We start from the raw sequence: 57,671 nt of genomic DNA on the forward strand, positions 1-57,671 counted from the left end.
GAGGAGATTGTTTTGTCGTCGTTTACTCATTTCAATGAGCAAGGCCGCGCGAAAATGGTCGATATTACGAACAAGGAAGATACGGTGCGGGTCGCAGTGGCAAAAACGAGCGTCACCGTCAGCGAAGAGATTTATGAAAAAATGACAAACAACGCCATCGAGAAAGGTGACGTGTTGGCAGTGGCCCAAGTGGCCGGGGTGATGGCAGCGAAAAAAACAGCCGATCTCATTCCGATGTGCCATCCGCTCATGTTAAAAGGTGTCGATATCGCATTTTCATGGGAAAACGAAGCGGATGCATATAAACTCGTCATCACCGCAACAGTGAAAACGAAAGGGAGCACAGGGGTGGAAATGGAAGCGCTGACGGCCGCCTCGGTATGTGCGTTGACGGTGTATGATATGTGTAAAGCACTTGATAAAGGGATGATCATCGGTCCGACGTATTTGGTCGAGAAAACGGGCGGAAAGTCCGGCCATTATCGACGGAAAACCGATTAGCTGGGGGATGAAATGATGAGTAACGAACAACCGAAAATTCCGCAAGCAACCGCGAAGCGGCTGCCGCTGTACTACCGGTTTTTGAAGAATTTGCATGCGTCAGGAAAACAGCGTGTGTCCTCCGCCGAATTAAGCGAGGCGGTCAAAGTCGATCCGGCGACCATCCGCCGCGATTTCTCGTATTTTGGCGCGCTCGGCAAAAAAGGGTATGGGTATAATGTCAATTATTTGTTGTCATTTTTCCGTCGGACGCTTGAAGAGGATGAAGTGACGGAAGTCGCCTTGTTCGGTGTCGGAAATTTAGGTACGGCCTTTTTAAACTACAATTTTTCCAAAAACAACAATACAAAAATCGTGATGGCGTTTGATGTTGATGAACAGAAAGTGGGGACGACCGTCGGCGGCGTGCCGGTTTACCATCTCGATGAACTTGAGGAGCGGCTTTGCGGAAACATTCCGGTCGCCATTTTAACTGTGCCAGCCGTCGCGGCTCAAGCGCTGACTGACCGCCTTGTCACCCAAGGGATTAAAGGCATTTTAAACTTCACTCCGGCACGGCTGAATGTGCCGAAACATATTCGCGTTCATCATATCGATTTAGCCATTGAATTGCAGTCGCTCGTCTACTTTCTGAGAAACTATCCATTGCCATCATAAAGGAGAGAATAAAGCGTGAAATACATTTTGATTGTCCTTGTGATTTTGTTGCTGTTTGGCACGAAAAAATTGCCGGAGCTAGGACGGTCGGTCGGCCAGTCGTTGCGCGAGTTTAAAGACGCGACGAAAGGGCTGACTGATGACGAGGAAAACAAAACTGACCGATGACAAGGCAGGATGGGGAAACGATGAACAACAAAGAAATGTCGGTGTATGAACATCTTGGTGAACTGCGGAAGCGGCTGATCATTGTACTCCTCTTTTTTGTCACGGCGCTCGTTGCCAGTTTCTTTTTTGCTGATGATGTCATTGTCTATTTGCAGCAAACGGCTGAGGCGAAGCAGTTGACGATGAACGCCTTCCGTCTCACTGATCCGATTAAGGTATATTTTCAGTTTGCCTTCGTGATCGCTGCTGTGCTGTCCGCCCCGGTGTTGCTGTACCAAATTTGGGCGTTTGTCAGCCCAGGATTGTATGAAAAAGAGCGGAAGGTGACACTCAGCTATATTCCGGCATCGATTTTTCTTTTTTTAGTTGGCGTCGGTTTTGCTTATTTTGTCTTGTTTCCGTTTGTCGTCCGGTTTATGAATGAGCTTGCTGATCGACTGGACATCCAACAAATGATTGGCATTAACGAATATTTTCAGTTTTTGCTCCATCTCGTGCTGCCGTTTGGTATCGTGTTTCAGCTGCCGATCGTCGTCCTGTTTTTCACCCGCTTAGGGCTCATTACGCCGCAGTTGCTTGTACGCATCCGCAAATACGCGTATTTGGCGTTGCTGATTTTGGCGGCAGCCATTACACCGCCTGATGTGTTGTCGCAGGTAATCGTCATGATTCCGCTCACGCTTTTATACGAAGGAAGCATCTGGATCGCCAAAATTGGCTACCGAAAGGCGCAGTTGGCGGCGGAACAAGAAAGCAGTGAGTAAGATCGTGCACAGCAAAAAGAGAGTGGTTATACAGAAAAAACCCTCCCCCAATGGGAGGGTTTCAACGTTTTGGGGCGAAAAACAGGCGGAAGGCGGTGCCAAAATCAAAGGCGGCAAACGCCGCCAAGGCGATAGTCGAAACGTTCCAAACCGTTTCATGAGCGCTTTTGATCGCCAAATACGTAAACAATACACCTAGGATGAAATACGGCAGTGAAAACAGCCGCGGCCGGCTCGTCATAGCCACAACCTCCAAAGCGCTAGCGGCAGTCCAGCTTGGCGCATCATTTTTTCTAACTCATCAGCCAACAAGATTTGAACTACGATCACAAACGTATTCATCGTCACATGGGCGAAAATCGGCACTAAAATGCGGCCGGTTTTCGCATATAAAAAGGCGAACGTCAGTCCCATTGCCGTATACAACAGCAAATGTTCCGGTTCCATATGGGCAATGGCAAAAAGAAGCGAGCTCACGAGCGCGGCCGGCCAAAAGTGATATTTTTCATAAAGAGAGCCAAAAATGATTTTGCGAAAAACAATCTCTTCCAAAATCGGGCCGATAATAGAAGCAACGATGACTAATAGCGGCGTCAAGCGGATGATATCAATGATTTGCCTTGTGTTTTCCGAACCCGGTTCAATGCCGAGCAACCGCCATTCAATATTGGCGGCGATGCTTTGGGCGATAAGTGCCAAAAAGACGCCAGAGATTGCCCACATCGATGACGAAGCGAGGGGAAGCTGTCGCATCCCTCGTTCATCGCGGACGCCGCGAAGCAGCCATAAAATGATGATTAAAGCCGCTAGAAAGCTGATGACCGCCCAATACCCGGAAGCAATCTTGGCGGCTTCGATAGGGCTTTTTGCGCTTTGGCCGATGCCGAGAGCATGCAGAAGCGGCACACCGATAAAGGAGGATAGCTGCATGGCGATGTATGTGATGATGACATACCAGTAATGGCGTTTCAAATCCTCTTACCCCTTTATTCAAATATATCCGTATTGTAACACATGTTTGGTGAAATGATAAGAAAAGCGCGTCAATGGAAGTTGATGCAGTCAACATAAAAAATGTCGAGTGCTGTTTATCGGTTTTGGAAATGTGCAATAATGAAAACGGGTTTCATGCCGGCGGATCCTAGGGTTAACAGCTGTTCAACTCATGTATTCTTTTTTCTCGGAAAAACAGTTATTTTTTTGTATTTCCTACTTGCAAAACTGAGAGAAGTTCATTAATATTATAAGTGTGTTAGCACTCGATAGTAACGAGTGCTAATAAGAACGGCGAAAACTATCGTTAAGGAGGTCGTTTCCCGTGTTGAAGCCATTAGGCGATCGCATTGTCATTGAAGTCGTGGAAACAGAAGAAAAAACGGCTAGCGGTATCGTGTTGCCGGATACGGCCAAAGAAAAACCGCAAGAAGGCCGCGTTGTAGCTGTTGGCACAGGCCGTGTGCTTGATAACGGTCAACGCGTTGCGCCGGAAGTTGAAGTCGGCGACCGTATCATTTTCTCGAAATACGCCGGCACGGAAGTTAAATACGACGGCAAAGAATACTTAATTTTGCGTGAAAGCGACATTTTAGCTGTCATCGGCTAATATATGCGTTTATGACATAGATATTCCAAAAACATACTTACTATTTCATACTTAATCTTTCTAGTATGCGGTTTCACTAATTTATAAGGAGGTAACGGGGTAATGGCAAAAGAAATTAAGTTCAGCGAAGAAGCGCGCCGTGCGATGTTGCGCGGGGTGGACAAACTCGCAGACGCAGTAAAAGTCACATTAGGTCCGAAAGGCCGCAACGTCGTATTGGAGAAAAAATTCGGTTCTCCGCTCATCACGAACGACGGGGTAACGATTGCGAAAGAAATCGAGCTTGAAGACCCGTTTGAAAACATGGGTGCGAAATTGGTCGCTGAAGTCGCTAGCAAAACAAACGACATCGCTGGGGACGGAACGACAACGGCTACTGTATTAGCGCAAGCAATGATCCGTGAAGGGTTGAAAAACGTTGCTGCTGGCGCCAATCCGATGGGCATCCGTCGCGGGATTGAAAAAGCAGTGGCTGTTGCTGTAGAAGAATTAAAAGCTATCTCGAAACCGATCAAAGGAAAAGAGTCGATCGCCCAAGTTGCTGCGATCTCGGCTGCTGACGAAGAAGTCGGTCAATTGATCGCTGAAGCGATGGAGCGCGTCGGCAACGACGGCGTCATCACCCTCGAAGAGTCGAAAGGTTTCACGACAGAACTCGACGTTGTCGAAGGAATGCAATTCGACCGCGGTTACGTTTCGCCGTACATGATTACGGATACGGAAAAAATGGAAGCTGTTCTTGAAAATCCGTACATCTTAATTACGGATAAAAAAGTATCGAACATTCAAGAGCTGTTGCCGGTTCTTGAACAAGTCGTTCAACAAGGCCGTCCGCTCTTGATCATTGCTGAGGACGTCGAAGGTGAAGCGCTCGCGACCCTCGTTGTTAACAAACTGCGCGGTACGTTCAACGCTGTTGCTGTAAAAGCACCTGGCTTCGGTGACCGTCGCAAAGCGATGCTCGAAGATATCGCGATTTTAACTGGCGGCGAAGTCATCTCTGAAGAGCTTGGTCGTGAACTGAAATCGACAACGGTTGCATCGCTTGGCCGTGCGTCGAAAGTTGTTGTCACGAAAGAAACGACGACAATCGTCGAAGGTGCTGGCGATTCTGAGCGCATTAAAGCACGCATTAACCAAATTCGTGCGCAACTTGAAGAAACTACTTCGGAATTCGACCGCGAAAAACTGCAAGAACGCTTGGCAAAATTGGCTGGCGGCGTAGCAGTGATCAAAGTTGGTGCGGCGACAGAAACTGAGTTGAAAGAACGCAAACTGCGCATCGAAGACGCGCTTAACTCGACTCGTGCTGCTGTAGAAGAAGGTATCGTTGCTGGTGGCGGTACGGCATTGATGAACGTCTACAGCAAAGTGGCTGCGATTGAAGCTGAAGGCGATGAAGCAACGGGTGTGAAAATCGTTCTGCGCGCCATCGAAGAGCCGGTTCGTCAAATCGCGCAAAATGCTGGTTTGGAAGGCTCGATCATCGTTGAGCGCCTGAAAAACGAAAAAGCAGGCATCGGCTTCAATGCTGCAACAGGTGAATGGGTAGACATGATCGAAGAGGGTATCGTTGACCCAACGAAAGTAACTCGTTCGGCATTGCAAAACGCTGCGTCTGTCGCTGCTATGGTCTTGACGACAGAAGCGGTCGTTGCCGACAAGCCAGAAGAAAACAAAGGTGGCGCCAACCCGGGTATGCCGGACATGGGCGGCATGATGTAATCCACCTAGTCAAAAAAGGAACACTGGGAATATTCCCAGTGTTCCTTTTCTTTTTGGAGAGGGGAAAAGTTATTCTCTCTTTCTATTGAATGGTGATAGGGAACGCGTAAATAGCGTCCCCCTCTTTCCAAGTGGCATGAATGACATAGATGTACGAGCCTTGCTGTTCAGGCAGCTCAATCGTTCCATTGGGAACTAACTGCCAGTCGACATCGTCGCCGTTCCATACGCCAGCTTCGAGTGTTGATGGGCGATAGTCAAATTGAACGCGAAGTTTTGCCCCCGGAGCAGCGGTATAGGGAGAGAGTTCTTTGACGAGCTGCGGTGGGGCGGCGTCAGCAGTAACTGCTCGTCGGCCTGTTGACCACGTATAAGTTCCAAGTCGGTGATCGACCGTTTCGCCGTTGATGGTTAACCTTCATTTTGGTGGTTCGATATTGCCGAACGAACAGCTGGCAGGCCATAGAAGCAAAATCAGACCCGGGGCCCATCGTATTCGCATAGAGAATTCCCCTTTTTAACCGATAGGTTGCATGAATTGAATACGTTCCCGAATGGCCTTTGATCCGGTGACTGAGCGTCCACTCGGAAGAAGGAGATAAGAGATGGATTGGAGTAAACGAGCGATAAAGAAGGATGTTGCAGCCGTTACTTATTTTTCCGCAACTTCGACTCTTTCCTTTTGCTTCTCCTTCTCCTTAGCTAGCTTCTTATCCCATTTAAATACTTTGTTGAGTAGTTTATAGATCGTTTTGCTTTCTTTGGCAAAGAGCGGTCCCAATATCGCGAGCATGAGAACGTAAAGAGCGGTAAAAGGAGTTAAGATAGGGTTTAACCCCGCTGTAATCCCTAGATTCGCAACGACAATAGAAAATTCCCCACGCGCCGTGATCGTTAAACCAATGTTTGTAGAGGCTTTGTAGGACAATCCAGCCTTTCTTCCGGCGATCATTCCCGCCACCATATTGGCTAGTAGAGTGACGATAACGGCTCCTAATGATAACCAAAACGCATGAATTAAGGTGGATGGTTCAATAGTCAAACCGAAACTAAAGAAAAAGATAGCTCCAAAGAAGTCGCGGAATGGAACAACTAAATGTTCGATTCGATCGCGGTGTTCGGTTTCCGAAAAGACAAGCCCCAGTAGTAAGGCCCCGATAGCTTCAGCGACATGAAGCGTTTCGGAAAAGCCGGCAACGAAAAAGAGAATAGCAAAGATAACGATGATGAATATTTCATCGGATTTGATATTTAACCATTTGTTCAGTAGAGGGGCACCTTTACGAGCGATGACAAAAAATAGCAGCATATAAGCAACAGATGTTAAAACCGATAGGCTGATTCCGAAAAAGGAGGTGGATCCAGCTAGCAAAACCCCTGACATCGTCGTCAAAAATAGGGCAAGGAAGATGTCATCAAAAAGGATCATCCCTAAAATGAGCTCTGTTTCAGGATTGGCCGTTCTCCTTAAATCGACGAGAACTTTGGCCACGATGGCACTTGATGATACACTGAGGAGCCCGGCAATCAGAAGGGTTTCCATCCATGGCATTCCTACGGTTTTGCCATAAACCAATCCTAAAACAAAGTTCATTATGACATAGATGCTGCCACCAACCACAATGTTTTTTCCGGACTTAATCAGCTTGCCGACAGAAAATTCAAGACCTAAATAAAACAGCAAAAAAAGTACCCCGATCCTCCCTAGAAACTGGATAATTTCATTACTTTCAATAAAAGTGAGGTCAATAATCCCAATTGTAGGGGCATGGGGCCCAACCAGCATGCCGATGATGATCAAAAACGGGATAATGGAGAAGTTTAATCTATTGGCAATGATGGATCCAATAGCGACTAAAACGAGTGCCGTTCCCACTTCCAGTACTAAGTGGTTCATTTATTCCCATCACTCCTTATTTGATAGTAGATGATTCATGATCTCCTTTATTTGTTGTCTTTCTCCAGACATGATTAATGTATCCCCAGCTTCAATCAACGTATTTGGACCAGGGTTATAAGATTTTTGAGAATGTTTCTTTTTGATAGCAATAACATTGACGCCGAAACGGTTTCTAATATCAAGCTCTCCAATTTTTTTATTTGCAGCAGGGGCGTTCGGCTCCACTTGAAACCACTCGATAATGAGATCGTCAAAGGCAAATTCCACTGTTTCGAGCGCTTTTGGTTTGTATGCCATTCCTCCAATGATCCCGGCAATTTGCCTTGCTTCTTGGTCGCTTAATGTCACACTGCTAACGACTTCATCATAATCATCTGCGTCAAAGTGATAAATTTCTCTTCGTCCATCGTCATGAATCACAATGACAAGTTTATCTTTGTTTCGAGTAATAATTTCAAATTTGTACCCAATTCCTGGAAGTTCACTTTCTCGAATATTCATCGCAAAATGTTCCTCCTTATTGATGGTTTATTTGTTTTTAAAGCGCCGTATGGATTATGGCGTCTAATATTAACAAATGTGCTAAGGATATGTTTTAGATTCAATCGTCAAATGAATATCCGCGTTGACGATGAGTAGTTTACCTATATGGGGTTCTTATTTTTGGGGTTTTGTGTAAATATAAACCATTTTCGGTTTATATTTAATAAAGATAACAAATGAACCCTTTCCTGTTATCTATTTTAGCTATAGTTATTATAACAGTAAAAAAGGTTCTTTTCACTGTTTTTGACTGAATTGTCTGCTTGAAGGGGGGGAGGGGGTAAAATATACTTGTTGGCTGCTCCGTCTGCTCATGTTCTCTTGTCATGTGATATATGAATATGTTTCGTTTTTCAAATTAGCATACATGCCGTTTGGCTTAGGAATTATCGCTGTCTTTTTTTGTCGTCTTTTCAGTGAACCGTCTCATCAACAAAGAAAGCGATGATGGAATGAGGATTTCCGAAAAGGACTTTAGTTGAGAGAATCCTCTCTCTTTCACGCATTCATGAATCCATCATTGTAGAGGCAGGTTTTTTCCGTAATCGTCTAGCGGACTAATGATTCAACCATACATGTGGCGTAAAAAAGCGCTGCTCTTTTTAGAGGTTGTAGAAGAAAATGAAGTTTTTCGCCGGCCTTCTGTGCCAAAATGGGAATACACATGTAATGCAGGAATACCTAAACAAAGGAGGACGACGTGATGAACGAACGAATAGAGCGCGACTCGCTTGGGGAGGTGCGGGTGCCGGCCGATAAATACTGGGGAGCGCAAACGGAGCGAAGCCGGCAAAACTTCCGCATCGGCAAAGAAACGATGCCGCTTGAACTCATTTATGCTTATGCCGAGCTGAAAAAAGCGGCGGCCATCGTCAACGAGCAAGCTGGAAAGTTGAGTGAAGCAAAGAGGCAGGCGATTGTGACGGCTTGCGACGAGATTTTGGCTGGCCAATGGGATGCACATTTCCCTCTTGTTGTTTGGCAGACGGGAAGCGGGACGCAGACGAATATGAACGTCAATGAAGTGGTGGCTAGACGGGCGAACGAGCTACTCCCTGACGGGGAGGAACGCATTCATCCGAACGACGATGTCAATATGTCGCAAAGCTCAAATGACACGTTCCCAACGGTGATGCATATCGCTATTTATACGAAAATTCAAACGCATCTTCTGCCGGCAATTGATCGTTTGATTGGCACGTTTGCGGCCAAAGAACGTCGCTATGAGAAGACGATCAAAGTTGGGCGCACTCACTTGCAAGATGCGACACCGCTCACATTTGGACAAGAGATTTCTGGGTGGCGGACGATGCTTGAGAAAAGCAAAACGATGATCGTGGAAGCGACCGACAAGCTGCTCGATTTGGCGATTGGAGGTACGGCGGTCGGCACAGGGCTTAATGCGCCGCCATCATTTGGCGAACAAGTGGCCAAACAGTTGCACGCCCAAACCGGCTATCCATTCCGCTCAGCAACAAATAAATTTCACGCGTTAACAAGCCATGATGAGATCGTTTACGTTCATGGGGCGTTGAAGGCGCTTGCGGCTGATTTGATGAAAATCGCTAACGATATCCGTTGGCTAGCGAGCGGGCCGCGTTCCGGGTTTGGGGAAATCGTGATTCCGTCGAATGAACCGGGCAGCTCAATCATGCCGGGTAAAGTGAATCCGACGCAAAGCGAGGCGATGACGATGGTTGCCGTGCAAGTGTTCGGCAATGATGCTGCGATCGGTTTTGCGGCAAGTCAAGGTAATTTTCAATTAAACGTGTTCAAACCGGTCATCGCTTATAACGCCATTCAGTCGGTGCAGTTGCTTGGCGATGCCATCCGCTCGTTTGATGAGCGATGTGCTCAAGGGTTAGAGGCAAATGAAACGAAAATGAAAGAGTACGTGGAGCGCTCGCTGATGCTGGTGACGGCATTAAGCCCGCATATCGGCTATGACAAAGCCGCGGAAATCGCTAAGCTTGCGCATCGCGAAGGATTGACGCTGAAAGAAGCGGCGTTGCAGACTGGGTATGTGACGGCCAAACAGTACGAGGAATGGGTAAGACCGGAGAAGATGATTTAACGGAACAAGACGATGAGTAGATAAGACTGGAGAGAATGGGTTAGCCAAAAACGCTCATCCCCTTTAAGCGGGATGAGCGTTTTTTAGTTGGAGCAGCCTTTCACTACTAGTTGGTTGCTTTGCAGCAGGCAAATGTTAAGTAAACAAACCAATGAGTTCATTAATCGACAAGACGGCAAACAGTGCTAAACACAGGGCGAGTAGCGCATTTGACAGCCAATGGTTCCTTCCTTCATCTGGAAGCGCTTTTTTCGAGTTGAGCAAGTAAAGCAGTGTGACGGCCAAAAACGGCATAAACAGCGCTCCAAGCGCCCCGTAGGCGATAATAAGACCGACCGGCTTGCCGATAAAATGTAAGAGCATCGGCGGAAAAGTGAGCCAAAAGACGTAGAAGCGAAACGCTTTCGACTGGTTGAGCGACTCGGTGCCAATCGGCGTTTTTCGCATGTTGCGAACAAAATCGGCGAACAAATAGGAAACGCCGTTCCAAACGCCGATGACGGATGTAAACGATGCCGACCAAAAACCAAGCAAAAAGAGCCACCGGGCGGCTGGATGCAGCTCATTGCCCATGATCGAGGCAAACGAGACAAGCCCTTGTTCGCCGTTGATCGAGGTATTCGTTCCGTAGAGAAGAGCGGCGCCTAAAATCAGGAGCGACAACGTAAAAATTGCTGTCACAATGTAGGCAACAGCGGAATCGTAACGCATTGGCGATACGTAGGACCGGCCTTTCCAGCCATTTTCCTGAAGCCAATATCCGTAAGACGCCATGGTAATCGAGCCGCCGACGCCTCCGATCAGCCCGAGAGCATACAAAAGCGACCCTTTTGGCAAATCAGGAACGGCGGTTTTCCAAAGATCGTTCAGCTGTGGCAACACAAGCAGTGCCGAACCAACAACCGTCACAAACATCAGTCCGACGAGCACGTTCATCACCCGTTCAAACAGTTGGAACCGCCCCGACCAAGTGATGGCAAAACCAGCGAGGCCATGGATGATTGCCCACGCCCAAAGCGGAATCGATGGGATCATCGCCGACATCGCAAGCGCGCACGATGATGTGCCCGCCGCTCCGTAAACAAATCCCCAAATGATCGCATACACCCCAAAGTAGATGGACGCCCATTTCCCCATCGATTGCCAGCCTTCGAAAATCGTTTTTCCGCTTAATAAATGCCAACGTCCAACTCCTTCGTTCAGCACGAATTTGAACACAGCCCCGACGATAATCGCCCACATGAAAACAAGGCCATAGTTCGTTCCTGCGACAAGAGCAGCGACTAAGTCGCCGGCTCCGACTCCGGTGGCGGCGACGATCAACCCAGGGCCGATCATCTTCCACTTCGATTTCCCCATTTTTTCTCCTCCCCTTTGTTGCAAATCGATTCCAAAAGTTGTGTATATTCGATATCATATTAATAGTATAAACTATATATTGTCTACCTCTAAAAGTCCCATGGATCTCCATAAAAGGAGTTTGATGTAATGAACGAACCGTTGCTTTCTTCAATTGAACAAGTCGTTCGCAATGTAGAACGAGTCATTGTCGGGAAACGCCAAGTCATTGTACTCAGCTTAACAGCACTGTTGGCCAAGGGGCACGTATTGCTTGAAGATGTGCCGGGTGTCGGCAAGACGATGCTCGTGCGTGCGTTGGCAAAATCGTTCAGTACCGAGTTGAAAAGAATTCAATTTACGCCGGATTTATTACCGAGCGATGTGATCGGCATTTCTGTTTATAACCCGAAAGAGCAGCAATTTGAGTATAAACCTGGACCGATTGTCGGCCATATTGTGCTTGCTGACGAGATCAACCGGACGTCGCCGAAAACACAGTCGGCGCTTCTTGAAGCGATGGAAGAAGGGAGCGTGACGGTAGATGGGGTTACCCGCCAACTACCGCAACCGTTTTTTGTCATGGCGACGCAAAACCCGATTGAATATGAAGGAACATATCCACTTCCGGAAGCACAGTTGGATCGGTTTTTGCTGAAATTGCAGATGGGCTATCCGTCACATGATGAGGAAATCGAAATGTTAAACCGGCTTGAAAAAACAGCGCCGCTCTCGGAGATCGGTCCAGTCATGTCGCTTGAGGAATTGCTTGCCTTGCAACGGAAGGTGACGGATGTGCATGTGAGTGATACGGTGAAAGGATACATCGTTGAACTTGTCCAACAAAGCCGTACGCATGAAGCGGTCTATTTGGGCGTCAGCCCGCGCGGGTCGGTCGCCTTGATGAAAGCGGCGCAGGCGTATGCACTCATCCACGGCCGTGATTTTGTCATCCCCGATGATGTCCAGCAACTCGCTCCCTATGTGCTCGCCCACCGTCTGCTTGTCCGTCCGGAAGCAAAATGGGACAAGCTTGATGGGGAAACTATCGTTGCGCAACTGATTGCCCGTACACCGGTGCCGGTGCGAGGGCGGCGATAAAGATGAAACGGAATTGGCGCCGTTGGTTTGCTTTCACCGGTTTGTTACTTTTGGCGGCTGTCTTGTTTTCATACGCCATGTTTCAAGGCGGGTTTGTCAGTTGGTTTTTGTTTTACAGTTTTTTGCCGTTCGGTTTATATGCGCTCTTGATCATGATCTACCCGCTTCGGCGCGCCACAGTGAGCCGAACGGTGCCAGTTGGACACTATCATGTGGGCGAATCTATCCCCGTCACCGTTCGAATTGATTTGCCGTGGCCGATTCCGCTAGCAGTACTCTCCGTTGTTGAGGAAGAGCAGAAGTGCGGAAGAGCAATGTTCGCTTTGTCGTTTCGTCGTCGCCTGTCATTTACCTGGTCGTTACGGTTGCCACGTGGCCGTCATCAATTGGAAACCGTCTGTCTTGAGGTGGGCGATCCATTCGGATGGGTAAGCAAAACAGCCTCATTCCACGTCCCGTGCACGGTAATCGTCTATCCGCGCTATATCGAATGGCCGTTTGAATCGATGCGTGAGTGGTTTGCGCACGGAAAAGCAGCGCGCCCGATTCCGCTTCACCGCGACATGGCGGTGGCGGCCGGTGTCCGTGAGTATGTGCCCGGCGATAAAATGTCGTGGGTGCATTGGAAAGCGTCGGCGCGCAGGCAGGAGCTAATGACAAAAGAATTTGATGAACAGCGCAATAACGATTGGATCGTGGTGCTTGACGGCGCCCCGTCCCCAGTGTTTGAGGAACTTGTCACATTGGCCGCTTCTGTATCGAAGGGGTTACTTGATGATGGAGTGCCGGTAGGGCTGCTCTTTGCTGGAAAAAAGCGCTCGTTCTTAGCGCCGCGATCCCATGACAAACAGTGGCCGTCCATTCTTCTCCAGTTGGCGGAAGTGAACGGCGAGGGCAAAGAGCCGCTCTCGCGCACGTTAGCAGAAGAAACGAACTGGCGTGCAGCTGCCGGGTGTATCATTTTAACCTCCGCGTTATCGATTCCACTTTTGCAGCAATTGCGCACAATAGCATCCAAACGACAGGTCGTACTATATGTCGTCAGCCGGGAGTGGAGTCATAAGCAACAGAGCTGGGCGGACGGGCTCCGCCGCAGCGGGGGGGATGTATTGCACATTGACCCGCAGATGTTGCAAACCATCCGGCAAGGAGGGGAAAACGGATGAAACAAAGGGCGGAGACTATGTTATCCGCCGTGTTACCGAATGGGTTGGCTGCTTGGTTGCTCACGGAATGGCTTTGGCCGCTTGACACAGTTGCGGACACAGCGCATATCGGGACATTCGCGATGTTTGTCGTCATTTGTTTTCTATTTTATACGTTGCGTGTTCCCACCTGGCTTTCTGCCCTCGGTAAAATCGGTTATATATGGTGGGCGCTTGATGAATGGTTTTATGATGAGGCGATATGGGATGTCCCACGCGCATTATGGTGGGACGGCGTTGCTTGGCTTGTCGGGGGAGGAGCATCGATGCCGGACGATGCGCTGCGCACCCTTGCCTTTTTTGTGTCTTTATGGGCGGCTTCGTTTGTTTGGCACTGGCTGGTTGTGCGGCGAAACCGGTGGTTTGTCCCTTATGCGCTCACGGTTAGCTATATTGCTGTGTTGGATACGTTTTTCCCTTACAGTGGAAACGGAGCGATTGTTCGCCTTGTGGCGCTCGGTTTTTTCGCATTCGTTTGGCTGCATGGGGAGCGGATGCGGGCAAAAGGAGGGGCTGCTTATATCCGGAAGTGGCGGGCGGCAGCTCTATCTATTCCTGCTATTGCCGTTACGGCCGGATATGTTGGGCCGAAACTGCCGCCGCAATGGCCGGACCCGGTTGCGTTTATTCGTAGCTATGCCGCTGACTCTGGGGAGGAGTTTGACACGACGACAGCAGCTGTTGTCAAGAAAATCGGCTATGGGCAAAATGATTCTCGCCTCGGCGGACCGTTTATCGCTGATGATACGGTTGTGTTCATTGCTAAAGATGAAGGTCGTCATTATTGGCGTGTAGAAACGAAAGATGTTTACACTGGAAAGGGATGGGAATCATTCCAGAGTGAACAAGTGAAATCATTCAGAAACGGAAGACTGATGGAGCATGAATGGTGGAGCGACAAAGTAAAAACGGCGGAACAGACAGCGGAAATCACCCGCCAAGATCAAGCGTTCCATCTCGTTTATCCGATTGGTTTACAACAAGTGCAAACGTCTGACAACATTGTCTACCGCATGCATATGGCGACAGAAAAAATTTATACGACCGATATAAATGCCAATGCACTTCCCATTCAGCGGTATACGATCACGTATATGGAGCCGGATTTCCCCATCGAGGCATTGCGTTCCGCGGCTCCAGTCCAAGACGCCATTTTTCTGAAGCGCTATACGCAACTGCCGGATACGCTTCCGAAGCGGGTGCGTGATTTGGCAAAGCAAATTACCGAAGGAAAAGAGACGGTATACGATAAAGTGAAAGCCATTGAACAATATTTCCATATGAACGGGTATGCGTACGAAACGACGAATGTTGCCGTCCCAAGAGCCAATCAAGATTATGTCGATCAATTTTTGTTTGAAACGAAACAAGGGTATTGTGATAATTTTTCCACCTCAATGGCTGTGCTTGTTCGCAGCCTAGGTATTCCCGCGCGCTGGGTGAAAGGCTATACATCCGGACAGCTTGCCGAGGAGCAAAATGGGGCTGAGTTTTATAAAGTGCGAAACAACGACGCACATTCGTGGGTCGAGGTTTACTTTGAGGGCGTCGGTTGGGTGCCGTTTGAGCCGACACAAGGGTTTGTCAATCCGTATGCCTTTTCGCTTTCCACTTCCAATGAAGAGCAACAAGCGCCGTCATTTCAACCGGAAGAACAAGAGACACCGCTTGTGCCGCTCGAACAATTGATCGAACCATCTTCGCAGAAACAAGATCGTCATTGGTGGGAGCAGTTAGCCAGCGTCTGGTCATGGAAAACGGCGCTGACCGTGTTCGTTGCGTTGGCTGCGTTGGGTGGCACGCTCTACGTGACAAGACGGAAATGGTGGCCGCGCTGGACGCTTTTTTGTTTTCGCTGCCGTCGAGTTGACGGGCCAGAATGGCTTGTTCCTGCTTACTTGGCATTGTTGCGTCAATTACATGACTACGGGTTGAGACGAAAAGAGGATGAAACGCTGCGCCAGTACGCCATTGAAGTGGATCGTTTATTGGAAACCAATGAAATGGCACGGCTGACAAAATGGTATGAGCAAGTGATCTACGGCGCAAATAGCGACCGTATCGACATCCGTGAGGCGCGTCAATTGTGGGAAAATTTAATAAAAAGGACGATCACTTGACCGACTGCTGTCAAGTTGATAGAATGGATTCAAATTTGCATACGAACAGAACGAAAGCCTTTCATATATGCGTGGGAATATGGCTCACGTGTCTCTACCGGGCCGCCGTAAACGGCCTGACTATGAAGGCAGAAGACGCTGCTATTCTGCCTTCATCATGTTATTTGGGCGATGGCAGCGCTTATTTTTTCGACGGGGTGGATAAGATGAACCAAGAAATGATCGTCGTATTGGACTTCGGAAGCCAATATAACCAACTGATTACTCGCCGCATCCGTGAATTTGGCGTCTACAGCGAACTGCATCCGCACACGATCAGTGCGGAAGAAATTCGCGCGTTAAATGCTAAAGGAATCATTTTTTCCGGTGGTCCGAACAGCGTATATGATGAACAAGCGTTTACGTGCGATCCAGCGATTTTTGAACTCGGGCTGCCAATCTTGGGGATTTGTTACGGGATGCAGCTTATGGCGCACCACTTGGGCGGCAAAGTGGAAAAAGCCACACACCGTGAATACGGCAAAGCGCTTATCCAAGTGAAAAATGATTCTTTGCTATTCCGCGGGTTGCCGGATGAACAAGTCGTCTGGATGAGCCACGGCGATTTAGTGACTGCCCCGCCGTCCGGTTTTATCGTCGATGCGACAAGTTCTTCCTGCCCGATCGCCGCGATGAGCGATGAACGTCGGAAATGGTACGGGGTGCAATTCCATCCGGAAGTGCGTCATTCCATTTATGGAAATGATGTACTGAAGCGGTTTGTTTTCGACGTATGCGGCTGTCACGGCGACTGGACGATGGAAAACTTCATCGATGAGCAAGTGCGTCGCATTCGTGAACAAGTTGGCGGGAAAAAAGTGCTTTGTGCATTAAGCGGTGGAGTTGATTCATCGGTTGCCGCTGTATTGGTGCATCGTGCCATCGGTGATCAGCTCACATGCATTTTTGTTGATCACGGCCTTCTTCGCAAAGGCGAAGCGGAAAGCGTCATGAAAACGTTCCGCGAACAGTTCCAGATGAACGTCATTAAAGTGGATGCGAAAGAACGCTTTTTGGCGAAATTAAAAGGGGTCTCCGACCCGGAACAAAAGCGGAAAATCATCGGCAACGAATTTATTTATGTGTTTGACGATGAGGCGGCCAAGCTCGAAGGCATTGAATTTTTAGTGCAAGGCACGCTTTATACTGACATTATTGAAAGTGGCACAGCAACGGCACAAACGATTAAATCGCATCATAACGTCGGCGGCTTGCCGGAAGATATGAAATTTGAATTGATCGAGCCACTCAATACGCTGTTTAAAGATGAGGTACGCGCACTTGGCACACAATTGGGCATTCCGGACGAAATCGTCTGGCGTCAGCCGTTCCCGGGACCTGGTCTTGGGATTCGCGTTCTTGGTGAAGTGACGGAAGAAAAGTTGGAAATCGTCCGTGAATCGGATGCGATTTTGCGGGAAGAAGTGAAAAAAGCTGGACTCGACCGCGAAATTTGGCAATATTTCACCGTTCTCCCTGATATCCGCAGCGTCGGAGTGATGGGGGATGCCCGCACGTACGATTATACGGTCGCCATTCGCGCGGTGACATCGATCGATGGGATGACCGCCGACTGGGCTCGCATTCCTTGGGATGTGCTCGAACGCATTTCAACACGTATCGTGAACGAAGTGCCGCACGTCAATCGCGTCGTCTACGATATTACAAGTAAACCGCCCGCGACGATCGAGTGGGAATAATATAAAATTGATGGTTAAGTCGTCTATTCCATAAATGGAGTAGGCGACTTTTTTGTGTCCAGAAAAATAGTATATGGTAAAGAAACAATAAAATATTTTAAGATCAAGAAAAATATTTCTTGAAGTAAATAGCCAATAAACCGCGATAAATAAGCGTTTTTATCCTTTGTTACGCAAAGTGACAGCGATGTTATAGATAGTGAATGTTCTTTGAAAGGGTTTTGATTTACAATGAGTGCAACAAATTTAAGCAAGGGGGTCATCAAACAAAAATGACACTAGGAGAAAAAATTAAGAAGGCAAGAATAGAGGCAGGACTTTCTCAAGAACAGCTATCTGAAAAATTAGGGGTTTCTCGTTCTGCAGTTGCGAAATGGGAATCGGGCAAAGGTTTACCGGATATAGATAATTTAAAAAATTTATCCAAATTATTGAATGCGAGCATTGATTATCTGCTTGATGATGGAGAGACTTTGGACGAAATGGTTATGCGTGAGCCGTACAACTTATCAGAGTATGGCAAGGGTCTTAAATCTTCAAAGAAAAATCGTGTTATTCGTGATAAATTCCCAAATGCAGAAATCTACTCGCTTCTTGCTTACCAGAAACTCACAAAAGGAGAAAAGATCGTTGACAATGCACTTGGGTTCTTCACAGACGCACCATTTGGAACACCTGAGTTTCTCAATTATTTGAAAAATAATGATAAACGATTCTATTTGGTCGAAAAGGATGGAAAACAGTTTTTTGTGACGGTGACGGACGAATTTATAGAAACTCGTCAGCTTGCGAATCGAATAGACAGCAAAAAATTTGAAATCGGAAATTGGAAATTTAAAAAGACCGGCAAAATTTAAATCGCTACATGACTTCTGACTGTCCGTATCCAATAGGACATGTTAGTAAAAGTATCTGATCATATAGTTAACGAAGTTAAAGGTATTAAGTACGTTCTATACGACATTACATCTAATCCGCCAGCTCCGATTCAGTGGGAGTAATTCTTGGGATAAAAAACGAATGAAAGGTGAACATTTCCTTTGGAATGTTCGCTTGTTTTCTTGACAGCGGTTGTCCATATTGATACAATGGTCATGGATTGTGAATATTGTCGAATTCCGTCGTATAATCTCGGGAATATGGCTCGGGAGTTTCTACCAAGCTACCGTAAATAGCTTGACTACGAGGGATGTGAAGTAGAGGGTCAATGTCCTCTCTATATTCGTCATTCCTCCTTGGTCAACGCTTCTGGTAGCTGCAGAGGCGTTTTTATTTTTTATAGGGGGGACAAACGTGAGAAAATATTTTCAGTTTGATGAGCTCGGTACAAACTATCGGACAGAGATCATTGCCGGGCTGACTACATTTTTGTCGATGGCGTATATTTTGTTCGTCAACCCGTTTACGTTGTCATTAGGGGCAGTGGGAGATTTCCCGGACGAACTGCGCATTGACCAAGGAGCGGTATTTGTCGCCACCGCTTTGGCAGCGGCGTACGGGTCAATTTTGATGGGGGTGCTCGCCCGCTATCCGATCGCCTTGGCACCAGGAATGGGGCTAAACGCCTTTTTCGCTTTCACTGTCGTATTGCATATGGGGGTTCCGTGGCAAACGGCGCTTGCGGGAGTTTTTGTCTCTGGGGTCATTTTTACGATTTTAACGCTGACGGGTATTCGGGAAAAAATTATTGATGCCATTCCTGTTGAGTTGAAATATGCTGTTGGTGCCGGAATCGGTCTGTTTATTACGTTCATCGGCCTGCAAAATGCCGGCATCATTGTGAATAACGATGCGACGCTAGTCGGGTTGAGTAATTTAAGAGATGGTAATACGCTGCTTGCTATTTTCGGGTTGTTTATCACTGTCATTTTGATGGTGAAAAAAGTGAATGGCGGCGTTTTTTACGGCATGGTCATTACGGCTGTCGTCGGCATGATTTTCGGTTTAATTGAAGTGCCAAAGCAAATTGTTGGTGCTATTCCAGACATTTCGCCGACGTTCGGCGTTGCGATTGAACACTTGCCAGACATTTTCTCTCTCAAAATGCTCGGTGTTGTTTTGACGTTCTTTATCGTTGACTTTTTCGATGCGACCGGCACGCTTTTGGCGGTTGCCAACCAAGCGGGATTGTTGAAAAACAATAAACTGCCGCGCGCCGGCAAAGCGTTGCTTGTTGACGCAACGGCAGTAATGGTCGGGGCGGTATTCGGCACATCGACGACGACATCTTACATTGAATCATCCGCCGGTGTCGCTGCTGGGGGACGCTCTGGATTTTCAGCGGTTGTCACAGGAATTTTGTTCTTGCTCGCCTTGTTTTTCTCACCGCTGTTAAGCGTCATTACCGCACCGGTTACCGCGCCTGCTTTGATCATCGTCGGGGTATTGATGGCCTCGTCGATTGGCGAGATTGATTGGAAGAAGTTCGAAATCGCTGTGCCAGCGTTCTTTACACTCATCACAATGCCGCTTTCCTATAGTATTGCGACCGGCATCGCCGTTGGCTTCATCTTTTACCCGATCACAATGATTTTAAGAGGCCGCGGCAAAGAAGTGCATCCATTATTGTATGTGCTGTTTGTTATCTTTATCTGTTATTTCATCTTCTTGCGAGAATAGAAAAAGAGAAAAGGACTGTTCCTAGGATAAGTTTGACCATCTTGGGAACAGTCTTTTTTTGTATCTATGGATAAATTTTTTCGCATGAGGAGTCGGATGATCTGAATATGGTATAATGGTAAAAAGTTGGAGGGGGAGTTATTGGTGTTTATCCGTTACGTGGAGAAAGATGTGTGGTTAAAGTTGCTGACGCAGGAAGATGCGGAGCCGCTTTTTGCGTTGGTTGATTCGTGCCGTGCGCACCTGCGTCAATGGCTTCCATGGGTCGATTCCACAAAGACGGTGGAGGATTCGAAGGCGTTCATTTCTCAAGGACTGCAAAAGTTTGCGACTGGCAATGGATTTGAGGCGGGGATTTTTTATCAAGGACAATTAGCCGGGGTGATTGGCGTCCATTACATCGACTGGGCCAACAGAAAGGCGAGTATCGGCTATTGGCTTGGTGAATCGTTTCAAGGAAAAGGATTGATGACGAAAGCATGCAAAGCTTGCATTGACGATTTGTTCGTTGAGCAGGGAGTGAATCGAGTTGAAATTCGCTGTGCGGTGGGAAACCAGCGGAGCAGGGCAATCCCGGAACGGCTAGGTTTTGTCATGGAAGGAACGATTCGTGATGCGGAGTGGCTTTACGACCACTTTGTTGATCATGTGGTGTACGGAATGTTGGCCAGAGAGTGGAAGAGATAAAAACAAAAAAACTTTGAATGGACAGTTGACACATTAAAATAGAGGTGCTATATTAATAAAGTCGCTTCGATGCGACGAAAAAAAGATAAAAAATGTATTGACAAGAACAAAAAGAAATTATAAAATATAAGAGTCGCTTTTGATGAGAGTGAATTCATCGAGCGAAAGAATAAAATTTGTTCCTTGAAAACTGAACGAAACGAAGCGCAAGCCAATCAACTTTCTTTTGGAGAGTTTGATCCTGGCTCAGGACGAACGCTGGCGGCGTGCCTAATACATGCAAGTCGAGCGGACCGAACGAGAGCTTGCTCTTGTTTGGTCAGCGGCGGACGGGTGAGTAACACGTGGGCAACCTGCCCGCAAGACCGGGATAACTCCGGGAAACCGGAGCTAATACCGGATAACACCAAAGACCGCATGGTCTTTGGTTGAAAGGCGGCTTCGGCTGCCACTTGCGGATGGGCCCGCGGCGCATTAGCTAGTTGGTGAGGTAACGGCTCACCAAGGCGACGATGCGTAGCCGGCCTGAGAGGGTGACCGGCCACACTGGGACTGAGACACGGCCCAGACTCCTACGGGAGGCAGCAGTAGGGAATCTTCCGCAATGGACGAAAGTCTGACGGAGCGACGCCGCGTGAGCGAAGAAGGCCTTCGGGTCGTAAAGCTCTGTTGTGAGGGACGAAGGAGCGCCGTTTGAATAAGGCGGCGCGGTGACGGTACCTCACGAGAAAGCCCCGGCTAACTACGTGCCAGCAGCCGCGGTAATACGTAGGGGGCGAGCGTTGTCCGGAATTATTGGGCGTAAAGCGCGCGCAGGCGGTCCTTTAAGTCTGATGTGAAAGCCCACGGCTCAACCGTGGAGGGTCATTGGAAACTGGGGGACTTGAGTGCAGGAGAGGAGAGCGGAATTCCACGTGTAGCGGTGAAATGCGTAGAGATGTGGAGGAACACCAGTGGCGAAGGCGGCTCTCTGGCCTGTAACTGACGCTGAGGCGCGAAAGCGTGGGGAGCAAACAGGATTAGATACCCTGGTAGTCCACGCCGTAAACGATGAGTGCTAAGTGTTAGAGGGGTCACACCCTTTAGTGCTGTAGCTAACGCGATAAGCACTCCGCCTGGGGAGTACGGCCGCAAGGCTGAAACTCAAAGGAATTGACGGGGGCCCGCACAAGCGGTGGAGCATGTGGTTTAATTCGAAGCAACGCGAAGAACCTTACCAGGTCTTGACATCCCCTGACAACCCAAGAGATTGGGCGTTCCCCCTTCGGGGGGACAGGGTGACAGGTGGTGCATGGTTGTCGTCAGCTCGTGTCGTGAGATGTTGGGTTAAGTCCCGCAACGAGCGCAACCCTTGCCTCTAGTTGCCAGCATTCAGTTGGGCACTCTAGAGGGACTGCCGGCTAAAAGTCGGAGGAAGGTGGGGATGACGTCAAATCATCATGCCCCTTATGACCTGGGCTACACACGTGCTACAATGGGCGGTACAAAGGGCTGCGAACCCGCGAGGGGGAGCGAATCCCAAAAAGCCGCTCTCAGTTCGGATTGCAGGCTGCAACTCGCCTGCATGAAGCCGGAATCGCTAGTAATCGCGGATCAGCATGCCGCGGTGAATACGTTCCCGGGCCTTGTACACACCGCCCGTCACACCACGAGAGCTTGCAACACCCGAAGTCGGTGAGGTAACCCTTACGGGAGCCAGCCGCCGAAGGTGGGGCAAGTGATTGGGGTGAAGTCGTAACAAGGTAGCCGTACCGGAAGGTGCGGCTGGATCACCTCCTTTCTAAGGACGAAAAGCGGAAGCGCCGCGGTCGGCTCTCGAAGCCAAATGTTCTTCACCCGTAGGGGTGCTTGCACCCCGAGGGGGGGAAGGTTATTTGGCAGAAGAGAGCCAGGCGCTGGAGCTAGACATCACGAAAAGCGGAGGCCGTTAATGGCCAATCATTAACAAATCGCGCTTTTGTTTCGTTCAGTTTTGAAGGAATGAGAATTCCTTCAAATCGTTCCTTGAAAACTAGATAACCGGAAAAGCTGAGGTGCCGCGGTCAGTTCTCGAAGCCAAATGTTCTTCACCCGCAGGGGTGCTTGCACCCCAAGGGGGAAGGTTATTTGGCGGAAGAGAGCTAGGCGCCGAAGCTAGACAATAAGGAAGAAGCCGAAACGCGCTGTAGGTTAAGCTAGAAAGGGCGCACGGTGGATGCCTTGGCACTAGGAGCCGATGAAGGACGGGGCAAACGCCGAAACGCTTCGGGGAGCTGTAAGCAAGCGTTGATCCGGAGATGTCCGAATGGGGAAACCCCCTGCCCGTAATGGGGCAGGATCCATGCCTGAATCCATAGGGCATGGAGGGCACACCCGGGGAACTGAAACATCTTAGTACCCGGAGGAGAAGAAAGCAAATGCGATTCCCTGAGTAGCGGCGAGCGAAACGGGAACAGCCCAAACCAAGAGGCGTGCCTCTTGGGGTTGTAGGACCGCTCAGATGGGAGTGAGAAAGGAACGGGGTAGACGAACCGGTCTGGAACGGCCGGCCAGAGAAGGTGACAGCCCTGTAGTCGAAACTTCGTTCCCTCCCGAGCGGCTCCTGAGTACGGCGGGACACGGGAAATCCCGTCGGAAGCAGGGAGGACCATCTCCCAAGGCTAAATACTCCCTAGTGACCGATAGTGAACCAGTACCGTGAGGGAAAGGTGAAAAGCACCCCGGAAGGGGAGTGAAAGAGAACCTGAAACCGTGTGCCTACAAGTAGTCAGAGCCCGTTCATGGGTGATGGCGTGCCTTTTGTAGAATGAACCGGCGAGTGACGATGGCGTGCGAGGTTAAGCCGAAGAGGCGGAGCCGCAGCGAAAGCGAGTCTGAATAGGGCGTTTGAGTACGTCGTCGTCGACCCGAAACCAGGTGATCTACCCATGTCCAGGGTGAAGGCCGGGTAACACCGGCTGGAGGCCCGAACCCACGTACGTTGAAAAGTGCGGGGATGAGGTGTGGGTAGGGGTGAAATGCCAATCGAACTTGGAGATAGCTGGTTCTCCCCGAAATAGCTTTAGGGCTAGCCTCAAGGTGAGAGTCTTGGAGGTAGAGCACTGATTGGGCTAGGGGCCCTCATCGGGTTACCGAACCCAGTCAAACTCCGAATGCCAATGACTTATCCTTGGGAGTCAGACTACGAGTGATAAGATCCGTGGTCAAGAGGGAAACAGCCCAGATCGCCAGCTAAGGCCCCCAAGTGCACGTTCAGTGGAAAAGGATGTGGAGTTGCGAAGACAACCAGGATGTTGGCTTAGAAGCAGCCACCATTTAAAGAGTGCGTAATAGCTCACTGGTCGAGTGACTCTGCGCCGAAAATGTACCGGGGCTAAACGTGCCGCCGAAGCTGCGGGATGACCGTTGGTCATCGGTAGGGGAGCGTTCTAAGGGCATCGAAGCCAGACCGGAAGGACTGGTGGAGCGCTTAGAAGTGAGAATGCCGGTATGAGTAGCGAAAACAGAGGTGAGAATCCTCTGCGCCGAAAGCCTAAGGGTTCCTGAGGAAGGTTCGTCCGCTCAGGGTTAGTCGGGACCTAAGCCGAGGCCGAAAGGCGTAGGTGATGGACAACAGGTTGAGATTCCTGTACCACCTCCTTCCCGTTTGAGCGATGGGGGGACGCAGGAGGATAGGGTGAGCAGGCGGCTGGAAGAGCCTGTCCAAGCAGTAAGGCTGGCCAGTAGGCAAATCCGCTGGCCGTAAAGGCTGAGCTGTGATGGCGACGGATTTGATCCGGAAGTCCCTGATTCCACACTGCCAAGAAAAGCCTCTAGCGAGGGAAGAGGTGCCCGTACCGCAAACCGACACAGGTAGGCGAGGAGAGAATCCTAAGGCGCGCGGGAGAACTCTCGTTAAGGAACTCGGCAAAATGACCCCGTAACTTCGGGAGAAGGGGTGCTCTTTGGGGTGATGAGCCCCGAAGAGCCGCAGTGAAAAGGCCCAAGCGACTGTTTATCAAAAACACAGGTCTCTGCGAAGCCGAAAGGCGAAGTATAGGGGCTGACACCTGCCCGGTGCTGGAAGGTTAAGGGGAGCGCTTAGCGCAAGCGAAGGTGCGAACCGAAGCCCCAGTAAACGGCGGCCGTAACTATAACGGTCCTAAGGTAGCGAAATTCCTTGTCGGGTAAGTTCCGACCCGCACGAAAGGTGTAACGACTTGGGCACTGTCTCAACGAGAGACCCGGTGAAATTATACTACCTGTGAAGATGCAGGTTACCCGCGACAGGACGGAAAGACCCCGTGGAGCTTTACTGCAGCCTGATATGGAATTTTGGTATCGCTTGTACAGGATAGGTGGGAGCCAGGGAAGCCGGAGCGCCAGCTTCGGTGGAGGCGTCGGTGGGATACCACCCTGGCGGTATTGAAATTCTAACCCGCACCCCTTATCGGGGTGGGAGACAGTGTCAGGTGGGCAGTTTGACTGGGGCGGTCGCCTCCCAAAAGGTAACGGAGGCGCCCAAAGGTTCCCTCAGAATGGTTGGAAATCATTCGGAGAGTGCAAAGGCACAAGGGAGCTTGACTGCGAGACGGACAGGTCGAGCAGGGACGAAAGTCGGGCTTAGTGATCCGGTGGTTCCGCATGGAAGGGCCATCGCTCAACGGATAAAAGCTACCCCGGGGATAACAGGCTGATCTCCCCCAAGAGTCCACATCGACGGGGAGGTTTGGCACCTCGATGTCGGCTCATCGCATCCTGGGGCTGTAGTCGGTCCCAAGGGTTGGGCTGTTCGCCCATTAAAGCGGTACGCGAGCTGGGTTCAGAACGTCGTGAGACAGTTCGGTCCCTATCCGTCGTGGGCGTAGGAAATTTGAGAGGAGCTGTCCTTAGTACGAGAGGACCGGGATGGACGCACCGCTGGTGTACCAGTTGTCCCGCCAGGGGCACCGCTGGGTAGCTATGTGCGGAAGGGATAAGCGCTGAAAGCATCTAAGCGTGAAGCCCCCCTCAAGATGAGATTTCCCATCGCGTTAAGCGAGTAAGATCCCTCGAAGATGACGAGGTCGATAGGTCCGAGGTGGAAGCGTGGCGACACGTGGAGCTGACGGATACTAATCGATCGAGGGCTTAACCTAGAAAAGCGGAGGCCGCCCACCTATCGGCGAGACGCGCTGGAGGGCCTGCGAGGAGGCTCGAACCAAGCAAAGCTTGGTTCTGCGTGGGTGGTGCCACAGGAGCGTATGCAATGTGTTGCCGCCACAGCAGGACCGAAGCGTCGCGAGCCGATGGCGGCCGGAGCTAGACAGTACGAAAAGCGGAGGCTTCTTCCCACCAAACGGTTATCTAGTTTTGAGGGAATGAATTTCCTGTTGACATTATTTATTTTTTCAGTATAATAAATGGTGTCAAAACTAAATCGCTTGCCTAGTGGTGATAGCGGAGAGGAAACACCCGTTCCCATCCCGAACACGGAAGTTAAGCTCTCCAGCGCCGATGGTAGTTGGGGCCAGCGCCCCTGCAAGAGTAGGTCGCTGCTAGGCAGGCAAAAATGAGGGAGCTATATAGTTCTCTCATTTTTTTGCCTATTTCTAAATGAGTCATTTCTAATGACGCCATTTTAAATCCTCTCCCCCAAAATGTAAAGCGTGATCATCGTTTCCTAGACCCCCTTTTTCATAAAACGATAGGAAACGGAAACTCGCTAAAGGGTGTCCTGCACGGCATGGGACACCCTCTTTTTTTATCTCACGGTAATAGGAACAAAGCGACGACTGCTCTATTTTGATTGGGAGGGGCGTTACTTGCTTTTTTTAATGATAATTTTCTTTTTCTGCTCTTCTGGGATGAGCCGATGCAGGTGGATGAACAAGAGGCCGTTATGGTATGTTGCTTCAATGCGGTCTGCCTTGACAGGAAATGGCAAGGGGATCATTTTTTCGAATTGACCTTGAAAAATGCCTTCTTCCACTAAATCAAATCCTTGAAAATTCAAGTTGATCATCGCTTTTACTTCCAGCGTTTTGTACGATACATACACTTCGGCATCTTCGATTTTTTCTAGCCCCGGGAGGCTGATGACAATGAGCAGTTCGTTGTCTTTTTTGTAAATGTTCATACCCGAAGATGATTTATTGGATGATGGCAAAAACGGTTGGATGTTTCCCCAAAAGTCGTTTTGGAAAAATTGCTGCCAATGTTTTGTCCAATCGGAAAACGGTGTGAACGGGTTTTCATTGGCCATAGCGTCTCCCTCCTCCGCTCATTCATCATATGCCTTCCCATTCGTTTGGTGATTCGGAAAACACGAACATTCATGTTTTTATAATATAGAATGTTCGATTTTACCTTGACATTTTGTCAAAAATCCTGCTAATATAAAATTAACTTTATAGCGTACAAAAAAATCCCTCATATAATTTTGGGAATATGGCCCAAAAGTCTCTACCCAATAACCGTAAATTATTGGACTATGAGGGAAAGGATCTGTTTTGGCTTTTTTCTCATCGACAAATTGTGAAAGCCCAGAACGATGCTTTCCCTCGCTTAAGATTGGGAATGTATGTTCTGGGTTTTATTGTGTTTATTAAAGTTAAGGAGTGGAACGTAATGAACCCACTAGTTGGGGTGGTCATGGGAAGCCGTTCAGATTGGGAGACGATGAAGCACGCTTGTGACATTCTTGAAGAATTGGGCGTTCCGTTTGAAAAAAAAGTTGTGTCGGCGCATCGGACACCGGATGAGATGTTTCGTTATGCGGAAACGGCAGAGGAGCGGGGCATAAAAGTGATTATTGCCGGAGCCGGTGGAGCGGCTCATTTGCCGGGGATGATTGCAGCGAAAACGACACTGCCGGTAATCGGAGTGCCGGTGCAGTCAAAAGCATTGAACGGGTTGGATTCGTTACTGTCGATCGTGCAAATGCCTGGCGGGGTGCCGGTGGCAACAGTGGCGATTGGCAAAGCAGGAGCGACCAACGCAGGGTTGCTCGCGGTATCGATCGTTGGGCTGTTTGAGCCGCGCTATATGGAAGCGCTCAAGGCGCGGAGAGAAGCGATTCGAAAACAAGTAGTGGAAAGCAGTGATCAACTTGACTAAGCGACGGATTGTTCCGGGGCAGATGATCGGCATTATTGGCGGTGGACAACTGGGACGGATGATGGCTCTCGCGGCGCGCGAGATGGGGTTTCGCATTGCGGTTCTCGATCCAACGCCCGGCTCCCCGTGCGGACAGGTGGCTGATGTGGAAATCACCGCACCGTACCACGATTTGAATGCTATTGCCGAACTGGCACGCGTTAGCCATATCATTACGTACGAGTTTGAAAACATCGATGCACGGGCGCTTGAGTGGCTTGAGGAAAACGCCTATGTCCCGCAAGGAAGCCGATTGCTTGCAGTGACGCAAGATCGGGCGCTCGAGAAGGCGGCGATTGTGGAAGCTGGCTTGCCGGTGGCACCGTATGCCGAAGTGAATGGATGGGATGAGTTGGAACAGGCCGTTACGACGATCGGTTTTCCGTGCGTGTTAAAAACGCGACGCGGTGGTTATGACGGCAAAGGGCAATATGTGCTGCGGGGAGAAAGGGATTTAGCCAAAGCAGCAGAGCTATTTGACTTTGGTCCGTGTATTTTAGAAGGTTGGGTGCCGTTTGTGAAGGAAATGTCAGTCATTGTCGCCCGCAATGGCGATGGGGAGACGGCCGTTTTTCCGGTGGCAGAAAACATTCATGTCGAGAACATTTTGCATCAAACGATCGTTCCAGCTCGCATCCCGGAACATGTCGAGGAACGGGCGATCCGTTACGCAAAGACATTGGCAACATCGTTTTCACTCGTCGGGACGTTGGCGGTGGAAATGTTTTTGACAGAAGATGGGGAAATTTATATTAATGAGCTAGCCCCTAGACCGCACAACTCGGGTCATTATACAATCAATGCATGTGCCACGTCTCAATTCGCTCAGCACATCCGTGCTGTCTGCAACTGGCCGCTTGGGTCGACCGAATTGTTGAAGCCGGCCGTAATGGTCAATATTTTAGGCGAGCACGTCGAGTCGATTATTCGACAAATTGATGCGTTTGCTGGCGCGACCTATGTCCATCTTTACGGCAAACACGAAGCGAAGCCGAAGCGAAAGATGGGCCATGTGACCGTGTTGGCGGACAATGTGGATGAGGCGCTGGCGAGATTGGAGTCGTGGCAAATTTGGCATGATCGGAGGCTAGAACGAGTATGATTGAACGCTACACAAGACCCGAAATGGGAGCCATTTGGACAGAGGAAAACCGCTTTAAGGCGTGGCTTGAGGTGGAATTGCTTGCGTGCGAGGCGTGGGCCGAGCTTGGTGTCATTCCGAAAGAAGATGTCCGCCGCCTACGGGAAAACGCGTCATTTGACATTCATCGCATTAAAGAAATCGAGGAAGAAACGCGCCATGATGTTGTCGCGTTCACCCGCGCTGTTTCTGAGACGCTTGGCGAAGAGCGCAAGTGGGTACACTACGGGCTTACATCGACAGACGTCGTCGACACGGCGCTCGGCTATTTATTAAAGCAGGCGAACACGATTTTGAGGCGCGATTTAGAAAACTTTATCCAAGTGCTGAAAGAAAAAGCGCTTGAACATAAATATACGGTCATGATGGGGCGCACGCATGGCGTTCATGCGGAACCGACGACGTTCGGATTAAAACTGGCGCTCTGGTATGCGGAAATGAAACGGAATTTGGAGCGGTTCGAGCAAGCAGCGAAGATGGTCGAAGTCGGGAAAATTTCCGGCGCTGTTGGAACGTATGCCAACATTGATCCATTTGTCGAACAATATGTGTGCGAGAAGCTCGGGTTAACGCCAGCGCCAATTTCGACGCAAACGCTCCAGCGCGACCGCCACGCTTACTACATGGCTACGCTCGCACTCATTGCGACATCGATTGAAAAATTCGCCGTTGAGATTCGCGGTTTGCAAAAAAGCGAAGTGCGCGAAGTCGAGGAGTTTTTCGCCAAGGGGCAAAAAGGCTCATCAGCGATGCCGCATAAGCGCAACCCGATCGGCTCGGAAAACATGACCGGCATGGCACGCGTCATTCGTGGGTATATGGTGACGGCTTATGAAAATGTGCCGCTTTGGCATGAACGTGACATTTCCCACTCGTCAGCTGAGCGCATCATTTTACCGGATGCGACGATCGCACTGAACTATATGTTGAACCGATTCGCTAACATTGTGAAAAACTTGCTTGTGTATCCGGAAAATATGAAGAAAAATATGGAGCGCACATTCGGCCTCATTTACTCACAACGCGTCTTGCTCGCTTTGATCGACAAAGGGATGACGCGTGAAGCAGCGTACGATTTAGTGCAGCCGAAGGCGATGGAAGCGTGGGAAAAGCAAGTTCCGTTCCGCTCTCTTCTCGAAGCGGATGAGCGGATTACAAGCCAGTTGACGAAAGAAGAACTCGACGATTGCTTTGATTACCGCCACCATTTGAAACATGTTGATACGATTTTTGCCCGCTTAGGATTAGAGTAAGTGACAACCGGCTGGTTCTAATGCCGGCCGGTTACACAAAAAATTTTCAATATTCTGTACCACGGAGGCTTGGATGATGCCGACAAAACAACAGCTGCTGTATGAAGGGAAAGCGAAAAAAATTTACGCGACTGACGAGGCAGATGTACTTTGGGTTGAGTACAAAGACAGCGCCACCGCATTTAACGGAGAGAAAAAGGCGACGATCACCGGCAAAGGGCGGCTCAATAACGAGATTTCTAGTTTATTGTTTATGAAATTGCAAGAAGCAGGCGTTGCCAACCATTTTATTCAAAAGCTGTCGCCCACCGAGCAGCTTGTCAAAAGCGTGACGATTATTCCTCTTGAAGTCGTCGTCCGTAACGTCGTGGCCGGGAGTTTGGCGAAGCGGATTGGCTTGGCGGAAGGGACGCCTCTCGAAGTGCCGCTTGTCGAGTTTTACTACAAAAACGATGACCTTGGCGACCCATTACTGTTAGAAGACCATATCACGATTTTGAAGCTTGCCAGCCGCGAGGAGATCGCCCAACTGAAAAGTGAAGCGCTGAAAGTGAACGACGTATTGCGCGCCCATTTTGCCGAGCGAAAAGTGAGATTAATTGATTTTAAGCTTGAGTTCGGCCGCACGACGGACGGTGCCATCCTCTTAGCGGATGAGGTTTCGCCGGATACGTGCCGGCTTTGGGACGCCGAGACGAATGAGAAACTGGATAAAGACGTGTTCCGTCGCGATCTTGGTAGTTTAACAGAGGCGTACGAAGTCATTTTACAACGGTTAGGGGGAGAATCGGCATGTATAAAGTAAAAGTGTATGTGACGTTGCGTGAGAGTGTGTTAGATCCGCAAGGGACAGCGGTGAAAGGGGCGCTGCACAGCTTGTCGTATACGGAGGTGAAAGACGTAAGGATCGGCAAGTTTATGGAGCTTGTCATTGAAGATACCAGTCGCGATATCGATAAGCTTGTTCGTGAGATGTGTGAAAAATTGTTGTCTAACCCGGTCATTGAAGACTATCGCTATGAAATTGAGGAGGCCGTCGCCCGATGAAGTTTGCCGTCATTGTGTTTCCTGGATCGAATTGTGATGTCGATATGTACCATGCGATCGCCGATGAACTCGGTGAAGAAGTGGAATACGTTTGGCATGATGAAGAGAATCTCGAGCGTTTTGACGCCATTTTGCTTCCAGGCGGTTTTTCGTACGGAGATTACTTGCGTTCGGGGGCGATCGCCCGTTTTTCCAAGGTGATGGCCGCCGTGAAACAAGCCGCGGAAGCCGGGAAACCCGTGCTTGGGGTGTGCAACGGATTTCAAATTTTGCTTGAAGCCGGCTTGCTTCCTGGGGCGATGCGCCGCAACCAAGGACTGAAATTCATTTGCCGGCCGGTGCAGCTTGTGGTGGAAAACAATGAAACGATGTTTACCTCTGCCTACGGAAAAGACGAAGTGATCACCATTCCGATCGCCCATGGCGAAGGGAACTATTATTGCGACGAGCAAACGCTCAATCGCCTCGTCGAAAACCGGCAAATCGTCTTCCGCTATCATGGGGAAAACCCGAACGGTAGCTTGGCGGATATTGCTGGCATCGTCAATGAGCGCGGTAATGTACTTGGTATGATGCCGCATCCGGAGCGGGCCGTCGACGCCTTGCTCGGCAGCGCGGACGGACTGAAACTATTCCGATCGATCGTCAACTATTGGAGGGAGACGCATGTCGTTACTGCTTGAGCCGAATGCGGCAATGATTAAAGAACAAAAATTGTATCGTGAAATGGGATTAACGGATGAGGAGTTTGCGCGCATTGAAGCGATTTTGGGAAGACTGCCGAACTATACGGAAACGGGTATTTTTTCCGTTATGTGGTCAGAGCATTGCAGCTATAAAAACTCCAAACCAGTGTTAAAAAAATTCCCGACCGATGGTCCGCATGTGCTGCAAGGACCAGGTGAAGGTGCGGGGATTGTAGATATCGGCGATGGGTTGGCGGTGGCGTTTAAAATCGAAAGCCACAACCATCCGTCAGCGATCGAGCCGTATCAGGGGGCGGCGACTGGGGTCGGTGGCATCATCCGCGACGTCTTTTCGATGGGGGCTCGGCCGATTGCGCTCCTTAACTCGCTTCGATTTGGCGAGTTGACGTCGCCGCGCGTCAAATATTTGTTTGAGCATGTCGTTGCTGGTATTGCCGGATACGGCAACTGCATCGGTATTCCGACCGTCGGCGGTGAAGTGCAGTTTGATCCGGCGTATGAAGGCAACCCGTTGGTTAACGCCATGTGTGTCGGCATCATCCGCCATGAAGACATTCAACGTGGTGTCGCGACAGGTGTTGGCAATACAGTTATGTACGTCGGGGCGAAAACGGGTCGCGATGGCATCCACGGGGCGACGTTTGCATCCGAAGAATTAAGTGAGCAATCGGAAGCAAAACGCCCGGCCGTGCAAGTTGGCGATCCGTTTATGGAGAAACTGCTGCTTGAAGCGTGTCTAGAAGCGGTTAAGTCCGACGCGCTAGTCGGCATTCAAGATATGGGCGCCGCTGGATTGACGAGCTCGTCCGCTGAGATGGCAAGCAAAGGCGGCTTCGGCATTGAAATGAATTTAGATCTCGTTCCGCAGCGCGAGACGGGCATGACGCCATACGAAATGATGTTGTCCGAATCACAGGAACGGATGCTGCTTGTTGTCGAGCAAGGACGGGAAGAGGAGATCGCAGCGATTTTTGCGAAATACGGTTTGGAAGCAAAAGCGATCGGTAAAGTGACTGATGATAAAATGCTCCGCCTGTTTTTCCACGGTGAAGTGGTGGCAGAAATTCCGGTTGATGCGTTGGCAAAAGACGCACCGGTATATCATAAGCCGTCGGCAGAGCCGGATTATTATCGCGAATTTCAAGCGATGCCGACATATATTCCGCAAATTGAGGATTACAACCGGACGTTGCTTGGGCTGTTGGCGCAACCGACCATCGCTAGCAAGGAATGGGTGTATGACCAGTATGACTACATGGTGCGGACGAACACAGTCGTTGCACCAGGGTCGGACGCGGCAGTCGTGCGCATTCGCGGCACGAACAAGGCGCTTGCGCTCACCACGGACTGCAACTCGCGCTATTTGTACTTGGATCCGGAAATGGGCGGGAAAATTGCCGTCGCCGAGGCGGCGCGCAACGTCGTTTGCTCCGGGGCGAAACCGCTCGCCATTACAGATTGCCTCAACTTCGGCAATCCGGAAAAGCCGGACATCTTTTGGCAGCTCGAAAAGGCGGTTGACGGAATGAGCGAAGCGTGCCGAACGCTCGGAACACCGGTTGTGAGCGGCAACGTCTCGCTTTACAACGAAACGAACGGCGAAGCCGTATATCCGACACCGGTCGTCGGTATGGTTGGGCTCGTTGATGACCTTTCTCATGTAACGACCCAGCCGTTTAAGCAAGCGGGCGATTTGATTTATGTGATCGGTGAGGCGAAGCCGGAGTTTGGCGGCAGTGAGTTGCAAAAATGGCTGGAAGGTCGCATTTTTGGAAAAGCGCCAGAACTCGATTTGGCGGTCGAAGCAAGCCGCCAGCGTCAGTTGCTAACCGCGATTCGCGCTGGGGTCGTGGCGTCAGCACATGATGTCGCTGAAGGCGGATTGGCGGTTGCGCTCGCTGAATGTGTCATCGGCGCTTCTGGGTTAGGTGCGAACGTGACGGTCAGCGGCGATCTTGTGAGTGAACTATTCAGCGAAACGCAGTCTCGCTTTGTGGTTTCGGTGAAAAAAGAACATCAGGAAGCATTTGAGCAGCTCGTAGAAGCGAAATTAATCGGTGAGGTGACCAATGACAGCATACTGACAGTAAACGGGGAACATGGGGGAACGGTTATTCGCCTTTCGGTCGACGAAATGCGAAACGTCTGGAAAGGGGCTATTCCATGCTTGCTGAAATCAAAGGATTGAACGAGGAGTGCGGCATTTTCGGCATTTGGGGGCATGAGGACGCCGCTAGGCTTACCTATTACGGGCTCCACAGCTTGCAGCACCGCGGCCAAGAAGGAGCGGGCATCGTGGTGGCGAGCGGCGGAAACTTATTCGGTCATAAAGGACTCGGTTTGGTGACAGAGGTGTTTCAAAGCGACACGTTTGATGCGCTTCACGGGTCGGCGGCGATCGGCCATGTCCGCTATTCGACGGCAGGCGGGGGCGGCTATGAGAACGTCCAGCCGCTCCTGTTCCGCTCACAGACTGGCTCGATGGCGCTCGCCCATAACGGCAACTTGACGAACGCTATCGATCTGAAGCTCTCGCTCGAAGCGCAAGGAAGCATTTTTCAGACGACATCGGATACGGAAGTGTTCGCCCATCTTATCCGTCGCAGCCAAGCGCCAACGTTTGTCGGACAAATGAAAGAGGCGCTCAGCCAGATTGAAGGAGCGTTTGCGTTTTTATTGCTGACGGAAACGGCGCTTTATGTGGCGCTCGATCCGCACGGATTCCGGCCATTGTCACTCGGCCGGCTCGGATCAGCGTATGTCGTCGCCTCGGAAACGTGCGCGTTTGATGTCATCGGGGCGACGTACGAGCGCGAAGTGGCTCCGGGGGAACTGCTTATCATCAGCGGCGAAGGGGTGCGTTCGGAACGATTTGCCCCGGAGCAGCCGCGATCCATTTGCAGCATGGAATACATTTATTTTGCTCGTCCGGACAGCCATGTTGATGGCATCAACATCCATACAGCCCGGAAAAATTTAGGGAAACAGTTGGCACTTGAGGCGCCAGCTGAAGCCGATATTGTCACTGGGGTGCCGGACTCAAGCATTTCCGTCGCTATCGGTTATGCCGAAGCGAGTGGCATTCCGTACGAATTGGGGCTCATTAAAAACCGTTATGTAGGTCGGACGTTTATTCAGCCGTCACAAGCGTTGCGTGAACAAGGGGTAAAAATGAAGCTGTCGCCGGTGCGCGGTGTTGTCGCTGGCAAGCGGGTTGTCATGGTCGACGATTCGATCGTGCGCGGGACGACGAGCCGCCGCATTGTCACAATGCTTCGCGAAGCGGGAGCTTTGGAAGTGCATGTGCGTATCAGTGCGCCGCCGATCACCCATCCTTGCTTTTACGGCATTGATACGTCGTCAAAGGAAGAACTGATTGCGGCGAAACATACGGTTGAAGACATCTGCCGCTTAATCGGCGCCGATTCGTTGGCGTTTATTAGCCAGGAAGGGCTGCTGTCAGCGATCGGTCGTCCTGAAGGCATTCCGCATCGCGGACAATGTTTGGCTTGCTTTACCGGCCAATACCCAACCCGGGTCAACCAAACTACTCGGCCTTGCATGACAGTCAAATGATCAATGATCAGCGTGCTTCAAGTTGGAAGGGGACAACGGACAGCAAGGTGCTTGTCGCATGCTTGGGTGCAGCGGGCGAAGAAAAGGGGGATTTAGCGTGGTAAAAGCATACAAACAAGCAGGGGTTGACATTGAGGCCGGCTATCAGGCGGTCGCCCTGATGAAACAGCATGTGCAGAAGACGATGCGTCCGGAAGTGTTAGGCGGGATCGGTGGGTTTGGCGGCTTGTTTGATTTATCGTCGCTTGACTACCGCCAGCCGGTGCTTGTTTCCGGTACGGATGGCGTCGGGACGAAGCTGAAATTGGCATTTTTGCTTGACCGACACGATACGATCGGCATTGACTGTGTGGCGATGTGCGTGAATGACATCGTTGTACAAGGGGCGGAACCGCTCTTTTTCCTTGATTATATCGCTTGCGGCAAGGCGGTGCCGGAAAAAATCGCTGCTATCGTCAAAGGGGTGGCTGACGGCTGCGTCGAAGCTGGCTGTGCCTTGATTGGCGGAGAAACGGCGGAAATGCCGGGAATGTATGCGGAAGACGAGTACGATTTAGCCGGGTTTGTTGTCGGCATTGCTGAAAAAGAACGGTTGGTGACGGGACAAACGATCCAAGCGGGGGATGTGTTGATTGGACTTCCGTCAAGCGGTCTGCATAGCAACGGCTACTCGCTGGTACGCCGTATCATTTTCGAACAAGCAAAGCTGTCGCTTGATGAGATTTATGAGCCGCTTGATGTTCCGCTTGGCGAGGAGCTACTAAAGCCGACACGCATTTATGCGAAACTGTTGCGTTCGGTGCTTGGACGATTTACGATCAAAGGGATGGCGCATATTACCGGTGGCGGGTTTATCGAAAACATTCCACGCATGTTGCCACAAGGGCTTGGCGTCCGCATTCAGCGCGGTTCGTGGCCGGTGCTGCCGATTTTTGACTTCCTGCGCGCCAAAGGCAACCTTGAGGAAGAAGAGATGTTTTCGGTATTTAATATGGGCATTGGCCTCGTGCTCGCTGTCAGCCCAGAAACAGCGGCGCCGCTTGTGCAATGGTTGGACGAACAAAACGAGCCGGCCTACATCATTGGAGAAGTGGTGGAAGGAGCAGGCGTGTCGTTTACCGGAGGGAACGAAGCATGAAGCGGTTGGCCGTGTTTGCTTCTGGAAGCGGAACGAATTTTCAGGCGATCGTCGATGCGGTGAAGCGCGGTGAGTTGCCGGCCGATCTTGCCCTTCTTGTGTGCGACCGTCCAGGTGCGAAGGTGATCGAACGAGCAGAACGCGAAAATGTGCCGACGTTCGTGTTTTCTCCAAAAGACTATCCGTCCAAAGCGGCGTTTGAGAGCGAGATTTTGCGTGAATTAAGCGAACGTCAAATTGAGTGGATCGCGTTAGCTGGCTATATGCGCTTAATTGGACCGACATTGCTTTCCGCTTATGAAGGGAAAATCGTCAACATTCATCCGTCGCTATTGCCGGCGTTTCCGGGTAAAGACGCCATTGGCCAAGCGTATCGGGCTGGCGTTTTGGAAACAGGCGTCACCATCCATTATGTTGATGAAGGGATGGACACCGGGCCGGTCATCGCCCAGCGCGCTGTCCCGATTGTACCCGGCGAACCGATCGAAGCGCTTGAGGCACGCATCCATGCGGTTGAACATGAGTTATACCCGGCGGTGTTGCGCATGCTGTTAGGGGAAACGGAACAACAAGAAGAAAGGATCGAGAAGAATGGCAGTCAAACGAGCATTAATCAGCGTGTCTAATAAAGAAGGGATCATTCCGTTTGCAAAACAACTAACCGAACTCGGCATCGAAATCATTTCGACTGGCGGGACGAAACGGGCACTCGAGGACGCTGGGATTTCGGTGATCTCGATTTCCAATGTCACCGGGTTTCCGGAAATTTTAGACGGGCGTGTGAAAACGTTGCATCCGGCCATTCATGGCGGTATTTTGGCGATTCGTAGCGATGAGCGCCATCAAGCAGCGCTAGCGGAGCATGGCATCCGCCCGATCGATTTGGTCGTCGTCAACTTGTACCCGTTCCAGCAAACGATCGCGAAACCGGACGTAACGCTTGCTGAGGCGATTGAGAATATCGATATTGGCGGTCCGACTATGGTGCGCGCGGCAGCGAAAAACTATGCCGATGTCGCCATCGTTGTCGATCCGGCTGATTACCCGACGATAATTGAGGAGCTGAAAACAAACGGATCGATCCAAGCGGAAACGCGGCAAAAATTGGCGGCGAAAGCGTTCCGCCATACGGCAGCGTATGATGCGATGATTGCCGAGTATTTGACCAATCTCACCGGAGAGGAGTACCCGGAAACGTTCACCGTCACCTACACGAAAAAGCAATCGTTGCGCTATGGCGAAAATCCGCATCAATCAGCGTCGTTTTATGCCAAACCGCTCGGTGCGGCTTTCTCGATTGCGCAAGCGAAACAGTTGCACGGAAAAGAGCTATCGTATAACAACATTAACGATGCCAATGCGGCCATCAACCTTGTTCGTGAGTTTCAGGAGCCAGCCGTAGCGGCGATCAAACATATGAATCCGTGCGGCGTTGGTGTCGGTGCGACGCTTCTTGAGGCGTTTACAAAAGCGTACGAGGCCGATCCGGTGTCCATTTTCGGTGGAATTATTGCGGTGAACCGTGAAGTGGACAAAGAAACGGCCGAGCGAATGCATGACATCTTTTTGGAAATCGTCATCGCTCCATCATTTAGTGACGAGGCGCTCGCCATTTTGACGAAAAAGAAAAATATCCGTCTGTTGACACTTGATTTTGCGGCGGCAGACGTCAAGGAAAAAACGCTTGTTTCGGTAAGCGGTGGCTTGCTCGTTCAAGATGCGGATACGTACACGCTTGAGGACGCTGAGTGGAATGTTGTCACGAAGCGCCAACCGACCGAAGCGGAATGCGAACAGCTTCGCTTTGCTTGGAACGTTGTGAAACATGTGAAATCCAACGCCATCGTGCTGGCGAAAAACGGCATGACCGTTGGCGTTGGCGCCGGGCAAATGAACCGGGTTGGCGCAGCGAAGATTGCGATTGAACAAGCGGGAGAGCAGGCGGCAGGCGCGGTGCTTGCATCAGACGCCTTTTTCCCGATGGACGACACTGTTGAAGCGGCAGCGAAAGCCGGCATTACGGCCATCATCCAGCCGGGCGGCTCGATTCGTGACGCTGATTCGATCCGCAAAGCAGATGAGTACGGCATTGCCATGGTGTTTACTGGTGTTCGCCATTTCAAACATTAAACGGCGGCAAAAAGGGGAGGAAGATGATGAACATTCTCGTAGTCGGACGCGGCGGGCGTGAGCATGCGATCGCCTGGAAGGTGGCGCAAAGCCCGCTTGCTGGCAAGCTGTATGCGGCGCCAGGCAACCCGGGCATCGGGGAAGTGGCGGAGTTGGTAAACATCGATGAACTCGATATTGATGCGCTCGTGCAGTTTGCGAAACAAAACGCGATTGATTTGACGATTGTCGGGCCGGAGGCGCCGCTTGCCGCCGGCATTGCCGACCGTTTTATGGCTGAGGGGCTGCGCATTTTTGGACCGAACCAAGCAGCGGCACTCATTGAAGGGAGCAAAGCGTTCGCGAAAGAGCTCATGAAAACATACGGCATTCCGACGGCGGAACATGCTACCTTTTCTTCGTACGAAGAAGCCAAAGCGTATATTGAGGAAAAAGGAGCGCCGATCGTCATTAAAGCGGACGGGTTGGCCGCTGGAAAAGGAGTCACTGTCGCCCAAACGGTGGAAGAGGCGCTTGCCGCAGCAAAAGCAGCACTGGTGGACGGGCAATTCGGCACAGCCGGCAGCCAAGTCGTGATCGAGGAGTATTTGGAAGGCGAAGAATTTTCATTTATGGCGTTCGTGAACGGTGAGAAGGTGTATCCTCTTGCTATTGCCCAAGACCATAAACGAGCCTATGACGGGGACGAAGGGCCAAACACTGGTGGAATGGGAGCCTATTCGCCAGTGCCGCAAATTTCCGCTGATATGGTTCAACGGGCGTTGGAGACGATTTTGCGTCCGACCGCCAAAGCGTTAGCTTCCGAAGGCCGGCCGTTTACCGGTGTGCTGTATGCCGGGTTGATTGCCACTGCGGAAGGACCGAAAGTGATCGAATTTAACGCCCGATTCGGTGACCCAGAGGCGCAAGTCGTGTTGCCGCGCCTAAAAACCGATTTGCTTGAAGCGATATTGGCGGTGATGGAAGGAAAAGAGCTGGAGTTGGAGTGGACGAATGAAGCAGTGCTTGGCGTCGTGCTGGCAGCTAAAGGTTATCCGGGTGCTTACGAGCGCGGAGTGGCCATCCGCGGACTTGACCGGCTCGCTCCGGATGCGTTGTTGTTCCATGCTGGTACGAAGCGGGAAGGCGGAACGCTCTATACAAACGGCGGCCGTGTCCTTTTGTTAGCAGCCAAAGGAGGAACGCTTGCTGAAGCAAAGGAAAAAGCGTACCAGCAGCTTGCGGCGATCGAATGTGATGGCCTGTTTTACCGCCGTGACATTGGCCGGCGCGCTATCGAACGCGCCTCCGCCGTAGATACACGTATGAAAGGGCGATAATACCGCCGATCAATGTTGCTAATACAAACGACATATCGGTCATATATTCAAGCAACATCATCATTCACTCCTTTGTATCGAAGGTGTCCCAACCAAACGTGGGACACCTTTTTTGATGAAACGAAGCGACTCAGCCGAGCGGGAACATAACGATTCGTTCAGCGTTGTTCGAAGGGAGTTCTTTATGTCCCGACAGAGCTGGACGCCGATTTATGGTTATGTCGGATTGACGACGGTTTCTTTTTGTTCATTAAGCAGCCGCTCGCGCTGCATATTCTCGAACAAGGCTGTTACCGGACAAAACCGGGTAATCCCTTCGCCGACTTTCATGGCTCCAAGCAAGATGGCAAGCAAATACGATGTGCACCACGGCCGCCGGGCGAACCGAGCTGTCGCCCATGCGACGACAGTTAAGCCAAACGTAATGCGGATCAGCGCGTTCACAATGCCGATATTCGCCATTGGCATGTCCCTCCTCATATTTTTATTGTGAAAATCGCTTTCGTGCGTTAAAATGATTATATGGAACGATTAGGAAACAAGGGACGGGGTGTCAATGGGCGAACAACGCTACCGATGGAAGAGCAGTGAATTGCGCGAACAAGCAGCGGTGATTGATGGCAAACGATCGCCGACAAAAGTATTGGTGAACGCAACGTATTTGCATTCTTATTTCCGTGAATGGGTAAAAGGGAATATATGGATACATGGCGACCGTATTGTGTACGCCGGAGAGCGGCTTCCTGATCGCATCGATGAGTCATGCGAAATCATCGACTGCCGTGGGTATGTGCTCGTCCCCGGCTACATTGAGCCGCATGTTCATCCATTTCAATTATATAATCCCCATTCATTTGCACGTTATGCAGCAATGTACGGGACGACGACGCTGCTCAACGATAATTTATTTTTCCTTTTGCAGCTTGACGATGAAGAGGCGCTTTTATTTTTGCAAGAAATGAATGCGCTTCCAACATCCATGTATTGGTGGTGCCGATTTGACGGGCAAACGGAGCTAGAGCGCGAAGATGAGCAGATATCGAACGCCCGGATCAAACGGTGGTTGGATCAAGAAACGGTCCTTCAAGGCGGTGAGCTGACGTCATGGCCTAAGCTCGCAAGTGGCGACGATATCGTCCTTTACTGGATGCAAGAGGCGAAACGGCGGCGCCGTAAAATCGAGGGGCACTTTCCCGGTGCTTCAGAGAAAACGCTGGTGAAAATGGCGCTGTTTGGTGTAGACGGAGATCATGAGGCGATGACAGGAAAAGAAGTGCGTCTTCGCCTTTGGCACGGCTATACAGTCACGCTTCGCCATTCATCGATCCGTCCGGATTTGCCGGTGCTGCTTGAGGAAATGAAAGCGCTTGGCATTCGGTATTATGACAAGTGCTTATTGACGACCGACGGCTCGCCACCGGCCTTTTATGAAAACGGGGTAATGGATCAGCTGCTTCGCATCGTCATCGAGCATGGTGTGCCAGTTATCGATGCATACGCCATGGCGACGATTAATGCCGCCCGTCATTACGGCATTGAGCATCTTCACGGCAGCATCGCTACCGGCCGGATCGCGCACATCAACTTCTTGCGTTCGGCCCATGATCCAACGCCAGTACAGGTGCTCGCCAAGGGCGAATGGGTGAAGCGGGAAGGGGATTCGTCAGGCTCATGGCCGGCGCTGAAGTGGGAACAGTTTGGCATTCGTCCGCTTTCAGTGTCATGGGAGCTTGAATGGGACGATTTGCAATTTTCGATGCCGATGGGGTTGCGACTGGAAAATGCGGTGATTGTAAAGCCGTACTCCGTGTCGATTGATACGTCGCGCGACCGTTTAGGGCATGATCATGACGAATGCTTTTTAATGCTGCTTGACCGAAACGGCTGCTGGCGCGTCAACACAATGCTCAAAGGATTTTCATCAGCGCTCGGCGGGCTGGCGAGTTCGTATTCGAACACTGGCGATTTCATCTTAATTGGCAAACATAAAGAAGATATGATGCTTGCCTTCCGACGGATGAAGGATATCGGCGGCGGCATCGTACTCGTGGAGGACGGAAACGTTTTATTTGAGCTTCCGCTTCCGCTTAGCGGCATGACGTCTACCTTGGAGATGGAAACATTAATCAATGAGGAAAAGACATTTGTCCGCCTTTTGCGGGAGCGCGGGTATTATTTTGAGGATCCGGTATACTCGTTGTTCTTTTTACAGTCGACCCATTTGCCATACGTGCGCATCACCCAGCGCGGCATTTATGATGTCATGCACAAAACGGTACTCTTTCCTTCGATAATGCGGTAAAATAAAAAAGGAAAAGGTTGTGTGTCCATTGAAACATTGGCTGTTTGTCATCAGTTGCGCAGTGCTGTTACTAGGCGGCTGCACCGCCAAAAGCGAGCCGAAACCAACTGAACCGGCCAAGCCGAGTCCGGAGCAGCCATCCGAGTCTCCGGCAGAGGAGAAACAAATGTTTCCGCTGACCGGATTGCCAACGGAAGGAGATATCGATCAGCGGGTCGTCAGCGTGATGATCAACAACCATCCGAAGGCGCGTCCGCAGTCAGGCCTCCATCAGGCCGATATCGTATATGAGGTACTTGCCGAGGGGGACATCACCCGCTTTTTAGCGCTGTATCAAAGCGAGTTGCCTGAACGGGTTGGGCCGGTGCGGAGTGCACGTGAGTATTATATTGACTTGAGCGACGGCTACCATGCGCTTTACGTCTGCCACGGCTGGAGCCCGGAGGCAAAAACGCGGCTCGAGCAGGGGAACACCGATTATTTGAACGGGCTGTTTTACGACGGAACACTGTTTCAGCGCGTCTCATTCCGCAAGGCGCCGCACAACTCATACATTACATTTGCCAACATTGAAAAAGGGGCCGAACAAAACGGATACGTATGGACAGATGATATTGACCCGTTGCTGTTTCGCGACGATGAGCCGAGCGGAGAGCAGGTCGAGACGGTTCGTATTACCTATTCACATCGTGCGTATGCCCAAGTGGAATACCGATATGCACCGGAACAAAAAGGGTATTACCGATACAGCGGTGGTGAGCAAACGGTGGATTACGATACACATGAACCCGTCGTGGTGCAAAACGTTATGATCATCGCCGCTCGCCATCAAGTGATCGACAGCTACGGACGACGTGACATTGATTTCACTTCCGGTGGTCAGGGCTACTTGTTACAAAACGGCGTTATGCAGCCGATCGAATGGAAAAACGTCGATGGTCGGCTGTTGCCGTACCGCGACGGGGTTCCGGTCGGATTCGTGCCAGGAAAGACATGGATTAACATCGTTCCCGAACTGACGATTGTGGAATCAAAATAACAAAAAGTTGGATCAGACTGAAAACAATGGGCGAGGAACACGTCCTGAGTCGGCTTTCGGTGAAAGAGACACGGCCGCCCGACGGAGGGGACGTCCTCGTCCCAATGCAAGGGAAATGTAATAATATCTCCTGTATGTTTATCATTTTCTGTCAATAGGAAGATGATTCGAACGTATAAAGTCATGTTTCTGCTAAACAAAACAATTGGAATGCGCAGATGTCGCCAGATGGGCATACAACTTTTGCTTTATCGGAGGAACAAAAACATTACCAACAAGGTAGAACGTTTCTTGGTGATGAGGACATTTGAAAACGAATGACCCGACTCAAACAAGCGAAGGAATGTGCATGGCTCCGTCAATATTCAAGCAACATGAGGAAGCAGGGCAGCAAAGATGCGGCGACCGCCTACAAACACTTCTTTGGTAGGGGAGCGAAACATCCCAAATTCAAGAAGAAAAACAAACAAAGCAGCGGCTGATCAAGACACAGACATAATCACAAACAACCACGTCAAATGAGAGGAACAAATGTCTCCGAAGAAGTGAACGAACAAAAAGTTCGCTTAGATTCGGTTGGCGAAACGAGAAAGAATTTCGCAATACGAATCCGCGAACAGTGTTTGATAGATTGAAGAGATTTTTACGATTAGCGTGGAAGAAACCTAATAAAACACACCAACCATGTAGCGATGGAATCGAAATGGATTTCACTGCAGGTAGCAATGGGATGGTGTTTCCAAAGATCCATCAATCCACAAAGGCCACAAAGAGTGAAAAACGAATGAAGCGATAGCAAAGGAAGCTGTCGCGGAAATATGAAAGATAAAATTCAACAAGAAGGAGGTGCAATCCGTTACAGAAAACCGAAACACATAAAAACCTGACTTCCTTGTTCAGAAAGAGCGAAGAAGGCGGAAACAGATCCGACACAATGCCATCCACGTTAGCGAAAGCTAGGCTAGCGCATGTGGTCATGGAAGAATGGAACATAAGCGGATGCTGGAAAACAAGAAGTTGTCGGTATCCATTTGGACAGGCATTCCATTAGTTCAAACGACCAAATGGATACAAGTACGAATGGAACAGTATCCCTTTTCTGCTTGTCGGCTGCTTTGATCCGTCATCGAGAACATGCAGTCACTGCAGGGGTGTCAAAGTGAAGTAGTTTCTGTCTGAAAGAGTCTTTCGGTGCGATGATTGCGGATACGAAATCGACAAGGATTCAACGCAAATAGAAACTGAAAAAATGAGTGGAATCGATCACTGAGCACCGAACGTGGGTTGATTCATTGAGTGAGGAGTTGAAGCCTTCGGAGCGTCGCACCCACGAGAGTCGTTTCGGCAACATCGGGGCCATGAACAAGGAAGGAATAGAAGGGTTATACGTTTTCTGTAACGGAAACAAGCATGCAAATCGATAAACTGCGCGGCAAAGAGCTCGATCAACTGTTTAAAGCCATTTTGTCGCTGCGCGATATAGAGGAGTGCTACCGATTTTTCGATGATTTATGCACGGTGAATGAAATCCAAGCACTCGCTCAGCGCCTTGAGGTGGCGCGCATGTTGCGCGAAGGGTATACGTACCATAAAATCGAAACGGAAACCGGGGCGAGCACAGCGACGATTTCGCGCGTTAAGCGATGCCTCAATTACGGCAATGACGCGTACGCGATGGCACTTGACCGCATTAAAGAAGAAGAACGCCAGGCGGCTAACGAAGCATAACGCTTGGTGCTGCAAGGAGATTCCTTCCATCGGAAAAGGAACTCCTTTTCTTTTTGCGGATTTGTTATAATGGAACAATGGAGTAATGAGTGGAGGGATATTGTCATGGAAGAGATTCGCGCTTGGCGCCATGTGTTTAAACTAGACCCGAACAAGCCGATCGATGATGAGCGCCTTGAGCGCCTTTGTGAGTCTGGAACGGATGCTGTCATCGTTGGTGGAACGGATGGGGTGACGCTTGATGGTGTGCTCGATTTATTGGCTCGCATCCGTCGCTTCTCGGTGCCATGCGCGCTCGAAGTGACCGATATAGAAGCGTTGACGCCGGGATTTGATGCGTATCTCATCCCGATGGTGTTAAACAGTTGCCGTGTCGATTGGGTGATCGGCCGTCATCATGAGGCGGTGAAACAGTATGGCGATGTCATGAACTGGGATGAGATTTTCGCTGAGGGCTATTGCATTTTAAATGGAGAATGCAAAGCGGCAAAGCTGACAGAGGCTAATACAGCGCTTGATGACGATGATGTCGTGGCGTATGCTCGCCTCGCTGAGCATCTGTATAAGCTGCCGATCTTTTATCTTGAATATAGCGGTACGTACGGCAATCCGTCGTTAGTGGAAAAAGTGAAACGGGCGCTCAGCCGAACACAGCTCGTGTACGGCGGCGGCATCATGACGCCAGAACAAGCGGCCGAAATGGCTCGCTATGCCGATACGGTCGTCGTCGGCAACGCCGTTTACGATTCGTTTGAAAGCGCGTTGGCAACGGTGGAGGCGGTTAAGCGGATCGATGGCGAAAATGAGATCAGTGGTGTAAAATAGAACATATGTTTTATTGGTGGTGGAAACGATGAATTTTTTATCTGAAAAGTTGCTCGCTCATTTAAACAAGGAGCAGCAGGAGGCGGTCAAAACGACGGAAGGTCCGCTGCTCATTATGGCCGGGGCCGGGAGCGGGAAAACGCGTGTGTTGACACACCGAATCGCCTATTTAATGGCGGAAAAGCATGTTGCGCCGTGGAACATTTTGGCCATTACGTTTACGAACAAGGCGGCGCGCGAAATGCGAGAGCGTGTGCAGGCGCTCTTAGGTGGAGCGGCGGAAGACGTTTGGATTTCAACATTCCATTCGATGTGTGTCCGCATTTTACGCCGCGACATTGATCGCATCGGCATTAACCGCAATTTTTCGATCCTCGATCCAACCGACCAGCTTTCGGTGATCAAAGCAATTTTAAAAGAAAAGAACATCGATCCGAAAAAATTTGAGCCGCGGACGATTTTGGGCACGATTAGCGGGGCAAAAAACGATTTGCTCACGCCGGAGCAATTTGCGAAACGGGCGTCGACGTATTACGAAAAAATCGTCAGCGATGTGTATCAAGAATACCAGCAACGTCTTCTCCGCAATCATTCGCTTGACTTTGATGATTTGATCATGACGACGCTTCAGCTGTTTGACCGCGTGCCGGATGTGCTTCAATATTACCAATATAAATTCCAGTACATTCACATTGATGAGTATCAAGATACGAACCGTGCTCAATACACACTCGTGAAAAAACTTGCCGAACGGTTCCAAAACATTTGTGCCGTCGGAGACGCTGACCAGTCGATTTATCGGTGGCGCGGGGCAGATATCCAAAACATTTTATCGTTTGAGCGCGATTACCCGAACGCGAAAGTGATTTTACTCGAACAAAACTACCGTTCGACAAAGCGGATTTTACAAGCGGCGAACGAAGTGATCGAGCATAACGTCAACCGGAAGCCGAAACGGCTTTGGACAGAAAATCCGGAAGGGAAGCCAATCACCTATTACGAAGCGATGAACGAAGCAGATGAAGCGCAGTTTGTCGCTGGTCGCATTCAAGAGGCGATTGAGAGCGGGGCTCGCCGCTACAGTGATTTTGCGGTGTTATACCGCACGAACGCCCAGTCGCGTGTCATTGAGGAAATGTTGTTAAAAGCGAACATTCCGTACCAAATCGTCGGTGGCTTAAAGTTCTATGACCGGAAAGAAATTAAAGATATCCTTGCGTATTTGCGTGTCATTGCCAATCCGGATGACGATTTAAGTTTGCTTCGTATCATTAACGTGCCGAAGCGCGGCATTGGGGCCTCGACGATCGACAAACTCGTCCGCTATGCGGCTGAGCATGAGCTGTCGCTGTTTGAAGCGCTTGGGGAGCTCGAGATGATCGGCCTGAGCGCTAAGGCGACCGGGGCGCTCGCGGCGTTCCGCGGCCAGCTCGAGCAATGGACACAGCTGCAAGAATACGTCTCCGTTACCGAACTTGTTGAAGAAGTGCTCGACAAATCCGGCTATCGCGACATGCTGAAGGCGGAGCGGACGATTGAGGCACAAAGCCGCCTCGAGAACCTTGATGAGTTTCTATCGGTGACAAAGCATTTTGAAAACGCAAGTGATGATAAATCGCTCATCGCCTTTTTAACTGACTTGGCGCTTATCTCTGATTTGGACGAGCTAAACGGCAACGACCAAACGGAAGAGGGGGATGCGGTCGTTTTAATGACGCTTCACGCCGCCAAAGGGCTCGAGTTTCCGGTCGTCTTTTTGATTGGTATGGAGGAAGGCATCTTTCCACACAACCGTTCGCTCGATGACGAAGACGAGATGGAAGAAGAGCGACGGCTGGCGTACGTCGGCATCACCCGCGCGGAAGAAGAACTTGTGTTAACAAGCGCACAAATGCGGACGTTGTTTGGCAACATTCAAATGAACCCGCCGTCGCGCTTTTTAAATGAAATTCCGGCGCATTTGCTCGAGACGGTTTCACGCCGTCAAATGACCGCTTCACGTCCGGTCGTTTCACGCCCACAGGTAAACGGTGCTGTTGGGGTGTGGAAAGTTGGTGACCGGGCGAATCACCGGAAATGGGGAATCGGCACGGTCGTCAGTGTCCGTGGTGAAGGCGACGACCAAGAACTCGATATCGCTTTTCCGAGTCCGATCGGAATTAAGCGGCTGCTCGCTAAATTTGCGCCGATTGAGAAAGTGTAAGAAAGGAGAACGAGTGAACGTATGGACCGCCAACAAGCCAAACGGCGCGCGACCGAGCTGCGCGAGCTGTTAAACCGCTACGGGTATGAATATTATGTGCTCGACCGGCCGTCCGTCCCGGATGCGGAGTATGACCGGCTTATGCAAGAGCTCATCGCTATTGAAAAACAGTATCCGGAGCTCAAAACGAGCGATTCGCCGACTCAGCGAATCGGCGGCCCGCCGCTTGAGGCGTTTCGCAAGGTGACGCATCGCGTCCCGATGATGAGCTTAGCAAACGCGTTTAACGAAGGCGATTTGCGTGATTTTGACCGCCGCGTTCGTCAAGAAGTGGGAGAGGCGGCGTATGTGTGTGAATTGAAAATCGACGGTCTTGCCGTCTCAGTTCGTTATGAAGACGGCTATTTCGTCCAAGGAGCGACGCGTGGCGACGGAACGACAGGGGAGGACATTACAGAAAATTTGAAGACGATCCGCTCGCTGCCGCTGCGCCTCAACGAGCCGGTGTCGCTGGAGGCGCGCGGCGAGGCGTTCATGCCGAAAGCGTCATTTTTACGCTTGAATGAAGAGCGCCAAGCGCGTGGTGAAGAACTGTTTGCCAATCCGCGCAACGCCGCGGCCGGTTCGCTCCGCCAGCTCGATCCGAAAGTGGCAGCTTCGCGCCAGCTCGATCTGTTTGTCTACGGCTTAGCCAATGCTGAGGAGCTGGGCATTGAGTCACATAGCGCGGCGCTCAGCTATTTGCAGTCGCTCGGGTTCAAAGTGAACCCGGAGCGACGGCGCTGTGCCACGATTGATGAAGTGATCGCATTTGTCAACGAGTGGAAAGAGAAGCGGCCGCAACTGCCGTATGAGATCGACGGCATCGTCATTAAAGTCGATTCGTTTGCCCAACAGCGGCAGCTCGGGGCGACAGCGAAAAGCCCACGTTGGGCGATCGCCTACAAATTCCCAGCCGAAGAAGTGGTCACCACGCTCATCGGCATCGAGGTGAATGTGGGTCGCACCGGCGCTGTCACTCCGACGGCAATCTTAGAGCCGGTTCGTGTCGCCGGCACGACCGTGCAGCGCGCCACTCTTCATAACGAAGATTTTATTCGTGAGAAAGATATTCGCATCGGCGATGCCGTCATTATTAAAAAGGCGGGCGATATCATCCCGGAAGTCGTCGGTGTCGTCGTCGATCGGCGCGACGGGGACGAAGTGCCGTTTACAATGCCGACGCATTGTCCGGAATGTGAAAGCGAACTCGTTCGTCTTGACGGGGAAGTGGCGCTCCGTTGCTTAAACCCGAAATGCCCGGCTCAGCTGCGTGAACGGCTCATTCACTTTGCGTCAAGGTCGGCAATGAACATAGAAGGGTTAGGAGAAAAAGTTGTTACCCAACTGTTTAACGCTGGCCTTGTCCATGATGTCGCCGATTTGTACCAGTTGACGAAAGAACAGCTTGTCGGGCTAGAACGGATGGGTGAAAAGTCGGCAGCGAATTTGCTTGCAGCGATTGAAGCGTCAAAGCAAAACTCGCTTGAGCGGCTGTTATTCGGCCTTGGTATCCGTTATGTCGGGGCGAAGGCGGCCCAGCTGTTGGCCGAACATTTCGAAACGATGGAGCGTCTCGAGGCAGCGACAAAAGACGAATTGATGGCCGTGCCGGAGATCGGGGAAAAAATGGCCGACTCGATTACCACTTATTTTTCCCAGCCGGAAGCGGTTGAGTTGTTGAATGAGCTGCGCACCTATGGTGTCAATATGGCATACAAAGGACGGAAACGGACGGCTGAAACGCCAGCCTCATCGGTGCTGGCCGGCAAAACGGTCGTCCTGACCGGCAAACTTGCGTCGATGTCACGAAATGAAGCGAAAGAACAAATCGAGCGGCTCGGCGGTCGTGTCACCGGCAGCGTCAGCCGCAGCACCGACATCGTCATCGCCGGTGAAGATGCCGGTTCAAAGCTCGATAAAGCTCAGCAGCTTGGCATTGAGATTTGGGATGAAACACGATTTTTGCAAGAGATAAGCAGGGAGGAACAATGAAACGAATCTCGATCATTAGCAGCTTGGTTGCCTGCCGTTGGATAAAGCGGGCCCGAAAGCGGCTCGCCGTCCTCGGGCTCGCCTCCTTCTGTTTGTTGTCTGCGTGTGCGCCAAAATTTGACCAAGGCGAAGAAGTTGTGCAAAACAAAGGAAGCAAAGAGCAAGAAGCCGTCATTCCGAAATACAACATTTCTGACTCGTATTACCGTGTTGTCTTGCCGTTTAAACCGTCTGGGGCGCGTGGACAGGTTGTCGGCGATTTAAATACGCGACTGGATGTCGATGAATTTGAAACGGGACTCATGCGCTTGGCCTCTGAACAATTCCCCACGGACGATTACTTGTTCCAAGAGGGGCAATATTTGGACGGTAAAACGGTGAACAAGTGGCTCGAACGTAAGCGGACGAGCAACCAGCTAAAAGAAGAAAAAATGAAACCGGAAGACAACATCGGCTTAAACCCGCCGATTAGCGATACCGGAACGAACGAGCAAAAAAATAAACAAAGTCCGATTTATTTGGCGAGCATTTTGGAGCACGACTATTTGGTAAAAGTGGACAACGATAAGGTGAAACTCGGCGGTGTTGCCATTGGATTGGCGCTCAACTCCGTTCACTATTACTCGACTGAGCAAGGCTACCCACGCGAGGTGAAAATCAAAGATGATGTCATTGAACGGGAAGGAAAACAGATTGCCGCCGAGGTGCTAAAACGGCTGCGAAATATAAAAGGACTCGGCAGTGTACCGATCACGATTGCTTTATACAAGCAAGCACCGCGCTCGTCCGTTACTCCAGGACATTTTTTCGCTGTCACTCATGTGGATGAAGGGAGCAACACGATTGACAAGTGGGAAGCGGTGAACGAGGAATATTACTTATTCCCGTCCGATGAAGCGGAAAAAAATCACCGCGACGACTGGCTGAAATTCAATAATTTTAAATCAGACGTTGAGGACTTTTTCCCGAATTACACCGGCATCGTCGGCAAAGGGCTGTATGTCAACGATCAGCTCCAGAAGCTGACGATCAACATAACGATTCCGTTTTATGGTAAAACGGAAGTGATCGGTTTTACGCAATATGTCACCGGCTTAGTAATGGAGAAGTTCCCGGATTACATCACTGTCAACGTTTACATCTCTTCAACCGGCCAGCCAGAAAGTCTTATTGTACGTCAAGCGAAAGTAAACGAGCCGTTTGTGCATATTTATCGATGACGAACCAACCAGGGCACGACATCCTCTCCAGATCAGCTGGGGAGGATGTTTTGTTCATGTGAAGTTTTCGGATGATTGCTCAGGAACAGGGTGTGGCTTATTTAGCCGATAAACAATTCGAAACGGCTAAGGGGCTTTAGGTATGTAGGAATGACTGTGCGGTATCATGCAATGGTTCTGTTCCATCACGGTGTGATCCAATCCCGTCGCTTACCGATTGCGACGAATATGGGGGAAATTAGTGGAATTGGCACTTGGTTGGATGGATGACCAATTGGTAAAATGATGGTTAGAAGACGGTTTTTGGCATTGGAAGGCAACAGCTGCCTTTGTCATGCTTGTGTCAAAAAGGGGCGATCGCTTGTCCCGAAAATACGCGGGTAAAGGTGTGGATATAAAATGAAAGCAATTTGTGTATTTTGTGGATCAAGCTATGGACAGAACAGCAAATATAAAGAAGCAGCGCAGGAGCTTGGGATGTTTTTAGCTCGCCGCGGCATTACGCTGATTTACGGCGGAGGAAAGGCTGGGCTGATGGGAGAGGTGGCCGAGGCAGTGCTAGGCCATCAAGGGCATGTCGTCGGGATCATTCCACAGTTTTTGAAAGATCGAGAAGTAGCTCATGATCGGTTGAGCGAGTTGGTCGTCGTCGATACAATGCATACGCGCAAGGCGAAAATGAACGAAGCAGCCGACGGGTTTATCGCCCTGCCTGGAGGATATGGAACGTACGAAGAGCTGTTTGAAGTGCTGTCGTGGTCTCGCGTCGGCCTTCACCAAAAACCGATCGGCCTGCTCAATGTGGACGGCTTTTTTGACCCGCTCCTCGACTTGCTTCGGCACACGGTTCAACAAGGATTTGCCGCCCCACAAGATCTCGAGCTGATCGTGAGTGCCGGGGATGTTCCGACGCTATATGAGCGGATGAGCATGTTCCGCCATCGTCGTGGGCAGCGATGATGGCGGGGTGGTTTGCCGCTAAGTCTTTAAGCCGGCGAATTGTTTACTTCATATGCGGCGCAGATGCCGGATTCAATGGCTCCTTGAATCCAGCCATGGTGCGTGGAAGTATGTTCCCCAGCAAAATGAACCCTTCCTTCGGGGGTAGCAATATAGGGGGAAATCTCTGTTATTTGATTCGGCTTCATCAGTGTAAAGGCGCCGCCCGAGTATGGATAGCGTACCCAGCTATGACTTGTTCCGGTTTCAAATTCGCGGTACACTTGTTCACCATGGAGGACGGCTAAGTTTTTTAACGTGTATTCGAGCCGCTCTTCAGCGCTTAAGCTGTCCCACGGGATCGTATCGTCTTCCCACGTATAGCTGGCCAATACGACGCCTGGTCCAGTCGTGCCGATGCCTTGGCTTGGATATTGGGTGTAGCGAATTGGCAAATCGGACACTGTTCGTCCCCCGAACAAGCCTTCTTTTTCCCAAAAACGTGTTTTAAACTGGATGCCGGTTTTCGTTGAACCGACATAATGAAGTTCGCGAATGGCTTTTCGTTTATTCTCGGAAAACGAATGGCGTGGTTCAATGTCGACAAATTGCAAAATCGAAAACGGGATGGTGACGATCACTCGATCGGCTGTGATTTGAAATGGCTGAAGAATTTTTGTATGGATCGCATGAATGGTGACACTGTTTTTGTTTTGGACAATTTTTTGCACTTTATGGCTAAAGAGCAGCTCATCCTTCAGTTGCGGCAAAAAGGCCTTTGGAAGCCGATCGTTGCCGCCAACAATTTTATAAAAGCGCATGTTCGGTGTAAACAATGTCATCAGTTCGCGCAACAGCCCAAGAAACGACAATTCCGGGAATCCTTCGAGCGAGAGGACCGCTTTGATCATATCGATAGCACCTACCGATAGCCTTAGGCCGAACGGGTTGTAACGCAAATAGGTGTCAAACGAGTAGCGGTCGAGCTGTTCGATGACAATCGGCCAATGTTTCTCTGGGTTTTGTTCAATGAATTGAATGACTGGGCGAACCGCCATTTGCAATAGTTCGGAAGCCGTTTTGCCTCGTTCATAGGAAGCGATGGGAAAGCCAAAGAGGTCGGGATGTCGTTCGTATTCGCTAAGGCGCGCTTTGATACCGCGAAAATACAAAATGTCGCGCGGAGTGCTGTTGACAAAAGGGTGGATCGGCAAGTTGAACTTTTGGATGTATTCCAACGTCAAGCGGTGGGTGTGTGGAATGCGCATCGCGCCCGCTTCGAAATACTGGTCATCGCGAAAGTCGGATCGGATCGTGTAGATTCGGCCGCCGACCCGCTCAGATGCCTCAAGAATGGTGACGAGATGGCCCGCCTGTTTCAGCAGTGATGCCGCCACAAGCCCGGCCATGCCAGCACCGATAACGACGATCTTTTTCGGTATGGATGTTTTCTTTAACCCGTTTCGAATAATCGAGATCATCGTCTCCATGGGCAGTCTCGGAGAAATATAGGGATGCGCCACGTGTCAATCCCCCTTTGCCATTTTCACTACATTTGGATGAAACTACGGTTATTCCATCCTATTCAGCAGCAAAGGGGGATATGTGAAAAGCATCTGTCACGATTCAGAAACGATATACGTCCCTCCAGCTAGCTCGAAGCGGCGCCTTGGCTGAATGCCGGCGATCCGACATAAAAATGGCCTTGTTGACGGGCGATCGTCGGCTTTGTAAAAGCGGAGAGCGATGCCGCCAACGGTTAGCTCCGCATATGTTCCCTCTTCATCGTGCCTAACCTCGGGTACCGGCAAGCCAAACAGCCGGCGGTAGCCGTCGATGGCGCGATCGAGATCGAGCGTATAGAGGCTAATCGACGACAAAGAAGGGGAACCGATCGGGTGGCGCATCAGCGGCGCCAATTCATTCATCCGCATGTCGTCGCTGTCGCCCCATTCGATGAAAAACGGGTAACGGAACGCGCCGCCTGTGTCGTCTTCAAGAAACAGCATTGACCACGTGAGCAACTTGCCGTCATCGCGCTGGCGACTGCCAGGGAACGGCCCGATTGGGGTGAATCCTTTGTTCCGTAGCTGCTTTGTCAATGATTCGATATCGTTCGTCCGGAACGCTAATTGAGAAAAGCCACTTCCCTCTTGGCTGTCGGCGACAAGCTGGGTGATGAGCGGATTTCCGCATGTGTTCGCCGTCTGCATGTCAGCGATGCCGATCCATTCAATGTAGCAGAGCGGTTTGAAATAGCACAATGCGTTATACGTTCCCCATGACAAATGGCGGCCGCCATGGGAGGCCGTAAACCCTAATTGCTCAAACGCTGCTTTCGCTTGTTCGGGGCGCTCGGTTAAATGAACGAGATGGTCAAACGCGATATTCATGGCATTGGGCTCCTTTCCTATATGAAAATGGATCAGTAGGACAGCACTTCTTTTCGTTTGACAGATGATGCATTCGTTATCGACCGTACGGTGGGCGATGAAATCTAAGTCCAACTGGATGTCTTCGATTTGAGGCCAATGATTCGGCACGGGAATCTATGTTTTGTTCGAGGTGGTTTCTAAACCGAGAAGGTTCCCACCTTCACGCATGAGCACAAGTGGAAGATGAATCGGAGCCTTTCACCAAGCGTGGAACGTATAAGGATGTCTTGGTTGACAGCCTGCTGTGGCGAGCATTCTCAAGCATCTCCCATCTTTAAGTGTAAACGTAGGTGGGAGAGTGTTCAATTCTAATGAAGCGCTTTCTCGTAAGGCGATGTGCATCAGCTGCAAGAGCATCGGTTCCCTCTTGGCGATGAAGAAAGGGCGGAAACGATGCTGTGCCATTCTTTTCCCCAGCGTGAAGCAAACCTTGGTGTTGACGCCGTTATTATTCCAAGCGGATCTCTTGTTGTTTCTCACGCATTTCTGACTGTTCCGGCTGAATGGCGATTTATTGCCGCTCGAGTTGTTTTTGTTGATAAACTGACGCAATGGGACGTCCATCGTGTTCAGGCTGTCGAGCGCTTAGGCAAAAGCGATGTTTCGTTCATCGTTACAAGTTCCTTTTTATCAGTTATGGCGTATATGTTCGTGTATGTCCCATTGACAACCACTCAAATTGGTCCGGAATGTTGCTTTATTTCCTTAAATTTTGGTATCATCATAGTATTGTGGAAGGTCGACCATGTCGGAGGTGAATACGATGTCGCGAATTTCGATTGAACAAGTAAAACATGTCGCGGATTTAGCGCGGTTAGCGATGACGGATGAGGAGGCAGAACTGTTTACGAAACAGCTTGACGCCATCATTACGTTTGCCGAGCAGTTGAATGAGCTGGATACGGAAAATGTACCGCCGACATCGCACGTGCTCGATATGAGAAACGTGATGCGCGAAGATGAGCCGGAGCCTGGACTGCCGCGCGAAGAAGTGTTGAAAAACGCGCCGGATCAGCAAGACGGCCAATTCCGTGTACCAGCCATTTTAGAGTAAGGAGGGGGATTTATGTCGCTCTTTGACCATACGGTGTCCGAATTACATACGTTATTGCAGAAAAAAGAAGTGTCCATTTCGGATTTAGTTGATGAATCATACCGCCGCATCGGCGAAGTGGAAGAAAAAGTACAAGCGTTTTTAACGTTAAACGAAGAACAAGCGCGGGCGAAAGCGAAAGAGCTTGACGACAAGCTGGCGAAAGGCGAGGAAACAAACCCGCTGTTTGGCTTGCCGATCGGCATTAAAGACAACATTGTCACCAAAGGACTGCGCACGACATGTGCCAGCAAAATTTTATATAACTTTGATCCGATTTATGATGCGACCGTTATGGAACGGCTGAATGCTGCGGGCGCGATTACGATCGGGAAGCTGAACATGGACGAGTTTGCCATGGGTTCGTCGACGGAAAACTCCGGGTTCCAGCTGACGCGCAACCCATGGGATTTGGAGCGCGTTCCAGGCGGTTCAAGCGGCGGTTCGGCCGCGGCAGTGGCGGCAGGCGAAGTGCCGTTTTCGCTAGGATCAGATACGGGTGGTTCGATCCGCCAGCCAGCAGCGTTTTGCGGAGTTGTCGGATTGAAGCCGACGTACGGTCGCGTGTCGCGTTTCGGGCTCGTCGCGTTTGCGTCGTCGCTTGACCAAATTGGTCCGATTACGCGCACGGTAGAAGATAATGCATATTTGTTGCAAGTGATCGCTGGCGTTGACCCGATGGATTCGACGTCGGCGAATATTGACGTGCCAAACTACGTTGAGGCGTTAACAGGCGATATCAAAGGGTTGAAAATCGCTGTGCCAAAAGAATATTTAGGCGAAGGCGTCGCCGAAGAAGTACGCCAGTCGGTGCTTGCGGCACTCAGTGTGCTGGAGAAGCTTGGAGCGACATGGGAAGAAGTGTCGCTGCCACATTCGAAATATGCCTTGGCGACGTACTATTTGCTTGCTTCGTCGGAAGCATCTGCCAACCTTGCCCGCTTTGACGGTGTCCGCTACGGCTACCGGACGGACAATGCGAAAAACTTGATCGATATGTACAAACAAACGCGGAGCGAAGGGTTCGGCAGCGAAGTCAAACGCCGTATTATGCTTGGGACGTTTGCCTTAAGCTCGGGCTATTACGATGCGTATTACAAAAAGGCACAAAAAGTGCGGACGTTAATTAAACGCGACTTTGAAAATGTCTTTGAACAATACGATGTCATCATCGGTCCGACGACGCCGACGCCAGCGTTTAAAATCGGCGAGAAAACGAGCGATCCGCTGACCATGTATATGAACGATATTTTAACGATTCCGGTCAACCTTGCGGGTGTACCGGCGATTTCTGTGCCGTGCGGCTTTGTTGATGGCTTGCCGGTCGGCTTGCAAATTATCGGCAAGCATTTTGATGAAAGCACGGTCTACCGTGTCGCTCACGCCTTTGAACAAGCGACCGATTACCATAAGCAAAAACCGGTGTTATAAGGGGGGATAGACGATGAATTTTGAAACGGTCATCGGACTTGAGGTGCACGTCGAGCTGAAAACAAAATCGAAAATTTTCTCAAGCAGCCCGAACGCATTCGGTGCGCCCCCGAATACGCAAACGAACGTCATCGATTTAGGGTATCCGGGTGTGCTGCCGGTCTTGAACCGGCAAGCGGTCGAGTTTGCGATGAAGGCGGCGATGGCGTTAAACTGCGAAATCGCGACCGAGACAAAATTTGACCGCAAAAACTATTTTTATCCGGACAACC

At 50.5% G+C, this 57,671-nt stretch carries 49 protein-coding genes, 3 rRNA genes and 3 riboswitches (1 of these 55 cut by a window edge); of the genes, 42 read left to right on the forward strand and 10 right to left on the reverse strand.

What is annotated here, in order from left to right; translation table 11 throughout:
* Nucleotides 1-12 precede the first annotated feature (12 nt).
* Genes moaC through tatC form a run of 4 tightly spaced genes read left to right on the forward strand, consistent with a single transcriptional unit; the run spans nucleotide 13 to nucleotide 2,090 of the window.
* Nucleotides 13-501, forward strand: coding sequence for a cyclic pyranopterin monophosphate synthase MoaC (gene moaC / locus IC804_RS11210; RefSeq protein WP_008882022.1), 489 nt, complete (start codon nucleotides 13-15; stop codon nucleotides 499-501).
* 15 nt (nucleotides 502-516) lie between these two features.
* On the forward strand, nucleotides 517-1,158 hold the full coding sequence (locus IC804_RS11215) for a redox-sensing transcriptional repressor Rex (RefSeq protein ID WP_011886673.1): 642 nt from the start codon (nucleotides 517-519) through the stop codon (nucleotides 1,156-1,158).
* 15 nt (nucleotides 1,159-1,173) lie between these two features.
* Nucleotides 1,174-1,326, forward strand: coding sequence for a twin-arginine translocase TatA/TatE family subunit (tatA, locus tag IC804_RS11220; protein ID WP_008882020.1), 153 nt, complete (start codon nucleotides 1,174-1,176; stop codon nucleotides 1,324-1,326).
* Between the two features lie 20 nt (nucleotides 1,327-1,346).
* Nucleotides 1,347-2,090, forward strand: a complete 744-nt coding sequence (tatC, locus tag IC804_RS11225) for a twin-arginine translocase subunit TatC (RefSeq protein WP_008882019.1) — start codon at nucleotides 1,347-1,349, stop codon at nucleotides 2,088-2,090.
* Between the two features lie 61 nt (nucleotides 2,091-2,151).
* Here the strand turns inward: tatC and IC804_RS11230 are convergent, their stop codons facing one another.
* Nucleotides 2,152-2,331 (reverse strand): DUF4305 domain-containing protein, encoded by a 180-nt coding sequence (locus tag IC804_RS11230; protein WP_008882018.1) that lies wholly within the window; start codon nucleotides 2,329-2,331, stop codon nucleotides 2,152-2,154.
* Entirely contained in the window at nucleotides 2,328-3,062 is a 735-nt protein-coding gene (locus IC804_RS11235; protein WP_008882017.1) for a CPBP family intramembrane glutamic endopeptidase, read from the reverse strand. Before IC804_RS11235 ends, IC804_RS11230 begins: the two co-directional genes overlap by 4 nt.
* A gap of 346 nt (nucleotides 3,063-3,408) precedes the next feature.
* Between IC804_RS11235 and groES the strand changes: the two genes are divergently transcribed.
* Nucleotides 3,409-3,693, forward strand: coding sequence for a co-chaperone GroES (gene groES, locus IC804_RS11240; RefSeq protein ID WP_008882016.1), 285 nt, complete (start codon nucleotides 3,409-3,411; stop codon nucleotides 3,691-3,693).
* A gap of 102 nt (nucleotides 3,694-3,795) precedes the next feature.
* Nucleotides 3,796-5,418, forward strand: coding sequence for a chaperonin GroEL (gene groL, locus IC804_RS11245; protein ID WP_008882015.1), 1,623 nt, complete (start codon nucleotides 3,796-3,798; stop codon nucleotides 5,416-5,418).
* Nucleotides 5,419-6,070: 652 nt separating this feature from the next.
* Here the strand turns inward: groL and IC804_RS11250 are convergent.
* Both IC804_RS11250 and IC804_RS11255 read right to left on the reverse strand, forming a co-directional pair.
* The gene (locus IC804_RS11250; protein ID WP_008882014.1) at nucleotides 6,071-7,315 is read right to left on the reverse strand and encodes a cation:proton antiporter; all 1,245 of its coding nucleotides are present in this window, start codon (nucleotides 7,313-7,315) and stop codon (nucleotides 6,071-6,073) included.
* Between the two features lie 9 nt (nucleotides 7,316-7,324).
* A complete protein-coding gene (locus IC804_RS11255; RefSeq protein ID WP_008882013.1) occupies nucleotides 7,325-7,819 on the reverse strand; it encodes a cation:proton antiporter regulatory subunit in 495 nt (164 codons plus the stop codon).
* 745 nt (nucleotides 7,820-8,564) lie between these two features.
* On the opposite strand from IC804_RS11255, the gene fumC reads away from it, so the two are divergent.
* Entirely contained in the window at nucleotides 8,565-9,935 is a 1,371-nt protein-coding gene (gene fumC / locus IC804_RS11260) for a class II fumarate hydratase (RefSeq protein ID WP_008882012.1), read from the forward strand.
* 135 nt (nucleotides 9,936-10,070) lie between these two features.
* On the opposite strand, the gene IC804_RS11265 is transcribed toward fumC, so the two are convergent.
* Nucleotides 10,071-11,294: an Nramp family divalent metal transporter gene (locus tag IC804_RS11265; RefSeq protein ID WP_008882011.1), complete on the reverse strand. Its 1,224-nt coding sequence runs from the start codon at nucleotides 11,292-11,294 to the stop codon at nucleotides 10,071-10,073.
* A 129-nt stretch (nucleotides 11,295-11,423) separates the two neighbouring features.
* On the opposite strand from IC804_RS11265, the gene IC804_RS11270 reads away from it, so the two are divergent.
* The 11 genes from IC804_RS11270 to rrf all read left to right on the forward strand — a co-directional run bounded on the left by IC804_RS11270 (nucleotide 11,424) and on the right by rrf (nucleotide 26,245).
* The gene (locus IC804_RS11270; RefSeq protein WP_008882010.1) at nucleotides 11,424-12,374 is read left to right on the forward strand and encodes an AAA family ATPase; all 951 of its coding nucleotides are present in this window, start codon (nucleotides 11,424-11,426) and stop codon (nucleotides 12,372-12,374) included.
* A 2-nt stretch (nucleotides 12,375-12,376) separates the two neighbouring features.
* Nucleotides 12,377-13,540 carry a DUF58 domain-containing protein gene (locus IC804_RS11275; RefSeq protein ID WP_029761825.1) on the forward strand — a complete coding sequence of 388 codons (1,164 nt, stop codon included), beginning with the start codon at nucleotides 12,377-12,379 and terminating at the stop codon, nucleotides 13,538-13,540.
* Complete coding sequence (locus tag IC804_RS11280) at nucleotides 13,537-15,699, forward strand: transglutaminase TgpA family protein (protein ID WP_081157456.1); 2,163 nt, start codon at nucleotides 13,537-13,539, stop codon at nucleotides 15,697-15,699. The genes IC804_RS11275 and IC804_RS11280 overlap by 4 nt, the downstream gene beginning before the upstream one ends.
* A gap of 41 nt (nucleotides 15,700-15,740) precedes the next feature.
* Nucleotides 15,741-15,842, forward strand: a riboswitch (purine riboswitch).
* A 63-nt stretch (nucleotides 15,843-15,905) separates the two neighbouring features.
* On the forward strand, nucleotides 15,906-17,438 hold the full coding sequence (gene guaA / locus IC804_RS11285; protein WP_029761827.1) for a glutamine-hydrolyzing GMP synthase: 1,533 nt from the start codon (nucleotides 15,906-15,908) through the stop codon (nucleotides 17,436-17,438).
* Between the two features lie 272 nt (nucleotides 17,439-17,710).
* Complete coding sequence (locus IC804_RS11290) at nucleotides 17,711-18,295, forward strand: helix-turn-helix domain-containing protein (protein ID WP_081157457.1); 585 nt, start codon at nucleotides 17,711-17,713, stop codon at nucleotides 18,293-18,295.
* A 39-nt stretch (nucleotides 18,296-18,334) separates the two neighbouring features.
* Nucleotides 18,335-18,439, forward strand: a complete 105-nt coding sequence (locus tag IC804_RS11295) for a GMP synthase (glutamine-hydrolyzing) (RefSeq protein WP_080320020.1) — start codon at nucleotides 18,335-18,337, stop codon at nucleotides 18,437-18,439.
* Between the two features lie 100 nt (nucleotides 18,440-18,539).
* Nucleotides 18,540-18,641: riboswitch (purine riboswitch) on the forward strand.
* A 90-nt stretch (nucleotides 18,642-18,731) separates the two neighbouring features.
* The gene (locus IC804_RS11300; protein ID WP_008882003.1) at nucleotides 18,732-20,057 is read left to right on the forward strand and encodes an NCS2 family permease; all 1,326 of its coding nucleotides are present in this window, start codon (nucleotides 18,732-18,734) and stop codon (nucleotides 20,055-20,057) included.
* Between the two features lie 144 nt (nucleotides 20,058-20,201).
* The gene (locus IC804_RS11305; RefSeq protein ID WP_029761829.1) at nucleotides 20,202-20,744 is read left to right on the forward strand and encodes a GNAT family N-acetyltransferase; all 543 of its coding nucleotides are present in this window, start codon (nucleotides 20,202-20,204) and stop codon (nucleotides 20,742-20,744) included.
* A gap of 223 nt (nucleotides 20,745-20,967) precedes the next feature.
* Nucleotides 20,968-22,524, forward strand: a 16S ribosomal RNA gene (locus IC804_RS11310).
* 387 nt (nucleotides 22,525-22,911) lie between these two features.
* Nucleotides 22,912-25,840, forward strand: a 23S ribosomal RNA gene (locus IC804_RS11315).
* A gap of 288 nt (nucleotides 25,841-26,128) precedes the next feature.
* Nucleotides 26,129-26,245, forward strand: a 5S ribosomal RNA gene (gene rrf, locus IC804_RS11320).
* Together the 16S, 23S and 5S rRNA genes form the textbook arrangement of a ribosomal RNA operon.
* A 257-nt stretch (nucleotides 26,246-26,502) precedes the next feature.
* Here the strand turns inward: rrf and IC804_RS11325 are convergent.
* Nucleotides 26,503-26,946 carry an Hsp20/alpha crystallin family protein gene (locus IC804_RS11325; RefSeq protein WP_081157370.1) on the reverse strand — a complete coding sequence of 148 codons (444 nt, stop codon included), beginning with the start codon at nucleotides 26,944-26,946 and terminating at the stop codon, nucleotides 26,503-26,505.
* 147 nt (nucleotides 26,947-27,093) lie between these two features.
* Nucleotides 27,094-27,195: riboswitch (purine riboswitch) on the forward strand.
* Nucleotides 27,196-27,311: 116 nt separating this feature from the next.
* Between IC804_RS11325 and purE the strand changes: the two genes are divergently transcribed.
* From purE to purD, 12 genes are all read left to right on the forward strand, one after another.
* Nucleotides 27,312-27,800: a 5-(carboxyamino)imidazole ribonucleotide mutase gene (purE, locus tag IC804_RS11330; RefSeq protein ID WP_008881469.1), complete on the forward strand. Its 489-nt coding sequence runs from the start codon at nucleotides 27,312-27,314 to the stop codon at nucleotides 27,798-27,800.
* Complete coding sequence (gene purK / locus IC804_RS11335) at nucleotides 27,793-28,941, forward strand: 5-(carboxyamino)imidazole ribonucleotide synthase (RefSeq protein WP_081157371.1); 1,149 nt, start codon at nucleotides 27,793-27,795, stop codon at nucleotides 28,939-28,941. Before purE ends, purK begins: the two co-directional genes overlap by 8 nt.
* Nucleotides 28,938-30,233, forward strand: coding sequence for an adenylosuccinate lyase (gene purB, locus IC804_RS11340; protein WP_008881467.1), 1,296 nt, complete (start codon nucleotides 28,938-28,940; stop codon nucleotides 30,231-30,233). Before purK ends, purB begins: the two co-directional genes overlap by 4 nt.
* A gap of 76 nt (nucleotides 30,234-30,309) precedes the next feature.
* On the forward strand, nucleotides 30,310-31,038 hold the full coding sequence (purC, locus tag IC804_RS11345; protein WP_029761594.1) for a phosphoribosylaminoimidazolesuccinocarboxamide synthase: 729 nt from the start codon (nucleotides 30,310-30,312) through the stop codon (nucleotides 31,036-31,038).
* Complete coding sequence (purS, locus tag IC804_RS11350) at nucleotides 31,026-31,280, forward strand: phosphoribosylformylglycinamidine synthase subunit PurS (RefSeq protein ID WP_008881465.1); 255 nt, start codon at nucleotides 31,026-31,028, stop codon at nucleotides 31,278-31,280. The genes purC and purS overlap by 13 nt, the downstream gene beginning before the upstream one ends.
* Complete coding sequence (gene purQ / locus IC804_RS11355; protein ID WP_081157372.1) at nucleotides 31,277-31,963, forward strand: phosphoribosylformylglycinamidine synthase subunit PurQ; 687 nt, start codon at nucleotides 31,277-31,279, stop codon at nucleotides 31,961-31,963. Before purS ends, purQ begins: the two co-directional genes overlap by 4 nt.
* Complete coding sequence (gene purL, locus IC804_RS11360) at nucleotides 31,947-34,175, forward strand: phosphoribosylformylglycinamidine synthase subunit PurL (protein WP_008881463.1); 2,229 nt, start codon at nucleotides 31,947-31,949, stop codon at nucleotides 34,173-34,175. Before purQ ends, purL begins: the two co-directional genes overlap by 17 nt.
* Complete coding sequence (purF, locus tag IC804_RS11365; RefSeq protein ID WP_008881462.1) at nucleotides 34,151-35,563, forward strand: amidophosphoribosyltransferase; 1,413 nt, start codon at nucleotides 34,151-34,153, stop codon at nucleotides 35,561-35,563. The genes purL and purF overlap by 25 nt, the downstream gene beginning before the upstream one ends.
* Before the next feature lie 97 nt (nucleotides 35,564-35,660).
* On the forward strand, nucleotides 35,661-36,701 hold the full coding sequence (gene purM / locus IC804_RS11370) for a phosphoribosylformylglycinamidine cyclo-ligase (RefSeq protein ID WP_008881461.1): 1,041 nt from the start codon (nucleotides 35,661-35,663) through the stop codon (nucleotides 36,699-36,701).
* Complete coding sequence (gene purN / locus IC804_RS11375) at nucleotides 36,698-37,327, forward strand: phosphoribosylglycinamide formyltransferase (protein ID WP_081157373.1); 630 nt, start codon at nucleotides 36,698-36,700, stop codon at nucleotides 37,325-37,327. Before purM ends, purN begins: the two co-directional genes overlap by 4 nt.
* Nucleotides 37,293-38,831 (forward strand): bifunctional phosphoribosylaminoimidazolecarboxamide formyltransferase/IMP cyclohydrolase, encoded by a 1,539-nt coding sequence (purH, locus tag IC804_RS11380; RefSeq protein ID WP_029761597.1) that lies wholly within the window; start codon nucleotides 37,293-37,295, stop codon nucleotides 38,829-38,831. The genes purN and purH overlap by 35 nt, the downstream gene beginning before the upstream one ends.
* 26 nt (nucleotides 38,832-38,857) lie before the next feature.
* Entirely contained in the window at nucleotides 38,858-40,150 is a 1,293-nt protein-coding gene (purD, locus tag IC804_RS11385; RefSeq protein WP_008881458.1) for a phosphoribosylamine--glycine ligase, read from the forward strand.
* Here purD and IC804_RS19045 read toward each other — a convergent pair.
* Entirely contained in the window at nucleotides 40,104-40,214 is a 111-nt protein-coding gene (locus tag IC804_RS19045) for an EYxxD motif small membrane protein (protein WP_327997266.1), read from the reverse strand. The two genes, purD and IC804_RS19045, sit on opposite strands and share 47 nt — an antisense overlap.
* A gap of 152 nt (nucleotides 40,215-40,366) precedes the next feature.
* Nucleotides 40,367-40,612: a YgaP family membrane protein gene (locus IC804_RS11390; RefSeq protein ID WP_008881456.1), complete on the reverse strand. Its 246-nt coding sequence runs from the start codon at nucleotides 40,610-40,612 to the stop codon at nucleotides 40,367-40,369.
* 94 nt (nucleotides 40,613-40,706) lie between these two features.
* Between IC804_RS11390 and IC804_RS11395 the strand changes: the two genes are divergently transcribed.
* The 8 genes from IC804_RS11395 to IC804_RS11430 all read left to right on the forward strand — a co-directional run bounded on the left by IC804_RS11395 (nucleotide 40,707) and on the right by IC804_RS11430 (nucleotide 52,461).
* Nucleotides 40,707-42,452, forward strand: a complete 1,746-nt coding sequence (locus tag IC804_RS11395) for an adenine deaminase C-terminal domain-containing protein (RefSeq protein ID WP_011886688.1) — start codon at nucleotides 40,707-40,709, stop codon at nucleotides 42,450-42,452.
* 28 nt (nucleotides 42,453-42,480) lie between these two features.
* A complete protein-coding gene (locus IC804_RS11400) occupies nucleotides 42,481-43,491 on the forward strand; it encodes a DUF3048 domain-containing protein (protein ID WP_029761600.1) in 1,011 nt (336 codons plus the stop codon).
* A 1,410-nt stretch (nucleotides 43,492-44,901) separates the two neighbouring features.
* A complete protein-coding gene (locus tag IC804_RS11405; RefSeq protein ID WP_008881453.1) occupies nucleotides 44,902-45,219 on the forward strand; it encodes a YerC/YecD family TrpR-related protein in 318 nt (105 codons plus the stop codon).
* A gap of 105 nt (nucleotides 45,220-45,324) precedes the next feature.
* On the forward strand, nucleotides 45,325-46,044 hold the full coding sequence (locus IC804_RS11410) for a heptaprenylglyceryl phosphate synthase (protein ID WP_008881452.1): 720 nt from the start codon (nucleotides 45,325-45,327) through the stop codon (nucleotides 46,042-46,044).
* A 28-nt stretch (nucleotides 46,045-46,072) separates the two neighbouring features.
* On the forward strand, nucleotides 46,073-48,247 hold the full coding sequence (pcrA, locus tag IC804_RS11415; RefSeq protein WP_008881451.1) for a DNA helicase PcrA: 2,175 nt from the start codon (nucleotides 46,073-46,075) through the stop codon (nucleotides 48,245-48,247).
* Between the two features lie 21 nt (nucleotides 48,248-48,268).
* Complete coding sequence (gene ligA / locus IC804_RS11420) at nucleotides 48,269-50,281, forward strand: NAD-dependent DNA ligase LigA (protein WP_008881450.1); 2,013 nt, start codon at nucleotides 48,269-48,271, stop codon at nucleotides 50,279-50,281.
* On the forward strand, nucleotides 50,278-51,501 hold the full coding sequence (locus IC804_RS11425; protein WP_081157374.1) for a CamS family sex pheromone protein: 1,224 nt from the start codon (nucleotides 50,278-50,280) through the stop codon (nucleotides 51,499-51,501). The genes ligA and IC804_RS11425 overlap by 4 nt, the downstream gene beginning before the upstream one ends.
* Nucleotides 51,502-51,900: 399 nt before the next feature.
* Nucleotides 51,901-52,461: an LOG family protein gene (locus tag IC804_RS11430; RefSeq protein ID WP_011886693.1), complete on the forward strand. Its 561-nt coding sequence runs from the start codon at nucleotides 51,901-51,903 to the stop codon at nucleotides 52,459-52,461.
* A 26-nt stretch (nucleotides 52,462-52,487) separates the two neighbouring features.
* On the opposite strand, the gene IC804_RS11435 is transcribed toward IC804_RS11430, so the two are convergent.
* Together IC804_RS11435 and IC804_RS11440 are read right to left on the reverse strand one after the other, a co-directional pair.
* Nucleotides 52,488-53,930 carry a flavin monoamine oxidase family protein gene (locus IC804_RS11435; RefSeq protein WP_171355547.1) on the reverse strand — a complete coding sequence of 481 codons (1,443 nt, stop codon included), beginning with the start codon at nucleotides 53,928-53,930 and terminating at the stop codon, nucleotides 52,488-52,490.
* A 129-nt stretch (nucleotides 53,931-54,059) separates the two neighbouring features.
* On the reverse strand, nucleotides 54,060-54,833 hold the full coding sequence (locus IC804_RS11440) for a VOC family protein (protein WP_081157376.1): 774 nt from the start codon (nucleotides 54,831-54,833) through the stop codon (nucleotides 54,060-54,062).
* 378 nt (nucleotides 54,834-55,211) lie between these two features.
* Between IC804_RS11440 and IC804_RS11445 the strand changes: the two genes are divergently transcribed.
* The 4 genes in view from IC804_RS11445 to gatB are tightly spaced (at most 13 nt apart) and all read left to right on the forward strand, a layout consistent with a single transcriptional unit that may run on beyond the window.
* A complete protein-coding gene (locus tag IC804_RS11445; RefSeq protein ID WP_108437780.1) occupies nucleotides 55,212-55,658 on the forward strand; it encodes a hypothetical protein in 447 nt (148 codons plus the stop codon).
* A complete protein-coding gene (gatC, locus tag IC804_RS11450; RefSeq protein ID WP_008881445.1) occupies nucleotides 55,639-55,929 on the forward strand; it encodes an Asp-tRNA(Asn)/Glu-tRNA(Gln) amidotransferase subunit GatC in 291 nt (96 codons plus the stop codon). Before IC804_RS11445 ends, gatC begins: the two co-directional genes overlap by 20 nt.
* Nucleotides 55,930-55,941: 12 nt before the next feature.
* Nucleotides 55,942-57,399, forward strand: coding sequence for an Asp-tRNA(Asn)/Glu-tRNA(Gln) amidotransferase subunit GatA (gene gatA / locus IC804_RS11455; protein ID WP_008881444.1), 1,458 nt, complete (start codon nucleotides 55,942-55,944; stop codon nucleotides 57,397-57,399).
* Between the two features lie 13 nt (nucleotides 57,400-57,412).
* A protein-coding gene (gatB, locus tag IC804_RS11460; protein ID WP_008881443.1) for an Asp-tRNA(Asn)/Glu-tRNA(Gln) amidotransferase subunit GatB crosses the window boundary here: on the forward strand, nucleotides 57,413-57,671 show its start. The gene runs 1,172 nt beyond the window's last position; only the first 259 of its 1,431 coding nucleotides appear in the window; its start codon is at nucleotides 57,413-57,415; its stop codon lies beyond the right edge, outside the window.

Source organism: Geobacillus sp. 47C-IIb (genome assembly GCF_014679705.1).
GTDB classification, from domain to species: domain Bacteria; phylum Bacillota; class Bacilli; order Bacillales; family Anoxybacillaceae; genus Geobacillus; species Geobacillus thermodenitrificans.

Excerpts from the sequence above, each read along its gene's own strand:
- IC804_RS11215 (WP_011886673.1), top strand. The coding sequence starts at position 517 with ATGAGTAACGAACAACCGAAAATTCCGCAAGCAACCGCGAAGCGGCTG.
- tatC (WP_008882019.1), top strand. The coding sequence starts at position 1,347 with ATGAACAACAAAGAAATGTCGGTGTATGAACATCTTGGTGAACTGCGG.
- IC804_RS11230 (WP_008882018.1), bottom strand. The coding sequence starts at position 2,331 with ATGACGAGCCGGCCGCGGCTGTTTTCACTGCCGTATTTCATCCTAGGT.
- groL (WP_008882015.1), top strand. The coding sequence starts at position 3,796 with ATGGCAAAAGAAATTAAGTTCAGCGAAGAAGCGCGCCGTGCGATGTTG.
- IC804_RS11250 (WP_008882014.1), bottom strand. The coding sequence starts at position 7,315 with ATGAACCACTTAGTACTGGAAGTGGGAACGGCACTCGTTTTAGTCGCT.
- IC804_RS11255 (WP_008882013.1), bottom strand. The coding sequence starts at position 7,819 with ATGAATATTCGAGAAAGTGAACTTCCAGGAATTGGGTACAAATTTGAA.
- fumC (WP_008882012.1), top strand. The coding sequence starts at position 8,565 with ATGAACGAACGAATAGAGCGCGACTCGCTTGGGGAGGTGCGGGTGCCG.
- IC804_RS11265 (WP_008882011.1), bottom strand. The coding sequence starts at position 11,294 with ATGGGGAAATCGAAGTGGAAGATGATCGGCCCTGGGTTGATCGTCGCC.
- IC804_RS11270 (WP_008882010.1), top strand. The coding sequence starts at position 11,424 with ATGAACGAACCGTTGCTTTCTTCAATTGAACAAGTCGTTCGCAATGTA.
- IC804_RS11275 (WP_029761825.1), top strand. The coding sequence starts at position 12,377 with ATGAAACGGAATTGGCGCCGTTGGTTTGCTTTCACCGGTTTGTTACTT.
- IC804_RS11280 (WP_081157456.1), top strand. The coding sequence starts at position 13,537 with ATGAAACAAAGGGCGGAGACTATGTTATCCGCCGTGTTACCGAATGGG.
- guaA (WP_029761827.1), top strand. The coding sequence starts at position 15,906 with ATGAACCAAGAAATGATCGTCGTATTGGACTTCGGAAGCCAATATAAC.
- IC804_RS11290 (WP_081157457.1), top strand. The coding sequence starts at position 17,711 with ATGACACTAGGAGAAAAAATTAAGAAGGCAAGAATAGAGGCAGGACTT.
- IC804_RS11295 (WP_080320020.1), top strand. The coding sequence starts at position 18,335 with ATGTTAGTAAAAGTATCTGATCATATAGTTAACGAAGTTAAAGGTATT.
- IC804_RS11325 (WP_081157370.1), bottom strand. The coding sequence starts at position 26,946 with ATGGCCAATGAAAACCCGTTCACACCGTTTTCCGATTGGACAAAACAT.
- purE (WP_008881469.1), top strand. The coding sequence starts at position 27,312 with ATGAACCCACTAGTTGGGGTGGTCATGGGAAGCCGTTCAGATTGGGAG.
- purB (WP_008881467.1), top strand. The coding sequence starts at position 28,938 with ATGATTGAACGCTACACAAGACCCGAAATGGGAGCCATTTGGACAGAG.
- purC (WP_029761594.1), top strand. The coding sequence starts at position 30,310 with ATGCCGACAAAACAACAGCTGCTGTATGAAGGGAAAGCGAAAAAAATT.
- purS (WP_008881465.1), top strand. The coding sequence starts at position 31,026 with ATGTATAAAGTAAAAGTGTATGTGACGTTGCGTGAGAGTGTGTTAGAT.
- purQ (WP_081157372.1), top strand. The coding sequence starts at position 31,277 with ATGAAGTTTGCCGTCATTGTGTTTCCTGGATCGAATTGTGATGTCGAT.
- purL (WP_008881463.1), top strand. The coding sequence starts at position 31,947 with ATGTCGTTACTGCTTGAGCCGAATGCGGCAATGATTAAAGAACAAAAA.
- purF (WP_008881462.1), top strand. The coding sequence starts at position 34,151 with ATGCTTGCTGAAATCAAAGGATTGAACGAGGAGTGCGGCATTTTCGGC.
- purN (WP_081157373.1), top strand. The coding sequence starts at position 36,698 with ATGAAGCGGTTGGCCGTGTTTGCTTCTGGAAGCGGAACGAATTTTCAG.
- purH (WP_029761597.1), top strand. The coding sequence starts at position 37,293 with ATGGCAGTCAAACGAGCATTAATCAGCGTGTCTAATAAAGAAGGGATC.
- purD (WP_008881458.1), top strand. The coding sequence starts at position 38,858 with ATGAACATTCTCGTAGTCGGACGCGGCGGGCGTGAGCATGCGATCGCC.
- IC804_RS19045 (WP_327997266.1), bottom strand. The coding sequence starts at position 40,214 with ATGATGATGTTGCTTGAATATATGACCGATATGTCGTTTGTATTAGCA.
- IC804_RS11390 (WP_008881456.1), bottom strand. The coding sequence starts at position 40,612 with ATGGCGAATATCGGCATTGTGAACGCGCTGATCCGCATTACGTTTGGC.
- IC804_RS11395 (WP_011886688.1), top strand. The coding sequence starts at position 40,707 with ATGGGCGAACAACGCTACCGATGGAAGAGCAGTGAATTGCGCGAACAA.
- IC804_RS11405 (WP_008881453.1), top strand. The coding sequence starts at position 44,902 with ATGCAAATCGATAAACTGCGCGGCAAAGAGCTCGATCAACTGTTTAAA.
- IC804_RS11410 (WP_008881452.1), top strand. The coding sequence starts at position 45,325 with ATGGAAGAGATTCGCGCTTGGCGCCATGTGTTTAAACTAGACCCGAAC.
- pcrA (WP_008881451.1), top strand. The coding sequence starts at position 46,073 with ATGAATTTTTTATCTGAAAAGTTGCTCGCTCATTTAAACAAGGAGCAG.
- ligA (WP_008881450.1), top strand. The coding sequence starts at position 48,269 with ATGGACCGCCAACAAGCCAAACGGCGCGCGACCGAGCTGCGCGAGCTG.
- IC804_RS11425 (WP_081157374.1), top strand. The coding sequence starts at position 50,278 with ATGAAACGAATCTCGATCATTAGCAGCTTGGTTGCCTGCCGTTGGATA.
- IC804_RS11430 (WP_011886693.1), top strand. The coding sequence starts at position 51,901 with ATGAAAGCAATTTGTGTATTTTGTGGATCAAGCTATGGACAGAACAGC.
- IC804_RS11435 (WP_171355547.1), bottom strand. The coding sequence starts at position 53,930 with ATGGAGACGATGATCTCGATTATTCGAAACGGGTTAAAGAAAACATCC.
- IC804_RS11440 (WP_081157376.1), bottom strand. The coding sequence starts at position 54,833 with ATGAATATCGCGTTTGACCATCTCGTTCATTTAACCGAGCGCCCCGAA.
- gatC (WP_008881445.1), top strand. The coding sequence starts at position 55,639 with ATGTCGCGAATTTCGATTGAACAAGTAAAACATGTCGCGGATTTAGCG.
- gatA (WP_008881444.1), top strand. The coding sequence starts at position 55,942 with ATGTCGCTCTTTGACCATACGGTGTCCGAATTACATACGTTATTGCAG.